This is a genomic window from Paraburkholderia sp. JHI2823, from assembly GCF_038900695.1.
In the GTDB taxonomy this organism is placed as follows: Bacteria; Pseudomonadota; Gammaproteobacteria; order Burkholderiales; family Burkholderiaceae; genus Paraburkholderia; species Paraburkholderia mimosarum.
Genome location: NZ_JAYMRY010000013.1, coordinates 1 through 56,894, shown reverse-complemented (window position 1 = coordinate 56,894; position 56,894 = coordinate 1). Strand labels below are relative to the sequence as shown.

Below are 56,894 nucleotides of genomic sequence, written 5' to 3'. Positions count from 1 at the left end.
ATAAGGACGCCGCGCACCTTCCGGCCGAACGCGCGCCGCGGCGATCATTGACGGCAAGCCCGCTCAGAACGGCGAATCGGGGAAGTAGAACTGCTTCGCGTTCTCTTTGGTGATCAGCACCGAAGGGATGATCGTCGTGGGCGGCAGCGTCTTGCCCTGCAAGCGCGCATCGGCCGTGAGCTTGATCGCGTCGTAGATGAACTTCGGCGAATAGGAGACATCGGCCTTGATGAGCGCATCGCCATCCATCACGCGCTTGACCATCTCCTTCGATCCCGCGCCGCCGAACACGACCTTGATGTCGTTGCGCTTCGCCTGATCGATCGCCTTGAGCACGCCCACGGCCATGTCGTCGTCGGCGGCCCACACGGCGTCGATGTGCTTGAAGCGCGTGAGAAAGTCCTGCATCGTGCGGAAGGCGTCGTCGCGGTTCCAGTTCGCGTACTTGGCGTCGAGGATCTTGATGTTCGGGTAGTTCTTGAGCACCGACGTGAAGGCGCTCCAGCGCTCGTTGTCGAGCGTGGTGGGAATGCCGCGCAGCGCGACGATGTCGCCCTTGCCGTCGAGCTGCTTCGCGAGGTATTCGGCGGGAATCTTGCCGAACGCCGTGTTGTCGCCCGCCACGTAAGCGTTCTGCGCACTCGTGTCCGTGAGACCGCGGTCGACCACCGTCACGTACACGCCCTGCTTCTTCACCTGCGCAACCGGCTGCGTGAGCGAGGCCGATTCATACGGAAAGATCACGAGCGCGTTGATCTTGTTGACGGTCACGAGGTCCTGCAACTGGTTCGCCTGATCGGGCGCATTCGCCGCCGTCTTGACGATGACCTTCAGGTCCGGATGCGCCTTTTCGAGTTCCTTTTTCGCCTCGTTCGCCCACCAGACGATGCCGCCCGTGAAGCCGTGGTCGGCAGTCGGAATGGCGACGCCCAGCGTCACCTTGTCGTCGGCGCGCGCTGCGCCCGCACCGAACGTCGCCGCCACGCCGAGCGCCAGCGCACCCGCACACATCGTTCGAATCATCTTCTTCATGATGCTGTCTCCTATGCGGGCACGCGCCCGTTTGCGTTGTGTTGCGTTGAGTTGACTGCCTCCTCCGGCTGCCCGACTGCCTTGCCAGAACCGCTTCGAGATCCTTATCGTCTGCCACGCTGCAGGAAGGCTACCGCGATGATCGCCACGCCCTGCACGGCCGCGTTCAGATACACGCTGATGATGCTCGTGAGATTGAGGATATTGGCGATCACCGAGAGCAGCACCGCGCCGACCACGGTGCCCGCCACGCGCCCTTCCCCGCCCTTGAGCGCGGTGCCGCCGACCACCACGGCGGCGATCGCCTCCAGCTCCCACAGCAGGCCCGTGGTCGGCGTGGCCGAACCGAGGCGCGGGACATAGAGCACGGTCGCCACGCCCACGCACACGCCCAGCAGCACATACGTCGCACACTTCACGCGATCGACGCGTATCGCCGCATAGCGCGCGACCTGCTCGTTCGAGCCGATCGCCTGCACGTGGCGCCCGAACGCCGTGCGGTTGAGAATCAGCGCGCCGCCCGCCGCCGTGAACGCGAACACCCACACGGGCACGGGAATGCCGAAGAGACTCGCGTAATACACGGGGCCGTAGAGATCGACGAGCGGGTTCTGCAGCGTGAGCGCGCCGCCGTCGGCGAGCCAGGTGAGCACCGAGCGGAAGATGCCGAGCGTGCCGAGCGTCACGATGAAAGGCTCGATGCGCCCGCGCGTGATGAGCAGGCCATGCGCGAGCCCGAACGCCGCGCCCAGCACGAGCGCGATCGCCATGCCGATCGCCACGATGGCGAGCGGCGCCAGCGTATGGGCATCGGCAAGCGTGTTCATGGTCCAGATCATCACGCCCGCGATCAGCGCGGCCATGGATCCAACCGAAAGATCGATGCCACCCGAGATGATTACGAACGTCATGCCCACGGAAATGATGCCGATGAACGACGTGCGCGTGAGCACGTTGAGCAGGTTGCCGGCGGTCGCGAAGTCGCGGTTGAGCAGCGTGCCGAGCACGCACAGCGCGATCAGGCCGATGAGCGGCCCGACGCCCGCCAGCCGGTGCACGAGGCGAGCCGCGGCCGCGCGTGCGCGGCGGCCTTCGGAGGCGGCGTCAGTGGGTGCCGGTTGCATGGGCGATCAGCTCCTCTTCGTTCAGATGTTCGCGCCCGAGCGTGGCGACGAGCCGGCCCGCGCGCATCACCGCCACGCGATGCGCGAGCCCGATCAGCTCGATGAGCTCCGACGAGATCACGACGACCGCGCGCCCCGAGGCCGCGAGCCGCTGGATCAGGAAATAGATGTCGCGCTTCGCGCCCACGTCGACGCCGCGCGTGGGCTCGTCGAGCACGATCACGCGCGGGTCGGGCTGCAGGAACTTGGCGAGCGCGAGCTTTTGCTGGTTGCCGCCCGAGAGCATGCGCGCGCGGCTATCGAGGTCACCCGTACGGATGCCGAAATCGCGCACCGCCTTTTCGAGCGCGCGGCGGCCCGCCTTGAGGTCGAGCAGCGGGTGCCCGTAACGCTCGAGTGTCATGAGCGTGAGGTTGTCCTGCAGCGTGAGGTTCATGTGCAGGCCGCGTCCTTTTCTGTCTTCGCTCAGGTACGTGAGGCCATGGCGCATCGCGTCACGAGGGTGGTGCAGCGTGACCGGGCGCCCGTCGATCTCGATCTCGCCCGCCTGCTTCTCGCGCAGGCCCATGATGGCCTCGAACGCCTCGCTGCGCCCCGCGCCCACGAGCCCCGCGAAGCCGAGAATCTCGCCCGCGCGGACCTCGAAGCTCAAACCGTCGACCCAGCCCGGCACGATGAGGTTCTTCACGCGCAGCGCCACGGGCGCATCGTCGGGCACCCCGCCTTTCTCCGGGAACATGTCCGAAACATCGCGGCCCACCATCAGGTTTGCCATCTGCTGGCGCGCGAGCCCTGCCGTCGCGCTCGCGGCGACGAAGCGGCCGTCGCGCATCACGACCACGTCGTCGGTGATTTTCTCGACCTCGTCGAGCTTGTGCGAGATGTAGACGAGCGTCGTGCCGCCCGCGCGCAGCTTCGTCATCAGCGCGAAGAGGCGCGCCGTTTCGGCAGGCGTGAGCGTGGCCGTGGGCTCGTCCATGATGAGCAGGCGCGCGTGCCGCGAGAGCGCCTTGGCGATTTCGACGAGCTGCTTTTCCGCGACGATCAGGTCGCGCACCTTCGTGTCCGGATCGCGCGCGAGGCCCACCTGGGCCAGCAGTTCGAGCGCTTCGCGGCGCATGGCGGTATCGTCGACGAGCCAGCCTTTGCGCTTCTCGTGGCCGAGGAAGATGTTCTGCGCGATCGTGAGATGCTCGGCGAGGTTGAATTCCTGGTGGATCAGCACGATGCCCGCCGCCTCGGCCTCGCGCGAGCCTTCGAAGCGGCGCGGCACGCCATCCACCACGAGCTCGCCGGCGCTCGCGTGCTCGTAGCCCGCGAGAATCTTCACGAGCGTGGATTTGCCCGCGCCGTTCTCGCCCAGCAGCCCGTGAATGCGCCCCGGCGCAAGCTCGAAGCTCACGCCGTGCAGCACGCGCACGGGACCGAAGTCCTTGCGGATGTCGTTGAACTTCACGGCGACGCTCATGAGCGTGCGCTCCTCCTGATGTGTTGGCCGAAGTTGCCGCCAGGCGCTGGCAACGGGGCCATGCAACGCAACTGCAACGGGTTCAGGCGCTCTCTCGCACCACCAGCCGATGCGGCAACAGCACGCCTGGCACGCTCGCGCGCGGATCGGCGAAGCGCCGCAGCAACAGGCGCGCGGCCGTCTCGCCCAGCTCCCGCATGGGCTGTGCGATGGTCGTGAGCGGCGGGTCGATCTGCGCGGCGAGCGCGATGTCGTCGAAGCCCACCACGGCGACGTCGTGCGGCACGCGCCGCCTCACACCGCGCAAGCCGTTGACCACGCCCACCGCGAGCGTGTCCGACACCGCGAAGATCGCATCGGGCGCCTCGCCCGCCGGCAACTGCATGAGCGCGGCGGCGGCCCGCGCGCCGGCGTCGTAGTCGAGGCAGTTCACGTTCACGCGCCAGGCGTCGCGCGCCGCGATGCCCGCCTCGGCAAGCGCGTCGCGCCAGCCGTCGCGGCGCTGCTGCGCGTAGAGGTAGTGCTCGTCGGAGTTGATGAGCGCGACGCGTCGCCGCCCCCGCGCGATCAGATGCCGCACCGCGTCGTGCGCGGCCCGGTAGTTGTCGATCCCGACGTAGGGCACGCCGACGTCCGGGTCGAACTCGCAGCACGCCACCCACGGCAGCGCCGTCGCTTCGGCCGCGAGCGCGTGCTGCACCGTGGCCGGGTCGAGGCAGATCGCGCCGTCCGCACGATGGCGGCGCAGCAGGTCGAAGTAGCTGCGCTCGCGCCCCGCGTCGGCGCCCGTGTCGCACAGCAGCAGGAAGAACCCGTGCTGACGCGCGACGCTGTCGATGCCGCGCACGATCTCGGCATAGAACGGGTTGCCGAAGTCCGGCACCATCGTCAGCAGCAGGCGGCTTTCGGCGGTGCGCAGGTTGCGCGCGAGTTCGTTTACCCGATAGCCGCTCGATTCGATCTCGGCGAGCACGCGCTCGCGGGTCGCCGCGCGCACGTTCGTATGCCCGTTGAGCACGCGCGAGACCGTCGCGACCGAAACACCCGCGCGCTCGGCAACCGCCGCGATCGAGCCGCCGCGCGCGGCTTCAGCGCGTGCGGCCTCGGCGCGTGCGGCGGGACCGGCGGCTTCGGGCTGGGGCTGCGGCGATCGAGGCGAGCGTGCGGACATGAACGAAGGCAATCCTGGTCGATGAACACCGGTGCGCCGGCCGCGAGGCGAGCCGTTCGGCCGCCCCCCGATGTAATCGATTACATTTTTGGTACGAGAACCACAAAACCGCAAGGCGCACGAGGCCAGGACAAACACCGATCCGTCAATGTCCCGTTACAGCCACCTGCTGCCGGCGGCGCGGCCAGGCCAGAAGCCGGTTTGCTACAATTCTGCGGTTGCCCGGCGCCCTTTTTGCCGGGCTCGACACGAACCGAACCCGACCACAACGCCGAGTCACCATGAACATCGAACAAGCGCGTTTCAACATGATCGAACAGCAGATTCGCCCCTGGGAAGTGCTGGACCAGGACGTGCTGAACCTGCTTGCGATCGTCAAGCGTGAGCATTTCGTCCCCGAGGCCTATACCGCCCTCGCGTTCGCCGACCTCGAAGTGCCGCTGCCGAACGGCCAGCACATGCTGGCGCCGCGCGTCGAAGCGCGCGTGCTGCAGGAACTCGCGGTGAAGAAGCACGAAAGCGTGCTCGAAATCGGCGCGGGCTCCGGCTACATGGCGGCGTTGCTCGCGCACCGGGCCCAGAAGGTGCTGACCGTGGAGATCGACCCGGAACTCGCCGAGTTCGCGCGCGAGAACTTCGTGAAGAACGGCGTGCTGAACGCCGAAGTCGCGCTCGGCGACGGCGCGCGCGGCTGGGCCGCGAATGCGCCCTACGACGTGATCTGCGTCTCGGGCGGCCTGCCGGTCGTGCCGCAGGAACTGCTCGAGCAGCTCAAGGTGGGCGGGCGCCTGGCCGCCTTCGTGGGCGGCGCGCCGGTCATGGAAGCGCAGATCATCACGCGCATCGACGAAAAGCAGTACCGCATTGCCGGCGTATTCGAGACCTACGTCGAACCGCTGCAGAACGCCGTGCATCCGCCGCGCTTCAAGTTCTGACGCGCCGCCAACCTGTCGCATCGCCGGGCGCGCTTTTGAGGAATTTCCGGGCTGCCCGGCCTTTTACCCGATCGAGTGTTCCATGCAGAATCTGACCGCCCCCGCCCTCGCCGAATGGCTCGCCGACACCTCGCGCGAGACCCCCGTCCTGCTCGACGTGCGCGAGCCTTGGGAAATCGAAACCGCGAAGATCGCGGGCAGCACGTCGATCCCCATGCGCGACATTCCCGCGCGTAGCGAGGAGCTGGACGACGAAGCGCCGATCGTCTGCATTTGCCACCACGGCGCGCGCAGCGCCCAGGTCGCGATGTTCCTCGAGTCGCGCGGCCACACCAAGGTGTTCAACCTGCAAGGCGGCATCGACGCGTGGTCGCGCCAGGTCGATCCGAAGGTGCCGACGTACTGAGCACCTCACACCACGGCGGCATGAACCGCCCAGTGCATCAGCTAAAAAGGGGCGTGGCCGGGAGCCGCGCCCTTTGTCATTTCTGGGCCGTTCGCTTCAGTCCACGCCAGAAAACCGTTCTATAAAGTACGCGCACGCCATGCACAACGTTGCAGCGTGCCCGGCCGCACGGTCGTTTCACTGCATGCATGCCCGCACTGAGACGATGCAGCGCGCCCGAACATGCATCCCGCTGCACCACGATCGCCCGCCTGCCACGTTGCCCCCGATGCGCGCCGCATGACCGCCTCCCTTGTGGGGCAAGCCTCGCGCCCGATCTTCGCCCTGGCACAACGCTTGCAGAAGCCTCCTCGCAAGACTGGCCACACAAATCGGGCGGCGCGCAAGACAAGAAACAACCACGCGCCACGGCCCATGACTCTTTCACCGACAAGGGGCAAATAAATGAAACGTCGCAGTCTGTTGAAACTCGGGACGATGTCGGGCGCACTCGCGGTTGCCGCTCGCGTGCCGTTCGCGCACGCGGACGCCGGCAGCGGCCCGATCAAGGTGGGCATCCTGCACTCGCTCTCGGGCACGATGGCCATTTCGGAGACCTCACTGAAAGACACCGCCTTGATGACGATTGCCGACATCAACAAGAACGGCGGCGTAATGGGGCGTCAGATCCAGCCCGTGGTGGTCGATCCGGCGTCGAACTGGCCGCTCTTCGCCGAGAAGGCGCGCCAGCTCCTCACCCAGGACAAGGTCGCGTGCGTGTTCGGCTGCTGGACCTCGGTGTCGCGCAAGTCGGTGCTGCCGGTCTTCGAGGAGCTCAATGGTCTGCTCTACTACCCCGTGCAATATGAAGGGGAAGAGATGTCGCGCAACGTGTTCTACACGGGCGCCGCGCCCAACCAGCAGGCCATTCCCGCCGTGGAATACCTGATGAGCGCCGAAGGCGGCGGCGCGAAACGCTTCTTCCTGCTCGGCACCGACTATGTGTACCCGCGCACGACCAACAAGATCCTGCGTGCGTTCCTGCACTCCAAGGGCGTGAAGGACAGCGATATTCAGGAGGTCTACACGCCGTTCGGCCATAGCGACTATCAGACCATCGTCGCGAACATCAAGACCTTCTCGCAGGGCGGCAAGACCACCGTCATTTCGACCATCAACGGCGACTCGAACGTGCCCTTTTACAAGGAGCTGGGCAATCAGGGCATCAAGGCCACCGAGGTGCCCGTCGTGGCATTTTCCGTGGGCGAGGAAGAGCTGCGCGGCATCGACACCAAGCCGCTAGTGGGCCACCTCGCGGCGTGGAATTACTTCATGTCGGTGAAGGGGGCGCAGAACACGAAGTTCAAGGACCAGTTCGAGGCGTGGGTGAAGGCGAACAACCTGCCCGGCGGCAGCAAACGCGTGACCAACGACCCGATGGAAGCGACCTTCGTCGGCATCCACATGTGGAAGCAGGCCGTCGAAAAGGCGAAGAGCACCGACGTCGACAAGGTGCGCGTGGCGATGATCGGCCAGGCGGTCGCGGCACCCTCGGGGTTCACGCTCACGATGGACGGCAACCATCATCTGCACAAGCCGGTGATGATCGGCGAGATTCGCGGCGACGGCCAGTTCAACGTGGTGTGGAAGACCAGGACGGCGATCCGCGCGCAGCCGTGGAGCCCGTTCATCGCCGGCAACGAAGGCAAGCCGGATGTGGTCACGTCGAACCCGCTGCCCGCCTTCCTGCGCCGCTCGCGCGTGGCCTGACGTGCCTGTGACTTGCTCGTGACGCGCTTTTGACGCGCTTTTGAGGCGCTGGTGAGCTGATACGCCACGCGCGCCGGACAGGACGCGCGTGCCTGCGCGATCTGCCAACGGCTTGCAGCGCAGCGGTTACGCTGCGCTGCAAGCCGCATCGAAAAGAACCCATCATGGCTCTCTCTCTTCCGAGGTACGCGCGCGCGGGCTTGCACCACGCACTCGCCGCGGCGGCGCTCTTCGCAGCGCTCAGCACCTGCGCGCACGCGCTCGATGCCGCCGATGTCGCGCCGCTCGGCGGCGACGACTTCGATGCGAAATCCGCCGCCATCGACAAGCTCATCGCCACGCACGACGCCGCCTCGCTCGCGCTGCTCAAGGCGCTCGCCCAAGACAACGTGAGCGCGACCGACTCGGGCGAAGTGCTCGTGCTGGAGGGCGCGGATGGACAAAGCGCACACGACGCCGTGACGGGCCAGGGCGTCGCCGCCGGCGTCGCTTCGAGCGCGCAGCCCATCACGCTGAATAACCTGCTGCGCTCGAAGGTGGCGGGCGCCGTATCGGGCCTGCAGCTCGACTCGCCCAATGTCGCCACGCGGCGCGACGCCATCGCCGCGCTCCTCAAGAATCCCGACCCGGCCATGAAGCCGATGATCGACGCCGCGCGCGCGAAGGAAACCGACCCTGCGCTCAAACGGCGGCTCGATACGCTCTGGGCCATGACCGCACTGCACGACCCGAATGCGGCGACGCGCCTCGAAGCCGCGAAGCTCGTCGCCGCGCGCCACGATCTCGACATGTACGAACTGCTGCGGCCGCTCGTCGCGAAGAGCGCGAGCGGCGCGTACAACGAACCCGATGCGGAGGTTCGCGCGGCAGCACAGCAGGGCATCGACGCGCTCGACGCCATCCAGCGGCGCAGCGAAATCGCCGGCACGCTGTTCGCGGGCATCTCGCTCGGCAGCGTGCTGCTGCTCGCGGCGCTCGGCCTCGCCATCACCTATGGCCTCATCGGCGTCATCAACATGGCGCACGGCGAGTTCCTCATGATCGGTGCGTACGCAACGTATGTCGTGCAAACGCTCGTGCAGCGCTACGCGCCAGGCGCCTTCGACTGGTATCCGCTCTTCGCGATCCCCGCTTCGTTCATCGCCGCCGCGCTCGTGGGCGCGGTCATCGAGCGGCTCGTGATCCGCCATCTGTACGGTCGCCCGCTCGAAACGCTCCTCACCACGTTCGGCATCAGCCTCATCCTCATTCAGGCCACGCGCATGATCTTCGGTGCGCAAAACGTGCAGGTCGAAAATCCCTCGTGGATGAGCGGCGGCGTGACTGTCATGCCCAGCCTCATCCTGCCGTACAACCGCCTTGCGATCCTCGCGTTCTCGCTGATCGTCGTGGGCATAGCGTGGACCGTGCTCGCGAAAACGCGCCTTGGCCTGTTCGTGCGCGCCGTCACGCAGAACCGCCGCATGGCCGCGTGCGTGGGCGTGCGCACCGCCCGCGTCGATGCGTGGGCCTTCGCGTTCGGCGCCGGCGTGGCGGGACTGGGCGGCTGCGCGCTTTCGCAGATCGGCAACGTCGGGCCCGACCTCGGCCAGAGCTACATCATCGATTCGTTCATGGCCGTGGTGCTGGGCGGGGTCGGGCAGATCGCGGGCACCGTGGTCGGCGGCTTCGGGCTCGGGCTCGTCTCCAAGGCCATCGAGCCGTTCTGGGGTGCCGTGCTCGCGAAAATCGCCGTGCTCGTGCTGATCGTGCTCTTCATCCAGAAGCGTCCGCAGGGCCTGTTCGCCCTCAAGGGCCGCAGCGCGGAGGCATGACATGACCAGCGCCACTTCCACTTCGCCGCACCGCACGCCAGGCGCCCCCCCTATCGACCGCGCCGAGACGTTCGCACTCGGCTTGCCCGCGCGCCCGGCGCTGCTCTCGCCGCGCGCGTGGCTCGCGCTCATCGCGCTGATCGTCCTGATCGGCGCAGGCGTGCCGCTTTGCGCGCTGGTGCTGCCGCAATCGAGCGCACTGCACCTCTCCGCCTACGCGCTGACGCTCGCCGGCAAGCTCATGTGCTACGCCATCGCCGCGCTCGCGCTCGATCTCGTGTGGGGCTACTGCGGCATCCTCAGCCTCGGCCACGGCCTCTTCTTCGCGCTGGGCGGCTACGCCATCGGCATGTACCTCATGCGCGAGATCGGCCACGACGGCAAGTACGGCAGCGACCTGCCCGACTTCATGGTGTTTCTCGACTGGCATGCGCTGCCCTGGTACTGGCAAGGCACCGAGCAACTCTGGTACGCACTCCTGCTCGTCGTGCTCGCGCCCGCCGTGGTCGCCTGGGTGTTCGGCTTCTTCACGTTCCGCTCGCGCGTGAAAGGCGTGTACCTGTCGATCATCACGCAGGCCATGACGTTCGCGGCGATGCTGCTCTTCTATCGCAATGAAACCGGCTTCGGCGGCAACAACGGTTTCACCGACTTCAAGCGCATCGCGGGCATGCCGATCACGCATCCGGGCACGCGCACCGTGCTGTTCCTGCTCACGTTCGCCACGCTCGTGCTCGCGTTCCTCGCCGCGCGCGCCATCGTGACCTCGAAGCTCGGGCGCGTGGTGAGCGCCGTGCGCGACGGCGAAACGCGCCTGATGTTCCTCGGCTACAGCCCGCTTGGCTACAAACTGTTCGTGTGGACGGTCTCGGCCGTCCTGTGCGGCATTGCGGGCGCGCTCTACGTGCCGCAGGTCGGCATCATCAACCCGAGCGAGATGTCGCCGGGCAACTCGATCGAAATGGCGATCTGGGTGGCCGTGGGCGGACGCGGCACGCTCATCGGACCGATCATCGGCGCGTTTGCGGTGAATGGGGCGAAGAGCTTTTTCACCGCGTATTTCGCCGAGTACTGGCTGTTCTTCCTCGGCCTCATGTTCGTGCTCGTGCCGCTCCTTCTGCCCAACGGCATCATGGGCCTCATCGAACTCGTCCGGAACCGGATCATCGCGCGGAGCGAACGCCCATGAACGGACACTATGTGCTCAACGACCCGCTCAACCACAATCCCTTCGACGACGCCCTCCAGCACGACGAACTCGCGCTCTCCGGCGTAGCCGACCTGGGCCACGTGGTCGAGCCCGGCGTGATCGACACTTCGCACGGCACGATCCTCTATCTGGAAGACGTGAGCGTGAGCTTCGACGGCTTTCGCGCGCTCAACCAGCTCTCCCTCACCATCGACGCGGGCGAGCTGCGCTGCGTGATCGGCCCGAACGGCGCGGGCAAGACCACGATGATGGACGTCATCACCGGCAAGACCGCGCCCGACTCGGGCAAGGTGTTCCTCGGCCAGACGCTCGATCTCACGCGTATGAACGAGCCGACAATCGCGCGCGCGGGCATTGGCCGCAAGTTCCAGAAGCCCACGGTGTTCGAGCAGCACCCCGTGTGGGAGAACCTCGAGCTTGCGATGAAGGCCGACAAAGGATGGTTCGCGACGCTGCGCGCGCGCCTGGGCCGCGAGGCGCAGGCGAAGATCGAGGAAACGCTCGAGGTGATCCGTCTGGAGAGCGACGCGCGCCGTCTTGCGGGCGAGCTTTCGCACGGCCAGAAGCAGCGGCTCGAAATCGGCATGCTGCTCATGCAGAAGCCGCAACTGCTGCTGCTCGACGAGCCCGCCGCCGGCATGACCGACGAAGAAACCATGGCACTCGCCACCCTGCTCAACCGCCTGCGCGGCAGCTGCTCGATGATGGTGGTCGAGCACGACATGGAATTCGTCGCGGCGCTCGCCGGCGAAACCGGCCGCGTGACGGTGATGGCCGAAGGCCGCGTGCTCGCGCACGGCACGCTCGAAGACGTGAAGCGCGACGAAGCGGTGATCGAATCGTATCTGGGCCGCTAGGTCCGCCTCGCCACATTATCAGCCATGCTAACCATTGAATCGCTGAACCAGTACTACGGCGGCAGCCACATCCTGCGCAACGTCTCGATGACGGTGCCCGAGGGCGAACTCACCGTGCTGCTGGGCCGCAACGGCGTGGGCAAGACGACGCTGCTGCGCTGCCTCATGGGCGTCGTGCCGACGAAGAGCGGCTCGATCGCGTGGCGCGGCGATGCGCTCGCGAAGCTGCCCACCTATGCGCGCGTGGCACACGGTCTCGCTTACGTGCCGCAAGGGCGAGATATTTTTCCACGCCTGACCGTAGAAGAGAATCTGCTGGTAGGCGCGGCAAGCAAGAAGCGCATGCCCTCCGGCGTGCCCGCGCATATCTACGAACTCTTTCCCGTGCTCAGGGAAATGAAGGCGCGGCGCGGCGGCGACCTGTCGGGCGGTCAGCAGCAGCAGCTCGCCATCGGCCGCGCGCTGATGAGCGATCCTTCGCTGCTGATTCTCGATGAACCCACCGAAGGCATTCAGCCTTCGATCATCCAGGACATCGGGCGCACGCTGCGGCGGTTGGTCGAAGACATGCAGTTGACGGTGCTGCTCGTCGAGCAGTATTACGACTTCGCCAAGGCCATTGCCGACCGCTACTGGGTGATGAGCCGTGGCGAAATCGTGGCGGGCGGCGCGGGCGCGACCATGGATGCGGATGGTGTGCGGGAGTTGATTGCAGTTTGAAGCCTCAAAGCATCGACCTCCCGATACATAGGGCGTGCGCACTGACGCTCTATGGGCTGCCGAGCAGCCCGAACACCGCGACGCCGTTTTGCGTTCCGACGTAGACCTTGCCGTTCGCAATCATCGGCGTGATGAACTTGTTGCCCGCGCCGAACTGATCGCGCGCGTTGGCCGCCTGGTTGCTGTTATACAGTTCATGCGCGAGGTTCGTCGCATCATAGGCGTACAGCCCGGCAGTATTGCCGTTTTGCGCCACCCACACGATCCCGTTCACCGTGCCGTTTGCCGAGACGCTCGGTGTGGCACCCGGATAGTCGAAAGTCTCCGGCGACTGGCTCGTCGGCGCGTTCGACAACTTCGCGCCGCTCACGCTGAATGCCTTGATGCTGTCGCCCACCGCGCCGAAATAGACCGTGTTGTTGAAGTACGCAGGCATGCCGAACACAGCCCCCGTGAGTTGCCCGTTGATCTGCTGGTAGACGTTGTTCGTGCTTGCGCTGAACTTGCCCATCGAGTCCCGGTTGACGGCGTAGATGTTTGTGTCCTTCCCCGCGCCTAACGCGAGGTGATGGACGACGCCATTCGAATCGGTCAAATCCGGCAGCACGAGCGCGCCGCCCGAGCCAAGATCCTCGTCCGCGTCCGATTCGGCGACGGTGTTCGACACGCTGAAGTAGTCCGAGACCGTCAGCCCATTGGTCGCGCCAAGCTTCAGGAATGCATTGCCGTAGTCGCCAAGTGACGGAAACCCGTTTGCGGTGAGCGTCGTGTCGAAGGTGCCGTTCGCATCGAGAAGATAGATCGACTGGCCGTCCGATGCCATGCCCGCGCCGCTCATCCAGATGGAGCCCTCCACGCCGTTCGGCGTGAGGCTCAGCACGCTTGTCCGCATGAGCGTGTCTGCACTGTAGGCGATCACCCAGCCGTTATAGGGCGCGATGTCGCAGTGCGAGGTCCAGGCGGTAAAGATCGTGCCGTTTAGCTCGAGCAGCGATTGACGCTCCGCGTACTGTTTCGGATCGAACGCGACCAGCCCGCCCGAACTGTTCGGTCCGTTCCCGGGATACGAGGCGGTGATTTCAGTGGGGCCGCCGAACAACTCGGCACCCGTCGTAATGTTAAGCGCATGGATGCGCTGGTGATAGCCACTCGTTGCATCCTTCGACATACTGACGACATAGATCGCCCCGCGCGTGCGATCGATGACCGGCGTCGACGTAATGCCAATTTGCGGTGAAATCTGGCTGCAGCCACGGTCATCGCTGGGCGTCTCGTTCTTGCCGAGCGTCGAGACGGCCCAGAGCACGGCGCCCGTGTCCGCGTCGAACGCGTAGAGGCTTGCATTTTCGGTCGCGACATACAGCACATTGTGAGTACCGCCCGCAATCGAGACCTGTGACAGATAGAGCGGCTGCGCGTCGACCTTGCCGTCGACGGTGTAAAACCCGATCTTCCCGAACTTCGCTGCGTTCACGTTGGCAGGAGTGAGTGTCGTCTCGGCAAGCTGCTGGCCAGTACGTGCGATGTCGTTGTGGTAGGTCACCACACTTGCGGTCATCCCGGCCGGCGCGCTGGGCGGACTGCTGGGGGGACTGCTGGACGTGCTGCCAGGCGTACCGCTGGGCGGCATGTTCGAACCGGAATCTGAGCCGCCACCGCCGCCGCTGCAACTGGCGAAGAAAATGGCGATCATCAGCACGCCGGTGCGCCACATGAAACGGGGCTGCTTCATTTGCGTTTCCCCTGTGATTGGCCATTGACCGCATCACCGGTCGCCATTCCATTCCCACTGCCAAACTCACCCGCCGGAGTATGGCGGCCCGTGCCGCCCGCTCCGATCCAGGTCAGGCGCACGTGTCGGCGTGCGTGCTATCCTCCACGCCATTCCACGCCTTCTTCCCCACCGCCCGAGCATGTCGCTTCACGCCGATCACACCGCACTCACCAACACCACGTTTCGCAGCACCGCGCATCAGGAATGGGCGGCGAAACTCGAACTGGGTTTCGAGCGCAAAGGGGAGCGCACGACGCTCGCGCATCGCCTGCACGTGGGGCCGTTGCGCGTGCAACGACCGCTCTACCCCGAAGGCGACGCGATCTGCCACGCGGTGATCGTGCATCCGCCCGCGGGCATCGCGGGGGGCGACCGGCTCGATATCGACGTGAACGTGGGCGACGGCGCCCACGCGGTACTCACCACGCCGGGCGCGACCAAGTGGTACAAGTCCAACGGCCGCGTGGCGCGCCAGCGCATCAACGTGCGCGTGGGCGCGGGCGCGAAGCTCGACTGGCTGCCACAGAACAACCTCGTGTTCGACCACGCGCACGCGGAACTCGAATTCGCGCTCGCGCTCGGCGCGGGCGCGACGGCCATCGGCTGGGACGCGACGCAACTGGGCCGCCAGGCCGCGGGCGAGCGCTGGTCCGCGGGCATGGTGCGCGCGCTCACGCGCGTGACGCGCACCGCATCCGAACCACAAGACGACAACGCGTTGCTCTGGCTCGAACGCGCACTCATCGACGCCGCCGACCCGTTGCGCGACGCGCCGCAAGGGCTCGCGGGCTACCCCGCCTTCGGCGTGCTGTGGGCCATCGGCCCTGCATGCAACGAAGCGCTCGCACAAGATCTCGCGGCCATCCTGCCGTTCGACGACGCGCTGCGCTCGGGCGCGAGCTGCATCGCGCCCGGCGTGCTGCTCGTGCGGGTGATCGCACGTTCGATGGAGCCGCTGCAGCACACGCTCGCCCAATGCTGGACGGCGCTGCGCCCGTTCGTGCATGGCGTGAAGGCCACGCCGCTGCGGTTGTGGACGACCTGAACGCCCATCACACGCACCAGGCCCGTGCGCATGCGCGCATCGCCGCACCATTTCGCAACGCAGCAACGCCGGCATGGTGCGAAAGCGCGCCGGAAATGGTGCATCCATGCTGGCCCCCTTCATTGGCACATACCTTGCTGAGAGCTTGCATCGATGCGCGCGCCGCGTGCGAAATAGCAAGCTCCGCGTAACCTCGCTCCCGTAAGCTGGATCGGCGCGCATCGCGCATGCCCAACCTCGACCCAGAACGATGAAGCTCACGCCACGCGAGAAAGACAAGCTCCTGATCTTCACCGCCGCGCTGCTCGCCGAAAGGCGCCGCGCACGCGGCCTCAAGCTCAACTACCCCGAAGCGGTCGCCTTCATCAGCGCCGCGCTGATGGAGGCGGCCCGCGACGGCAAGACCGTCGCCGAGGTCATGCATTACGGCACCACGCTGCTCACGCGCGAGGACGTGATGGAAGGCGTGCCCGAGATGATCCCCGACATACAGGTCGAAGCGACCTTCCCGGACGGCACCAAGCTCGTCACCGTCCACCACCCGATCCCTTGAGTCGACAGGAGCCAACCATGATCCCCGGCGAAATGCTGATCGACGACGGCGAAATCGAACTCAACGCGGGCCGCGAAACCGTCACCGTGACGGTCGCGAACACGGGAGACCGCCCCGTGCAGATCGGCTCGCACTTCCACTTCTACGAGGTCAACGCGGCGCTGTCGTTCGATCGCGAAGCCGCACGCGGCTTTCGCCTGAACATTGCGGCGGGCACGGCCGTGCGCTTCGAGCCAGGGCAAGAGCGCACGGTCGAGCTCGTCGCGCTTGCGGGGGAGCGCGCCGTCTACGGCTTCAACGGCAAGGTGATGGGCCCGCTCTGAGCGCGGCGATCGCATTCAAGCGCATTCAAGCGAATTCATCAGGAATCGGACATGACATTGAAGATCGGCCGCCGCGCCTATGCGGAGATGTTCGGCCCCACGACCGGCGACCGCGTGCGCCTCGCCGACACCGAGCTCATCATCGAGATCGAGCGCGACTACACGGTCTACGGCGACGAGGTCAAATTCGGCGGCGGCAAGGTCATACGCGACGGCATGGGCCAGTCGCAGCGCCTGCACGCCGAAGTGGCCGACACCGTCGTCACGAACGCCGTGATCGTCGACCACTGGGGCATCGTCAAGGCCGATATCGGCATCAAGGACGGCCGTGTCTGGAAGATCGGCAAGGCGGGCAACCCCGACGTGCAGCCGGGCGTGACGATTCCCATTGGCGCCGCGACGGAAGTGATCGCGGGCGAAGGCCAGATCGTGACGGCCGGCGGCATCGACACACACATCCACTTCATCAGCCCGCAGCAGATCGACGAGGCGCTCGCCTCGGGCGTGACGACCATGCTGGGCGGCGGCACCGGCCCCGCCACGGGCACCAACGCCACGACCTGCACGCCCGGCCCGTGGCACATGGAGCGCATGTTGCAGGCCGCCGACGGCTGGCCGATCAACCTCGGCTTTCTCGGCAAGGGCAACGTGAGCTTGCCCGCGCCCGCCGAAGAGCAGATCGCGGCGGGCGCGATCGGCCTGAAGCTCCACGAGGACTGGGGCTCGACGCCGGCGGCCATCGACAACTGCCTCAGCGTTGCGGACGCAACGGACACCCAGGTCGCCATTCACACCGACACGCTCAACGAATCGGGCTTCGTGGAAGCGACCGTGGACGCGTTCAAGGGCCGCACGATCCACACGTACCACACGGAAGGCGCAGGCGGCGGCCACGCCCCCGACATCATCAAGGTGTGCGGCGAGGCGAACGTGCTGCCCTCCTCGACGAACCCCACGCGCCCGTACACGATCAACACGCTCGACGAACACCTCGACATGCTGATGGTGTGCCATCACCTCGACCCGTCGATTGCCGAAGACATCGCGTTCGCCGAGTCGCGCATTCGCCGCGAGACCATCGCGGCGGAGGATATCCTCCACGATCTCGGCGCGCTGTCGATGCTCTCTTCGGATTCCCAAGCGATGGGCCGGGTGGGCGAAGTCATCATCCGCACGTGGCAGACCGCGCACAAGATGAAGGTGCAGCGCGGCGCGCTGCCCGAGGACGGGGGCACCAACGGGGGTGCCAACAGCACGCGCAACGACAACTTCCGCGTGAAGCGCTACATTGCGAAGTACACGATCAATCCCGCGCTCACGCACGGCATTGCGCACGAAGTGGGTTCGATCGAGCCGGGCAAATGGGCCGATCTCGTGTTCTGGGAGCCGGCCTTCTTCGGCATCAAGCCCTCGCTCATTCTCAAGGGCGGCATGATCGCGCTCGCGCAGATGGGCGACCCGAACGCCTCGATTCCCACGCCGCAGCCCGTGCACTATCGGGAGATGTTCGCCACGCGCGGCCGGGCGCTCGCACAAACGTCGCTCACCTTCGTCTCGCAGCTTTCGCTCGACAAGGGCATTACCGAGCGCTATGGCCTGCAAAAGCGCGTGGTGGCGGTGCGCAATTGCCGCAGCGTGACGAAGGCCGACATGATTCATAACGCGTGGCAGCCGTCGATCAGCGTCGATCCCGAAACGTATCAGGTGCTCGCCGACGGCCAGCTGCTCACGTGCGAGCCGGCCACGGTGCTGCCGATGGCGCAGCGTTACTTCCTGTTCTAAGGCTTTGGCATGCGCACGATCGACAAACGACTCAACGCGAAACTTGCACCGGTGCTGATCAATCGAGCGCCCACGCTCACGCTCCCGTACGACGCGCGCTGCAAGAGCCGCTTCGCGGCCACGCTCGATACGGGCGAGGAAGTGGGCGTGGTCCTGCCGCGCGGCACGGTGCTGCGCGACGGCGACTTGCTCGTGGCCGACGATGGCGGCCTCGTGCGCGTGATCGCGGCGGCCGAAAGCGTGCTGCGCGTACGCGCGAGCGACCGCCTCACGCTCACGCGCGCGGCGTATCACCTCGGCAACCGCCATACGCCGGTGGAAGTGGGCGCGGAAGAACTCAAGCTCGAAGCGGACCCCGTGCTCGAAGACATGCTCAAGCGCCTGGGCGCCCAGGTCGAACGCGTGCAGTTGCCGTTCCAGCCGGAATCGGGTGCGTACGGAGGCGGTCACCGCCACGGCCACGACGAGACCTTCGCCGACGACTACGCGCTCGCGCAACGCGTGTACGACGAGCATCACGGCCACGCGCATTCGCACGATCACGCGCACGACCATGATTGCGGACACGACCACGGTCATTGCGACGGCCACGCGCACGACCACAGCCATGAACATCGCTGAGCTCACCGCCCTGCTGCATCTCGCGTCGCCGGCGCTGCCCATCGGCGCGTTCAGCTACTCGCAGGGGCTCGAAGCGGCAATCGAAGCGCAGCTCGTCACGAACGCCGATCAAGCCGCGCGCTGGATCGCAGGCGGTCTCGCGAGCGTGCTCGCAAGCGGCGAGTTGCCCTTCGTCGCCCACCAGATCGAACGCTGGCAAAACCATGACGCCCGAGCGCTGATCGAGGCGAACGAGGAATTCGTCGCGAGCCGCGAATCGGCGGAGCTGCGGCGTGAGACATCGCAGATGGGCTGGTCGCTGCGCCAGCTCTGCGCGCAGCTCGAATGGGGCGACGCGCCGCGGCGCGCCACGCTCGAACGCATGACGCCCGTCGCGCAGCCCACGGCCTTCGCGTTCGCCGCCTGGGCCCACGAGGCCGGGCCCGACGCCGCGCTCGCCGCCTACGCGTTCAGCTGGATCGAGAACCAGACGGCCGCCGCGCTCAAGGCGGTCCCGCTCGGCCAGCTCGCGGGCCAGCGCATCATCGTCGCGCTGCGCCCGGAGATCGAAAAAGCCGTGGCGCGTGCGCTCGTCACGCCGCCCGAGGCGCTCAATACGTTCGCACCGCAGCTCGGCATCCTCAGCGCGCGCCACGAATCGCAGTACTCGCGGCTCTTCCGCTCCTGAAACCGCACGTCATTTCGCATCTCATTTGGCAAGTCACACACGAACCATGAATTCGCACGCACCCAGCAAACGATCGAAGAAACTGCCGCCGCTGCGCGTCGGCGTGGGCGGTCCGGTCGGCTCCGGCAAGACCACGCTGCTCGAAATGCTCTGCAAGGCCATGCGCGAGCGCTACGACCTCGTCGCCATCACCAACGACATCTACACGAAGGAAGACCAGCGCCTCTTGACCGTCGCGGGCGCGCTCCCCGCCGAGCGCATCATGGGCGTGGAGACGGGCGGCTGCCCGCACACGGCGATTCGCGAGGACGCCTCGATCAACCTCGAAGCCGTCGACCAGATGCTCGCGCGCTTTCCCGATGCCGATATCGTCTTCATCGAATCGGGCGGCGACAATCTCGCGGCCACCTTCAGCCCCGAGCTTTCGGACCTCACGATCTACGTGATCGACGTGGCGGGCGGCGAAAAGATTCCGCGCAAGGGCGGCCCCGGCATCACGAAGTCGGACCTGCTCGTCATCAACAAGACCGACCTCGCGCCGCTCGTGGGCGCCAACCTCGACGTCATGGCGTCCGATGCAAAAAAGATGCGCGGCGAGCGGCCCTTCGTGATGTGCAACCTGAAGGCGCTCGAGGGCCTCGATCAGGTGATCGCCTTCATCGAAAAGAAAGGATTGCTCACGAGTGCATGAAGCACTTCAACGGCAGGCGCCGCGCTCGTAGAGCGACCAGTCCTCCACCGACTTGACGAGCCTCACGTCGCATTCATCGTTATCGAATAGATGCGCGGGCAACGGTTTCGTGTGGCGCACGAAGAAGTAGCGATACAGACGAGCGTCGAGCTTGTGCCAGTCGAACCCACCGGGCTCGGCCATCAAGGGCCCGGGCCGCACTGGCGGAATACGGTCGGGTTTGAAACGCACGACATCGGGCAGGAAGAACGCGAAGTTGAAATCCACGAAGCCCTTGCTCTCCGCCTGGTACCAGTGCGCGTAGGTGTGATACGTCCACCGGTTGTGGATGATATTGCTCTCGGGCGAATAGATGAGAGCGAGCGCACGCTGACCCGGCTCCGCGCGCTCGAGCAGCGTCTCGAACGGTGCGTTCTCGATGGCGAATCGATACTCGCGCACGGCGAGGGTGCCGAAGTAGCCCCAGCAAAGCAGCACGAGCAGCGCCTCGGTCAGCCAGATGCGCGGCGATCTCGCCTCGCGTGCGCGCGCCGTATCGGCGGCGCGGAACAGCAGCACGTATGCCGGGAACAGAAACACCGCAAAGCGCTGATATAGCGCGGAAATGCCCAGCCCTTCCTCCGGCGCCGCGAACCACACGGCGAGTATCACGATCATGGGCAGCCATGCATGGAGATCGCGGCGATTGAGGTTCGCGCCCATGAGCCAGGGCGCCGCCAGCATGAACGCCGCTCCGAGCATGAAGTACCAGTCTTTCGTCTCCGTTGCGAGCGTATAGAGCAGAAAATTGTACGCACGATGCCATCCGTAGGGGCCCGTCCAGTCCCACACCGCGAGCTTCTCGGCGGCGCCTGGATCGTGCGGGATCACAAGCGCATTGCGATTGACGAACCACAGGTACCCGACGATCAGCACGCCTAGCAGCACATAGGGAAGCAGGGCTCTCGCAATCGCGCCGGCGCGGCGCATGCGGCATGGCAGGAACGCAGCGCCGACCGTGCATGCGAACAAAAACACGAGTCCGTGCGCAAAAAACAGCATGACGCCAGCGGCGAATATGCCGAGCGCGCGGCTTAGCGTGGGTGCAACGGCATAGCGATGCGCGAGAAGCACGAAGAAGAGGCCCAGCGGCACGGCCACGATATACGGGTAGAAGCCGTATTGCCAGGCGTAGCCGAAAAAGCACGGCATGAGAAGCCAGTCGAGCCGCTCGTCGGCCCTGAAAGTTTTGCGCAGCGCCACGCCCGCCGTCACGAAGCCGAAGTACGCGAACATCATGATCAACTTCATGGCAACGAGCACCGGCATCACGAACGACAACGCTAATGCAGTGGCATGCGGCAGCAGATAGGGCGTGAACCAGTTGACCCACACGATATCGGCCCATGGCGAGGCGCCCGTCACGAGATCATGCAGCAGCGCAATCTGAGCCACGTGCTGCGGGATATCTCCCATCGGCGGCCGCGGAGCCACCCAGAACAGCGCGCCGCCAGAGAGCGTCGTCGCAACAAGCAGAATCAGCCTCAGGCGAGCAGCGCCGCTGGCTGCACGGCTCACGCCAAGCGGCGGGTTAAGGGCGGTGTTCATGTGCAATCAGCCTCCGGTCCGGCCGGTCAGTTCGAAGGATCGAAACGGTTGTTCAGCCACGCGTCACGTCGGGCGAGCAACCCAGGCGTTTGACGGGAAATGCCGTGATCGATGAAAGGTAAAATTAATATTCGAGTGAGTATGTTCGGGGGACCACGCTCCTGCGGGAGCGCAAATCCGCGGTAACGTCCAGAGGAACGATCCCTCGCAAGCGTTCGGCGCGCACGCAGTCGACGTTCGCACGCGCGCAACGGTCCGGCACTGAATAATCAAAGGAGGAACGGCCGCCCCAACGAGCCGTCGCTCGGCTGGGTGCGGCCGGGCTTGGGCCCGAGCGACCGGGCGCCGACTAGATCAAGGTGGTGAGCACGTCCACCGTGCGCGCCGTCGCGCCGCGGTGGCGCGAGGCAAATGCTGCTGCGGCCGCGCCCATGGCGACCCGGCGCGGCTTGTCGTTGAAGAGTTCGCGCAACGCGCGCGCGAGGTCTGCAGGATCCTGGACCTGCAGGGCCGCGCCTGCGGCCGTCGCGTCGGCGGTGGCCTGCGTGAAGTTGAACACGTGCGGCCCGATCAATACCGGCACGCCCACGGCACACGCTTCGATGAGATTCTGGCCGCCGAGCGGCAACAGACTGCCGCCGATGAACGCGAGATCGGCGGCGGCGTAGTAAGCCCCCATCTCCCCCATCGAATCGCCGAGCAAGACGCTCACGTCCCTTGGCAGCGGCCGCACGCCCTCATGTCCGGACGCCGCCGCAGCAGCCGCCGCCGGCGCCCAGCGGGACCGCCGTTCGAGCTTCAGGGTCTTGCGCGCCACGAGCGCGGCCACTTCGTCGAAGCGCTGCGGGTGACGCGGAACCAGAATCAGCAGCGCGTCCGGTACATCGAGTGCCGCAAAAGCCTGCAACACGAGTTCCTCTTCGCCTTCGCGCGTGCTCGCCGCGACCCACACCGGCCGCTCGCCGATCGCGCGGCGCCAGTCGCGGCCGCGCGCGATGAGCGCGGGCGGGCTCGCCATGTCGAACTTGAGGTTGCCTAGCACGACCACGTTGCGCGCGCCGAGCGCGGTCAGCCGCTCTGCATCGGAGGGACTTTGCGCGAGCACGCGCGTAAAGCCGCCGAACACCTCGCGCGCGCCGGCGCCAAATTTCGCCGCACGCTTGAACGAGCGCGCAGACATACGCGCGTTCGTGAGCACGAGCGGCACATCGGCGTGCTTGCATTCGTCGATGAGCGTCGGCCACACCTCGGTCTCCATGACGAGGCCGAGCGACGGGCGCCACGCGTGCAGGAAACGCCGCACCGTGTGCGGCATGTCATACGGAAGGTAGCAGCGCAGCACGCGCTCGCCGAACAGCTCAATGCCCGCGGCGCGGCCGCCCGGCGTCATGTGTGTGAGCAGGATGCGCGCGTCCGGGCGCGCCGCCAGCAGCGCGTCGACGAGCGGCTGCGCCGCACGCGTCTCGCCCACCGAGACGGCATGGACCCAGACGAGCGGCGCATCGTCCTCGGGCAGGCGCCCTGCCGAATAGCCGAACCGCTCGCCGATATGCTCGCGATAGCCGCGCTCGCGGCGCGAGCGGATGAAGAGCCGCAGCACCGCGAGCGGTGCGATGAGCCACCAGGCCGCGCGATAGATCGCCCTCAGCATCGGGCCTCCGCGGCGGCCGGGGTGACAAGAAACGCCGCGGCCGTGCGGCAGCAAACGATGCTCATGGGCAGGCTCACGCGCGGGTGCGGGCTCAAACCAGTTCCTTGCCCTTCAGGCGCTCGAGAATGCCGAGCGGCGCCCATTGCGGATGCACCATGTCCTTCACCGGCAGGAAGAAGGTCTGCTCCATCATGAACTGGCCGGACATCACGGCATGCGACGTGTGATCGGAGAAGCACACCCACACGCTGCCCGGCGGAAAGCCGATGGTCTCCTGCGGACTCGTTTTCTGGTAGTCCAGATCGGCCTTCATGCTGTCGTGAAGATTGAGCATCAGATGGTCATACTCGCTGCGCGGCGACTTCGTGATGTGCAGCAGGTTCTGCAGCCACGCCGAGCCTGGAAGCTGCGGCTTGATGCTGGGCAGGAAGCGCCTCGCCATATCCTCGAACGGCTCGCCCACGCGCCACACGCGCGGCACGCCGTTGGGGTTGACGTTGGTGAACACGCGCAGGATGCGCTCGCCGTAGTTCGGGCGCGACGGAAACGCATCGACGTGCAGACGCGAATCGTCCTTGCGCCACGAGGTCTGGCGCGTTTCCACCTGATGCAGGCGCAGGCTCGTGGGCGCCACGCGCAGCTTGCCGGTGTACTCGGGAAAGAGGCCGTCCACCAGCGTGCGCGCGCACGCCTGATAACGCGCGATCAATGCGCGCACGGCCGACTGCGTGACCGCGTCGCCGAGCACGCCGTGCAGCGCGCCGCCGTTCGGGTCGAGGCTGATGTTCTTGCGCTTGGGGTCGGCGATCGCGGGGTCGAGCAGCGCGCGCTCGCCGCCTTCGATCGCAAAGGCAAGGTGCGGAAAGTACAGCACCTTGCCCTGCTCGACGGCATCGAGCAACGTCTCGCGCGGCTGCGAGAGTTGCTGGCCTTGCCAGTTGGCGGAAGTGATTTCGATGATCTGGGATTCGTTCATTGTCGCCCCTGGACGCGATGGATCTGATTGCCTGCCCGACTTGTACCGTGCGCGTTTCGTGCGTTGCGGTGTGTTGGCGTCATGACACGCCACTGCGGCGGCCACGCGGCGCATGCCGGGCAGGCGCTGGCGCGCGTTCGCGCGCGCCGACTCTTATACCCGCTGCCCCCATGATCCGCCTTGACGGACCGCAGCCCGCGCACGCGTCTTGCGCAAGCGCGCCGCTACAGCAATCCGAAGCCCGCCAGCGCGCCTTTGACCTGCGCGAGCGTCGGCGGCTGGCCCGCGGTACCGAGATTGAAGACGTTCGGCGACCAGTAGCCGCCCGTGCGCCAGGCGGTCGCGAAATTGTACAACTCGACGGTCGGGCGCTTGAGCGCCGCCGCGATATGCACGAGACCCGTATCCACGCCCACCGTGGCCGCCGCGCCGTCGATCAGGCCGACCACGGCAGGCAGCGAGAGCCTGGGCGGCACGATCGCCGCTTCGCCGAACTCGCGCGCGAGTCGCTCGCTCGTCGCGCGCTCGGCCTCGCTGCCCCATGGCAGCACGAGCGACGCGCCGCGCCGCACGAACGCCTGGCCCAGCTCGATCCAGTGCTGCGCGGGCCACTCTTTATCCGCGCGCGAGGTGGCATGCACGAACACGACATAAGGCACCGGCAGGTTCAGCCCGACGCCCGCGAGCGCCTGCGCGGCGCGGTAGGTGTCGAGGCCGAAGTCGATCTCGTCGGTGGGCGACGGCGGCGCGAGATCGAGCGCGCCCGCAACCAGCTTGCGCGTGCGTTCGACCACGTGCGTGCGCGGCTCGATGCGGATGGAACGATCGTAGAAGAAGCGCACCGGCCACTCGTAGCCCGCACCATCGGTGCGGTTGCCGAGGCCCACGAGCGGCCCGCGCGCCCAACTCCCGACCCAGGCCGTCTTGATGAGCCCCTGGCAGTCGATCACGAGGTCGTACTTTTCGGCCGCGAGCGCGCGCCGGAACGCGCCGATCTCGCGCCAGTTGGCACTCGATAAAAGGCCCTTGCGCCAGCGGCGCAGCGAAAACGGAATGGCCCGGCGCACGCCGTGCACGAGCTCGACGAGCGACTGAAAGCTCTCTTCGACGAGCCAGTCGATCTGCGCGTCGGGGTAGCGTCGCCGGATGTCGGCGATGGCTGGCATGTTATGGACGACGTCGCCAAGCGACGATACGCGCACGATGAGGATCTTTTGCACGCTCAAGGCTCTTGGTGCGGACGGATTAAAAAGGTCCGCAATTTTAGCGCGCCGCACGAAGTCGAGCGAAAAGGATGGAAAAGAGTGCCAGACATGGGTTGGGAAGCGGCGCCCCAAAGACATCGAAAAGGGCAACGACCTCCAGCACCGGCCACGCACAAGCGCCGATCGCAAGCGAGCGGCAGCGCATCCAGGGCGAATTGCCGCACACGCCCGAGAACGGTGAAATTGAACGCGCCGTCGCCTGTGCTGCGGCAAAAAGCTTGTTATTGGACCAGCCTCGGCGGTGTGTACGCGCCGTAACTCGGTCCCACGCCTCCCGAATTGGGAGTCTCGCAGTGGCTCATGTCGTTGGACATCTGCACGAGCACATAGGGCTGAGAGCCGTTATTCGCATCGAGAATGTGCAGGCAGGCAAACGCCTGAACCGGCTGAAACCCGCTCGTCGTCGGATCGTTCACCACGACCACCGTCGCCCACGCGCATTTCCCGTTGCCCGCAGCGCTACACGCGGCGGTATCGTTGAAGATCGAGTTTTTCTCGCCCGTCTGGATCCACGTTCCCGGCGAAGCGCCAACGGAAAACGTGGTGCTGTTGCCACTTGTCAGCAGACTACTGGCATAGCTGGCGCTGTTGTCATTCACATTAAAAGTCGTCCACTGACCGGATTGGCAGGTCCCATATTGATAGCTGGATCCGATCTGGAATATATATGGCTGACCAGCAATCTGCGGCGTTGAGAAGCCAGACACAGTGCCACTGGTCGGCGAGAGCTTTGGCGAATTGGTCGACGAATTCCAGTAATTGTTGTACAGGCACTGTGACATCGCCATTGGAAACAACCCCCCCGGCCCCACATTGCCAGGCGAAGACAGCACGGCCGTCGCCACCGCACTGGCCTTGAGGACATTGACGCCGAACACGCCGCTCAGAAAGCCCCCTATCGATCCGTTCGCGTTTGAGCCGTCTTTGCGGATGGTCACCTGCACGGCAGCGAGGTCGTTTGCGCCCGGTGTGAACGGAAGAGGCTCGAGGCCGTACGGCGTTCCCGTAGCGTTCCAGTATCCGGTCGCAACCGTGCTCGTCTGGACATAAGCCCCCTGGACCCGGTTGGTGGTGTTCGACGTCGAGAACGATGAAGCTGTCGCTGACGCCGTCGTGAAATCGGGCTGGGTAGCGGTGGCGTTGCTGCACTCGGTGCGCGGTTTCAGACAGCCGGCCCCCGCCAGCGCGGCTGCGTCGGCCGCGTTTTGAAGTTCGTTTCGGGCGACCATCAGATTGCCGATGTCGATGGCCAACGCCGCGGTTCCCAGCAGAAAGACAATGAATACCGCGACAGTGACGGCCACTGCCCCTTTCTGTTTCCTTCGGCTCCCCGTGCGCATGATGGCTCCCTTCATTCGTTGTTCATGACGGTTGTAGCGGACATCGTTATGGCGCCCGTGATCGGCGCCACCATGCGCCCAAGAGCCAGTCCGTTGTACTGCCAGGAGACCGTCACCGAAAGCGGTTGACCGAAATTGCCGCCGGCGCCAGTCGTCACCACCGCTGGCGTATTTTGGGTGCCAAATGTCAGCAGATAGCTCGACGTGTAGTTCGTCACGACCGTCTGGATGTCGCTTGTCGTGGGTTTCGGGCTCTTCAGCACGACCCCGGCGCGGGCACCTTCGCGGCTGGCATTGGTAATCACGGCCTTGTCGTACAGGAACAGGCCCATTTCGATGATGCCGAACAGCAGAAGCAGCAGCACGGGAAGCACGAGGGCAAACTCCACCGCGGCCACGCCGCGCTGGAGACGCCGCCCGCGCCCACGCCGCGGGCTCGCCGCCCCCGCTTTTTTCCGCCCCGCGCCTGACGAAAGTGACAGCGCGCCGGTCTTTGCAGTTTCCATTTAGCACCCCCAATCGAATCGCCCAAAGAGGGCTTGCCTTCTTCTTCTCACCCGCTCCCGCCGCCCGCTAGCCGCCGTTCATGGTCGGCAGCATCGTCCGGTAGATATGGATCATCGCAGGCCCCATCAGCACGACCATCAGTGCCGGAAAAATGCAGAACATCAGCGGGAACAGCAGCTTGAGCGCGATTTTCGCGGCCTTTTCCTCTGCCAGCATGCGCCGGCGCGTGCGCAGCGTGTCCGATAGCACGCGCAGCGAATCGCCGATGCTCGTCCCGAATCGCTCTGCCTGGATGAGCATCGTGCTGAAGGAGTCAACGTCTTCAACACCCGTGCGCATGGCAAGGTTGCGCAACGCCTTTTCCTTCGCGTAACCGGAGCGCATTTCCAGAAGCGTGAGCTCCAGTTCGTCGGCAACGACCGTGCTGCGCAATCTGATCTCCTCCGCTACGCGCATCAATGCGGCATCGAGACCAAGGCCCGCCTCGACGCAGACAGTCAGCAGATCGATTGCATCAGGGAATTCTTCGAAGATCGCGCGCTTGCGGCGTGCGACGAAGCGCGCGAGCACCAGACCGGGCAGGTAGTAGCCGAACACGACGAGCGACACGAGAACCACGGCGAAGCGCGTGACCGAGGTTGCCGCCCCGCCGCTGATCAGCCACATGGCCGCAAGCGTGGGCAGCAACAGTGCCAGCACCGTGCGAGTACCGAAGAAGATCGCCACGGCGCCCGGCGAGCGCCAGCCCGCATTCATCAGCCGAACGCGCAGCGCCGAAACCTCCCACCCCTCCTTCGGCGTCGAGAGCCGGGAAAGCGGCTCGGAAATCTGCACGAGCTTCTCGTACCAGGCCTCGTTGGCCTCGCCTGGCTGCGCAACGGCGCCGGGCATGGCACGAGCGCCGCCCACTTGTTCGATGCGCCGGCGCATCGTCTTCGGTGCAAGGACGTACATGCCAGCCAGCGACAGGCCGAATACACAGGCAAACAGACAGATCAGCAACAGTAACCGCGTCGAATCGAGCGCTAACATGGCTCCCCCTTTCCAATTTTTCTGATGGCGCGAGACATCACAGCTTCAGACGCGAATCCGCACGATGCGCCGCCCCCAGAGCATGCCGGCCCCCAGCAGCACAGCGCCAGCCTCGAGCATCATCACGCCTGCCGGGTCATTCCATAGCACTTCGAGAAAGCCCGGATTCACGAAGAAGATGGCCGCACCCGTGACCACCGGCAGCAGCGCGAGCACCCGCGCCGAGAGGACCCCCTCGGCGGCAAGCACGCGCACCTTGTCGAACAGTTTGAAGCGCTCGCGCACGAGGCTCGCAATGCCGTCCAGCAACTCGGCCAGGTTGCCGCCGGTCTCGCGCTGAATCAGCACGGCAATGACCAGATAACGCAGATCCCCCACGGGCATGCGCTGCGCGAGCCCCGTCAACGCATCGTTGAGCGACACGCCATAGTTGATCTCGTCGAACGTGGTACGAAACTCTGCACCCATCGGGTCCGCGAACTCGGTGCCGACCAGGTCGATCGCCCCAGTGAATGCGTGGCCGGAGCGCAGCGCGCGCGCAAGCATGTCGCACGCATCGGGCAACTGTTTCTGGAAGCGCCGCATCCGGCTCGCGCGCCGACTACGCACATACGTCAGCGGCAGCAGCGTGGACGCCACCGCGGCGGACGCCAGCATGGCGAGCGGCACGCGGATGAACATCCCCACTACGAGCACGAGGACCGGCATGAGCGCGCACATCGCGAGGAGGCGTCCTGCCGTCCAGCTGATGCCCGACTGCTGCACCCAGTCCTCGAAAGAGCGGATGCCCGGCACGAGCAGCAGCGCGCGCTGGCCAAGCGTCGACCCGTCGAGCTTGCGGGACTTGAGGATGGACATCGCCTCCTTGCGCCCCGCCCCACCCGTCGCCACGGTTTCGATTCGCGATTCGAGGCGGCGCGCGACAGCGCCGTGCCGGCTGTTCCACCATTCCCACGCGCCCTGGCTCGCCAGCACCACCGCCACGAAGAGCAGCAGGATTGCCAGAATGAAGGTTGTACTCATGCCACGCTCCCCCGGATGGACGTTCTAAATGTCAGACCGTGTCGTAACGCCGGCCCGGATCGAAAACCTGCTCCGGCACGTTCACGCCGAACGCCGCGAACCGCTCGCAGAATTGCGGCCGCACGCCCGTCGCACAAAAGTGGCCACGCACGTTGCCATTCGAATCCATGCCGGTGCGCTTGAACGTAAAGATCTCCTGCATGTTGATGATGTCGCCTTCCATGCCGGTGATCTCCGAAATGCTGACGATCTTGCGGCGGCCGTCGGTGAGGCGCGCGGCCTGCACGACCACCGAGATCGCGGACGAGATCTGGTGGCGCATCGTGCGCGGCGGCAAGGCAAGGCCGCCCAGGCTGATCATGTTCTCGAGCCGTGTGAGCGCATCGCGCGGTGTGTTGGCGTGGATCGTCGCAAGCGAGCCTTCGTGGCCGGTGTTCATCGCGTTGAGCATGTCGAGCGCTTCCGCGCCGCGCACTTCGCCAAGGATGATGCGGTCTGGCCGCATCCGCAGCGCGTTTTTCACGAGCGCGCGCTGGGTGATCTCTCCCTTGCCTTCGATATTCGGCGGTCGCGTCTCGAGCCGCAGCACGTGGTCCTGGCGCAGCTGAAGTTCGGCTGCGTCCTCGATCGTCACGATGCGCTCGTCGTTCGGAATGAAGCCGGAGAGCACGTTGAGCATGGTCGTTTTGCCGCTGCCCGTACCGCCCGAGACGAGAATGTTGACCTTGGCGCGTGCGAGGCCCTCGAGCACCTGGGCCATGGGCGGCGTGAGCGTTCGCAACTCGATCAGATCCGCTACCTCCAGCGGCTTGACCGAAAACCGCCGGATCGACACGAGCGGCCCGTCCACCGCCGAAGGCGGAATGATGGCGTTCACCCGCGAGCCATCGGGCAGGCGCGCGTCCACCATCGGGCTCGATTCATCGATGCGCCGACCCACTCGCGAGACGATCTTCTCGATCACCTTCATGAGATGGGCGTCGTCGTAGAAGTTGACATCGGTGAGTTCGAGCTTGCCGCGGCGCTCCACGTAAGTCTGGCACCACGTGTTCACGAGAATGTCGGAGACCGTGGGGTCGCGCAGCAACGGCTCGAGCGGACCAAAGCCGAACATCTCGTCGTAGACGTCGATGGCCAGCTGCTTGCGTTCGACGTCGTTCGCGAGGGCCTTCTGCTCCTCGAGGATGCGGCCCACGAGCGCGTTGATCTCGCTGCGGATCTGCTCCTGGGGCATGCGTGAGAGACGCTCGAGCTCCACCCGTTCGAGCACGGCATGATGGGTGTCGTACTTCAGCTTCTGGTACGCCTCAGTCTTCACCCGGGACGGCGGCGCGGCGGCCACCGCAGCGGCACTGCCCGCATCGGTGCGCTCGACGATCGTCGGCTCGAGGCGCTGTGCAAAGATCTGCTCGCGAAGCGACATGATTCTTCTCCTTTACATCAAACCGAGTTTGGCGGGCGCCTGGCGACCGAGCATTCGCGCGAAGAGCGATTCGCCCTTGCCCCGCGCGTTCGCGTCAGCCGTGTTCCGGGGCGCAACGCTCGACGCCAGCGTGCGCAAGCTGCGCGTCACTGCGCCGCTGGGCGCCGCCGTGGCAATCGGCACACCCTGATTGACGGCTTCGGCGACGGTCCGTGCGTCGTCGGGAATGACGAGGAACGGCTTCATGCCGAGCACGGTACCGGCGGCCTCGCGCACGCGCTCGCCGTGACGCGTCTGCCGGTTGAGAATGAGGCGCAGTCGCTCGGGCCCGTAGCCGAGCGACTGCAATATTTCCTGCAGGCGGCGTCCCGCCTGGAGATGCGGCATGCTCGCCTGCAAGACGATGTGGATCTCGTCACTGCGATCGAGCGCCACCATGGAAAGCGGGTTGATCGTCTGGCCGAGATCGAGGATCACGCAGTCGTAGCGCGGTGCGGCGACGCCGAGCACCCATTCGAGCCGGTCCTGGCGCATCTCGCTCGCCTTGATCGGGTCGCCCGCGCCAGCGAGGATGTCGAAGTTCGCGGCAGCGTGCATCACACTCGCTTCGAACAGCGCCACGTCCATGCGGTCAACTTCGGCACACAGCTGCGGAAGCGTCGAGGGCGGCGTCTCCGCTGTCACGAGGAACGCCGCGTCCGCATAGAGCTGGTTCAGGTCGATCAGCAGCACGCGACAGTTCTGCGTCTGCGAGACGATATGCGCCACGTTCGCCGCGATGAAACTCGTGCCCACGCCGCCCTTGCACGACATGAACGAGACGATGCGCGACGCACGCGCGCTGCCTTGCGCGCGCTGGCCGATCGCGCGCTGCAACGCCTCTCCTATCGTGCGGCCGTCCAGCGGCCCCGTGACCACGTCGCGAAAGCCCGCGCGCATTGCCGCAATGAGCTCGTCGGGCGACGCCTCGGGAATCAGCAGGACGCACATGAGTCGCTCACACCGGCGGGACAGCTCGCTCACGGAAGGCAACTGGGCCTCCTGCAAACCTCGCGCGTCGACGATCAGGACGTCGAAGGCGTCGAGCGTGTCGCCGCGCTCGACGAGATCGAACGGCGTGCCTACGCTACGCGTCGTGCGGTAGGGGCCGCATCCCGCGATCGTGCGCATGATCTGCGCAAGCCGCTCTGAGTCCGTCGAGGTAATGAGTATGTCGATCATGATCGTATGTCCCCGCTGTTGTTCCCTTCTCCGGCCAGTCGCTCGTCACACCGCTCACTGGCCACCGCCACCACCGCCACTCACGCCTATCGTGTAGGGGTTCGACGACACCCGCGGCTGCTGGAAGGACTTGTCATAGAGATCCATCGCCGATGCCGCCGATTTGCCGTCCACGCCCGGCTGCAAAGTGCCGTGCCTGCCTGCTTCCGGGTCGATGATTTGCGCCTGTGTCGAATAGCGCACGGCTTGCCCGAAGTGCGCGTCCCAGATCGGCGTGCTGGTCATGCAGCCACCAAGCGCGGCCGTAAGCGGCGCGATCAACAGGAACCGGCGAACGAATGCAAAGTTTTCGAGTTTCATTTTGGCCTCCTGATCGCCTTCAATGAGCGGGGGTTTCGTTCGACGCGATCCGTGCCGCCTCGCGCTCGATTCGCAGCGCGCGCGCCTCACTGTCCTCGCCGGGCGAAGGCACGAGGGCCTGCGCGCTCACCTGCGGCGCGGGTATGGGCTGCGCGAGCGCTTCGGCGGGCATCGGGCCTGTCGGTGCCGGCCCAGTCGGTGCCGTCGGCTCGCGCCTGGAAGAGACCTGCGGCGCGGGCTGCGCAGCCGGCGTGGCGGGTGCGCCCGGCGCAACGGGCATCGAGGCGGGTGCGGCCGGTACGGCCTCAGTACCGGCAGGCGCCGGCGCGGTGGGCGCAAATCGTCCCTGGTTGCGATTGGCGCGGCCTTCCATGTTGCCCGTTGCGTACACGTCGGCCTCGTTGGCTCGCGAGAAGCTATCCGTGGGCAACTGCAGTTGCGCGATGTCCGCCACCGGCTTCACGAGGTGCGGCGTGATGATGAAGATGAGCTCCGAGCGGTCCTGCTGGAACGAGGTGCTCCTGAGCAGCGCGCCCAGCACCGGGATTTCACCGAGGCCTGGCACCGCCTTGAGCGAGCCAGTAATGTTGTTGCTGATGAGCCCGCCGATCGCGAACGACTCGCCATCGTGCATCTGTACCGTGGTGGAAGCACGCCGCGTCGTGATGAGCGGCAGGATGCTCACGCCGCTCGTGTTCGACGCGCTCAACGTGACGCCGGTGGGCGAGAGCTCCGAGACTTCCGGCGCCACCTTGAGGTTGATGCGCCCGCCGTTGAGCACCGTAGGCGTGAACTTGAGCCCCACGCCGAATTCCTCCTCCTGCAGCGTGATCGCGGTGGCGGTATTGCCGCCGCCGCTTTGCGGCACCGGAATATAGATCTTCCCGCCGGCGAGGAAGGTGGCTTCCTGACCGCTGATGGTGACGAGGTTGGGCTCCGCCAGGATCTTCACGAGGTTGTCGGTCTTCTGCGCGTCAATCGCGAACTTGAGCGGGAGGTTGTTCGCTTTCGAGAAACCGAATGCGCTCGAGACGCCGGCAAGCAGGTTGCTCACGAGTGCGCCCGTCCAGGATCCGAAGCCGCCCTGGATATTGACCGCCGAGCCGAGCTGATCGATCAGCGTCTTGCTGACTTCGGCGACCTTCACTTCGAGCATGACCTGCTGCGGCGAGTCGACGCTGAGCATGTTGATCACGCCGCCCGTGTGCGCGCCGTTATTGCCCTGAGCGCCGCTCACGCCGAACACCTTGGCGATTTCCACGACCTGCTGGGCTGCCTGCGCACTCGACACATGGCCCGCGAGCACGATGTTGTCGGCTGCGGTCGAAACGTGGATGTCGCGCTCTTGCGGCATGAGTTGCGTAAGCGCGGCCTGAAGGCCGCCAGCGTCGGCGCTGACGATCACATCGATCAACTGACATGCGCCGCTCTTGCCCTGGATGATCATGTTGGTGGTCCCTACCGCCTGGCCGACGACGTAGAGTGTTTGCGGCGATACCATGGTCGCCTGGGCGACCTCCGGATTGCCGAGCGTGCGATTTCGCACCGGTTCGTCGATCGGCACGAGCGTCGACTTGCCAAGTGGCACGATCACGTTGCTCTCGTTGCGAACGGGCCCCACGCAGTTCGGTCCGCGCAGCGGTCCCGCCACGGCTTTGGGCGGCGCGCCGCTGCCTTGCGCCGGCCCCATGCTGATGGTCATCTGCACGGGGCCTTTGCCCATTGGAACCGAAGCGCTTGCGGCTGGCTTGTCCTGCGCCGCATTCCCGTTTGACTGCTGTGCCCAGCCCGGTGTCGAAGTCATCAACCCGGCGCACACCCAGGCAAGTGTTGCGACACGCCACGGACGAACGCCGTTGCAGGCCCCCGTGGACCCCACGTTTACTTTGGTATCCATATCGTTATACCCCGTGCTTACCTGCGTTTTAATGGCGGCTCCGCCGCTCACTCGCCTTCTGCCCAGATGGTCGTCGCCGGGCTCAGGCTACCGTTCTGCTTTTTTCAGAAACATTCCTGACTGCCGGTCACGCCCGAAAGCACGCCGATGCAGTTGCGCTTCACTGCACGCTCGGCATACTTCACTCGCACCGGGTGCGCCGGTTCCGGCAGCGGCACGGGGGGCGGCACTTGCCTGCCCAGCAGGGTTTCTTTTGTGACGCCCTCGGTGAGCAGCTTGTTGTCATCCACCTGGTTGCGCAGTACGAGTGAGAGCGTCCCCACGCTGCGCGCGAGATCGAGTTTCTCCGCCTGCTCGGGCGTGACTTCCAGGGTCACCGCGTTCACCACCTTGGGCGCGGTATCGTCGCGGTTGACCTGCTGCGCTACCGCCAGCACCAGAATCTTTTCGAGCACGATCTTCGAGATGCTCTGCTGCTGGGTATCGGCCTTCTTCTCGGGCTCCTGGGTGTTGACGATCACGTCGACGTAGTTGCCCGGCAACGCGAAGCCCGCGACGCCCACCACGTCATTGACCCGGACCGTGATTGCCCGATGTCCCTCGCCGATCACGGCGGAGAGCCCCCCTTTCGTGCCCACGGGGGCGAGCTTCGACTCGAGCACCGGCTCGCCACGCGTGAGGCTTGCGCGGACCACTCTTCCGTCCAGATCCTTTGGTACAGCGAACGTTCCAGGAGGGAGGCTATCCTTTGGCCAGCTGACCGTTCGGATCATTGCCTCATTGATCGGCTGACCGAGGTTGATATCGTCCGATGCGACGGCAACTGGTACCGTGGCCCCCGACGACGTCTGGATCAACCATTTGGAAGCGAACACCACTGCGGCCAGCCCGGCCAGCAGAGCAATCGCGAGCATGACGAACGCGCGGCTGTTTTTCATGACATCCCCCGTATCCTTTCGAGAAAACATATGATCGACGGAACGAATACGTGAACCTTGTTCCGCGGGCACCGGCCAGGCAAAGTCGCGCCGGCAACCCTCAATCCCCAGTACTGCCTTCTTCTCGCGCACCCCTTAGGTCACCTCGGGGCACGCTCCTGATCCCACTGCGTTGCGCTCAGCGCCTTTAGCCCACCGCCGTGAACAGCACTGCAACGGTTCCCGCCGCGATCGCGACACCATACGGAATCGATCCCACCGATTCCCTCGCCTCGCCTGGCGTGACGCCTGCCATTCGCGCGGCGCGTCCCGCTCCCGCCAGCAACGCTGCGACGTTGCCCATAAGGCGGCCCAACTTCCCACGCATCAGTGCAACCCCTAATGACCACACTCCGCCGATGATGAAGGTGTTCACTGCGATGTCGACCGTCACCGCCGCTCCAAGCCAGGCGCCCAGCATCATCAGCAACTTGACGTCACCGGCCGCCATGCCGCGCAGAAGATAGAACGGCAGCAAAAGGGCGAACCCGGTGACTGCGCCGCCGAGCCACGTCGCGCAGCCCGGAAGAACGCCACGCAGTGCCATCTGGACCAACAGCGCGGAGACGAGCCCGAGCGCGATCAGCCGGTTCGGAATCCGGCGGCTGACGATGTCCGTGCTGGCCGCGAGGATTGCCAGCACGATCACGCACAGCGGAACCGGTTGCGGCGGCAAGTCAACAGAAAGTATTGTGAAATCCATTTGTCCCCCCCGGGCGATACCCGCCGTGTTATGACACGCTAGTCAGCGCACGATCAGAGCGCAGTGATAATGTCGGAGAAGACGCTTTGGAGCGTCGTACCGATTGATGCGATGCTTGCCATGATCAGCACCGTGATGAGCGCCGCGAGCATCCCGTACTCGAGCGCCGTGATGCCTTCTTCATCACGAGCGAAGGTCTTTGCGTAAGCGATGATCTTTTGCATTTTTTTGAACTCCGGTTAGATGAGTGGGGTTGCTCCTGGTCCGGCTGGTACTAGTACTAGAGGACGGAGCACACTCCATTGCTGTCCTCGAACGTTCCGGCTTTTGGCTGCATTGGGCGAGTGGCAACTGGGTTACGTGCTCACTCGCCCCTCCAGCAGTTAGATCGCCGTAGCAACATCGGAGAAGACGTTCTTTAGCGTGGACCCAATCGATGCGATGCTCGCGATGATCAGCACCGTGATCAGCCCTGCGAGCATCCCGTACTCAAGAGCCGTAATACCGTTTTCGTCACGAGCGAAGGTCTTTACCTGAGCGATGATCTTTTGCATTTTTGATCTCCAGTAATGTGAATCTGGTCAGTCCCGGTCCGTGTGGCATTGAGGACTGGTTGAACGACATCCGAAAACTCCACGAAGTGACTTCGGCCGCGCAGCGCGGTGTGTGGCTTGCGCATTCACACCCACTCGCGCGCGCAGCAGTCAGATCGCGGTAGCAACGTCGGAAAAGACATTCTTCAGCGTCGAGCCGATCGATGCGATGCTTGCAATGATCAGCACTGTGATCAGGCCTGCGAGCATCCCGTACTCGAGAGCCGTGATGCCGTTTTCGTCACGCGCGAAGGTCTTTGCCTGAGCGATGATCTTTTGCATTTTTTGATCTCCAAATGGATAAGTACATGGTTAACCCCCGTTCCATGTGGTTTTGAGGGTGCGTGGACTACGTCACCGGTTCAGTGCTGCAGTCACAGGCGCAGTTCTACGCGTGTCAAATCGATGACTTTGTGCGCTTTGCCACACGCGCAACGATTTCATGTGTCTCAACACACCAAATCGGGAAAATTGACACGCTGCATGTGGTCTAGCTCGCTTAAAACGCCGGGCCATGCTCGCCAGTAAGCGTGCTTGATCCACTACTTAAGTCTCCGCTCACCACGACGGTCTTTCCTGTCCAAATCGCTTCCCTACTTCTGAACCCCATCTTTTGCGGCATAGATACAACCTTCGTTCTAAACGATCGTTCGTCAGTGGGTAGAGGTGCAATTCGTTATTGATTGATAAATCAACCAGATTCCTGGCCAAGTTCTACGTACGCCAAGCGGGCGCTTGTGACTAACCGCTCAAGGACAGCTTGCCGGGAAAACACTATCTGTCCGATGAGGCGCACGCGTTCGGTGCGCTACGGCTCGCATCTTTTTTCTGCAATTTCTTAATTAATAATGTTGTCACACGAAAGTGTTGGCTCGCGAACGCTGGCAATGCAGTCGGCATTGCTCCCGATGCGGCCATCTCTCAATAATTGGGGCAACACGCAGGCAGTCCCCTGGACCGGACTTCCTGCGTGGACGGGGGCAAAGAAATAGGCGGCAATGCTGCCAACTGAAAAGATTCAACGGGGACTACAAAGATGGGACCACTTGAGCGGGATGGCACGCGCGTGCAGCCGACTGCGTGCTCCTGGCTTTCGCGCGGGAGACTCATTGCTTACAGCAGCACCATGCTCGTCATCGGCATTGGCTTCGTGGCGCTCTGGGCATGGGTGACGCATGGCTTTTCCACCTCAGGGGGCTGGCGACCGGGCTCCGACCTGCTTGTGTTCTGGTCGGCCAGCCACGCAGTCCTGCAAGGTCAGGCTTCCACCGTTTTCGACTACTCGGCGTTCTCCCGGACCGTGGCCGAAGTGACAGGTGGCTTGCCGAGAAGTGCGTTTATCCCCTGGCTTTACCCCCCCACGTTTCTGTTGTTCGTCACGCCACTCGCGCTGTTGCCGCTTCCGCTCGCTTATTTCGTTTTCCTCAGCGCGAGCGCTTGCGCGTTCGTCTGTGCAACCGTTCGCGTGTCCGGGCTCGCACAGGGACCGCTTGGCAGTGCGGCGGCTCGCTACGTCGTGCTCGCCATGCCATGCGCGATGGTGTGTGCCATCTTCGGGCAAAACGCCCTGATTACTGCCGCGCTCGCCGCATGTGCGATCGCGTCGATAGACCGGCGTCCCGCGGTCGCGGGGATTTGCATCGGAATGCTCGTGATCAAGCCGCAACTCGGCATCCTCTTCCCACTCGTTCTGATTGCAGCACGTGAATGGAAAGTGTTTGGATATGCCGCTCTGACGGCCGCACTTTTTTTGATCGCAAGCGTGGTGCTCTTCGGGTCGCCTTCGCTTGGGCAGTTTGCCGGGAACATCGGGATGGCACGTGAGCTCATTCTCGAACACGATGTCCGCTTCTGGCTCGCCTCTCCATCTGTTTTCGCGTCGCTGCGACTCATTGGCGCGTCGCTAGCCGCGGCGGAATTGACGCATGGAGCGGTTGCGCTCATCGCTGCTTGCGGCGCATGGACCATTTGGCGCTCGACGCGCGACACTGCCCTACGGGCTGCCGCGCTCGGCACCGCGACCCTGATTGTCACACCCTATGTTTGGCATTACGAACTGACGTGGCTCGGTTTGTCATGCGCAGGGTTGCTCGCGACCGGACTGCGGCGCGGGTGGCTACGCGGCGAGCAGCCAGTGCTGCTCCTCGTCTGGCTCTTGCCGGTGTTCGAATTCATCAACCAGATTCTCAGGCTGCCGCAAATCGGACCCGTGATCCTGCTTCTCATGCTGCTCGCGGTGCTCCGCCGCGCACGCATCGACCCACTCCTCCAGGCGAGCGACCCATCATGAATCAGACGATTTTTCGTGAGTCCACGAGCACGCTCAGGGCTGCACTCACTCAGCCTCGCGGCGACACACAGACCCACTCGCACTGGTTGAGCGGCCAACGCCTGTGGGTCTACCCGCTGGCCGCGCTTGCTTACTATCTTTGCGTCGCGGTGGCCTATGTTTATCACCTGGTGTGGCTGAGAGATCCCCAGCTCAGCGTACTGGCGGTGGACTGCCTGCCGTTCTGGAGCGCCTCACACCTCGCACTGCATGGACATGCGGTCGATGCATACAACTTCGCCATCCTGAAGCCCGTCGAGGAATATGCCGCCGGCCGCCCCGTCGGCGTGCTTCCGTGGCTTTACCCGCCGACGTTCCTGCTGTTCGTCTATCCGCTCGCACTGCTGCCGTTCACCCTCTCCGCACCAATCTTCCTCTTCGGCACGCTCGCTCTCTTCGTCAAAGTGGTCAAGACGATCGCCCCGTACCCAGGCACGGCCCTGATCGCAATCGCCTTCCCGGGATCCGCGCTCGTGCTGACCGCCGGCCAGAACGGGTTGCTCACGGCATCACTGGTCGGGCTCGGACTGGTCCTGCTGCGCAATCGCCCGATACTCGCCGGCCTGTGCTTTGCTCTCGTCGCCATGAAGCCACAACTGTGCGTGCTCATTCCGCTCGCGCTGCTCGCTTCGCGATCATGGCGCGCGCTGGGTGCGATGATCGCGGGCTCGCTGATCTGGCTGGCGATCTCGGTGCTGGCTTTCGGCAGCGAAACGCTAGTCGCATTCGTTCATAACATGGGTGTCGCAAACAGCTTCGTCGAAACGGGTCGGGCGCATCTGTTTCGCGTGCCCACGCTGTTCGGAGCGCTCAAACTGCTCCATGCTCCCACCGCGCTCGCCGGCGGTGCACAGGCCATATCCGCGCTGTGCGCCGTCGCCGCGGTCTGCTACGCGTGGGGACGACCCAGCGCCTTCGGGCTGCGCGCCGCGGTGCTCGTGTGCGCAAGCGTGCTCGTGAGCCCATACCTCTACGACTACGATCTCACATGGTATGGAATCCTGATCGCATGGGTGGTTTATCACGCCAGAGAGCACGGTTTTCAACGCGGACAGCGCGAATGGCTGGCCGTACTCTGGCTCGCCCCCATAGCCGGGCTCACGCTCGTTTCCCATTCGCATGTTCCGTTTACCCCGCTCATCTCGATTGCCACGCTCTGGATGCTGATCGCGCAGATCGCGCGCGAGCGACGCGCGCAGGCAGTTCCCACCATTGCAGCCTTGTCGTAAAAGGGAGAAGACATCATGGACACGCCTATCGGCCGGGACGCACGCCGCGTGGGATTCGCGCTTGAGTCACCCCTCATCTCGATCGTCGCTCCGTTTTACAATGAGGAGGACGGCGTGGGAATGTTTTTCGAGCAGATCGTCGCGACGATGGAGTCGATCGCCTCGGTGCGCTTTGAGATCGTCTGCGTCAACGACGGCAGCCGCGACGCCACGCTCGAAAAGCTGGTCCTCGCAAGCCAGAGCGACAGACGCATCAAGGTCGTCGACCTGACGCGCAATTTCGGCAAGGAGGCGGCACTCACTTCGGGCCTGCATGAAGCGTGCGGAGACGCTGTCGTCGTGATCGACGCAGACCTGCAGGATCCGCCCTCGTTGATCCCGGAGATGATCGCGCGATGGCAGCGCGGCGCTGAAGTCGTGCTCGCCCGGCGTGCCGACCGCGCCTGCGATTCCTTTTTAAAGCGTACGACCGCGGCGCTGTTCTACCGCGTTCACAACGCACTGTCGGAATTGAAAATCCCTGAGAACGTCGGCGACTTCAGACTCATGGATCGCCAGGTGGTCGATGCGCTGTGCAGTCTTCCCGAACGGCACCGGTTCATGAAGGGCTTGTTCGCATGGGTCGGATTCAACACGGTGACGATCGACTATGAACGCACGCCGCGCAGTGCAGGCAAAACCAAGTTCTCGGGCTGGCGCCTGTGGAATTTCGCACTGGAAGGCATTACGAGCTTCAGCACTGTACCGTTGCGAATCTGGACGTATATTGGTTGCGCGATAGCTGCCCTCGCATTCGGCTACGGTACGTTCATGGTCGGGCGCACATTGCTGTTTGGCAACCCAGTCCCCGGCTATGCTTCCCTGGTTTCCCTCGTGTTGTTCATGAGTGGAATTCAGTTGGCCGGCATCGGTGTCATCGGCGAATACATCGGGCGCATTTACGACGAATCAAAGGAGCGGCCCGTCTACCTCGTGCGCCGGCGCTACGGCTCGAGTGCCAAGGTCAGCGTGCTGCCGGTGGAGCGTGCAGATGCCCGTGCCCATACCAATAGCGCGCAACTGGATCTGGTGCAATGGCGTGGTGCGTCGCAGGTACGAGCCGCCGGCCGATGACAACGAGACGTTCAAGGTCCGCGTTCAATGTGCTGCATTTCGCGATGCGTGTCGTGGCGATTGCCAGCGACGAGGCACGCAGTGAATCGAATGATCTGGACTGGAGTTTTTCTTCGTCCCTCGTCGTTGGGGACGACCGGCATTAGGCGAGTCGCGTGTCTCACTTTGTCTGGCAACGCATTGATCAAGCCGGGGCTGGCGAATATAAATTCAGTTAGCCGGTTGGCCTCGAAATCGGATTGCTTACAGACTGATGTACAGCCAATAGGCACCATGCGGCGCGGCGCGTGATCTCACGGTTGCGCTAACTTACGGGGGGGCAACATGTCTGATTATGAATCGAGCACCGGGCCCGCGCACGCACTCAGCGATGCCGGCGGACTTCTTGTCACGCTGGTGTTGCTATATTTCGTTCCGTCGATCATCGCTTTCCGGCGTGTGCACCATAAGCGTGGTGCCATCAAGCGGCTTAACGTGCTGTTCGGATGGTCGGTGCTCGGCTGGATTGTCGCCTTGATCCTGGCGCTTACTCCTGTGCAGAAGGCGCACCGTAGCAATGAGCGAATGCCCGTTAGTGACTGTGCAAATCCGCGCGGAAGCGAGGATGGTTTTTCGCCGGTCTAATGGGCATGCCATCGTTTTGCTGCCCCTCCGATATCAGTGGCGGGCGCGCGTGAGCTGAGACGGCAAATGAGATCGGCTGGGATTGGCAGGTGTTTTCCAGATCGATAACGCGTCGTAGCCGGCGACGGCGTAGGCCGCTGGAAGCCGCCACGCCAGCCAATGGAAGAGCGGCACTGATCAACGCACTGGGCGCATGGCAGATATCCACTGTCGGATGAAGTGCTCCTCGCTGCCATCTTCGCCCGCGGCTTCGCCGTTCACATACGGCACGCGCGGGCGCGGCCTGGCGAAGCGGTGCGCCTCGCAGTCGCCACGTGCTGCGAGGCTAGCCGGGAGCTACGACCAGGAAGCGCCGAATACACGGCGAACGGGTCATCGCAGCCGCATTGGTGTTCCGGTTTTGGCGCATGCTTCTCGCTACCACGCGAGGCACTGCAAACTTACGCAGGGGCACACCGGGTATTGGATACACACGCAGAAAGCGGCGCGGACTTGACTGATCGATTCAGCGCGAGCCGCCATGCCCGGCGACCGCAACCATACCGGCCCACCCGTTTGCGGGCACCGCCCGCTGGGCCATATAGCGCCTCACTACGACCAGCAGCAGCGCCATGACGATGAGCGGCACGTAAATGCTCGCCGCCCACTCTCCCGGCGAATAACTGACAATCGGCGAGATCCACGCGCTCACCAGCACAACGCCGTCGCCCCGAATCCACCCATTGCGGCCACCGTCCCGCACGAGCCACAGGATCGGCAAGCCCAACAGGATCAGGTCGTAGGGCATCAGATAGGTCGGCACCAGCAACGTCGCCAGCACAAGCGCCGATGCGCGCAATTCGAACGACGCACGCGCGGACCAAAGCCAGGCAACGGCACTCACGGCGGGTACCGCCGCGATCGCATGGAGTAGATACGCTGTCGGCACAGCCGCGCCGAAATGACGTGCGGCGCCGAACGCCGTCGCAATCCCACGCGGCCAGCGGTCCGAATACTGAATGAAGAAGTGGTTGAAGGCAGGCAACGCCTCGGCGAATCGTGCGAACGTCGCAAATCCGAGTACCAGCGCCGCGAGCGCACAAAAAACGCCGACGGTCAGCGCCGCCGACGCGAACGCGCGCCAGTGCCTGCCAAACAGCAGCGCGACAGGGATCATGAGCCCCAGTTGCGGCTTGATGGCAAGCAAGCCGAAGAGCATTCCAGCGATCCACGGCCGCCTCTCGAGACAAGCGAGGCCGAGACCCAGAAGTCCAAAGGTCAGAAATGAGTTCTGCCCGGAGGCGGCCGCGACCCAGATGGCGGGAAAAGCGACGACCGGCAGCCACCATGACCAGTCTCTTACCGGCGGCAGGATGGACCTGCATGCCTTGAACGCGAAGGCGATTCCGGCCAGTCCATACGCCAGATACGAGACCGTAAACGGCAACAAGGCAGCCGGAAGCATGACGAGGAGGAACGTCGGCGGATAGGTCCACGGGGTCACGAATGCGGACGGCAGCATATTCTGAAGCGGCAAAGCAATCGGCTCGATAAGGGCGGTGTCGAACGCATTGACTGCCGGCCCGTGCAACGCGAGCCAGGAAGCGCTCCAGAAAACGGCGAAATCCCAGCCTGGTGGACTGACGTTGGGCATCGGGTCGATTGATCCGAACCATATTCGCAGAGAAAGGTATCCGATGTTCACCAACAGCACGAAAGCCGCGTAGGCGCGGATACGTTGGGCGTCGAGCCAGACAGGCGCTCTACCCAGCGGCTGGATGCGAGACTGAACGGTGTCGTCGTGCATGGTCAGGCTGCCTGATAGGTCCATCGGGCATGGAGAAAATAGGACAGTGCAGGAATGCAAATGACGACGGCAAAGGTAGGTAGCCAGATCGTCTGCCGCCCGCAGAGCAAGGGAATCAGCGTCGCGGCCAGAAAACCCGCGATCGAGACCGTGGCAAAGCGCAGGAAGCGCGCCACGGTCGGACGCGAGGAGAAGCTCCACAGCGTCTGCAGCAGATAGGAGACGATATTGGCAATGAGGAACGCCGCAACGTTAGCGACTGTGGAGTCGCGAACCAGCCAGCTGAACACCGACCAGGCGATCAGAACATGAACGCCGGTCGCGATGAGCCCAGCGATACCAAATCTGACGATGCGCGGCATACTGCGTCGCTCCCGGAAATGTACGAGGCTCGAGGCAGGAGGTCGGGGCGCCCCTTCCTTTCGTAAGGCGGCGCACCTCGTGACGCTCGTGCCTCGCGTTAGCGTGTAGCTACGAGTATGAAGGAATCGCGAGAGCCGTGGCAGCCGCAACCGGTGTGAAATCGTTCGCGAACCCACACTGCCGTGGTGGGCGCCGAGGGGCCCGCTTCTGTCGGGGTCCATTTCCGCAATCCGCTCAAGTCACACCCCTCATGGTATGCCCAGGATACGAGGCTACGTTGTTGGGCTTCACACGCGCCCGTAATGCGATGAGCACCAACAGGCCGAACAGAATCGGAAGGAGAAATGCACCGCATGGAAGGTTGGGGAAATAGAGGATTTTCAGGAACGACGGCAGTAAGATCGCCCACGCCAATGCGATAAGCGCATACTGCCAAAGCGCACCGCCCCCGCGTCTCCTAAAGTCGTTATACAAGCAAATTATCGGTATCAATAGCCATGCAAGATCGTAGTAAACGAGGTAAGGCTGGATCAGTATGGCAGTAACGACTGCCGAGGCGTTTCCGAGTTGAGAGATTGGTTCCCTGAGCCAAATTCTTATCGTGACGATTAATGCACACAAGGCAACGGCCAAATGCATAGCGTATGCAAGTCTCAAGTCGAATCCATAGCGGAGGCTAATCGCTAGTACGGTCGGCATGGCATTCCAGAGATTCCCAACATTGCTCGTGAACACCTGCGATTGGAACCACGAGGCGGCCTCAGCAAACCTGAGCCATTGTTGCAATCCGAAGGCAGTTGTGGCAGCGGCGCAAAACAGCACCGCCGTAACCGCGGCGGCGCCGAACGCTCGATAGTGGCGACCGCAAAGGAAGAGTAACGGAAACACGACTGCAAGCTGCGGTTTTATTACCAGCATGCCAGCACATACTCCTGCCAGTGCCGGGCGCCTGTCTAGCAAGCCCAATGCACCGGCAGCGAGTGCAAGCGTGATCAATGAATTTTGGCCGTACACAAGACAGATCCACACACCAGGAAATGCGGCGACGGAAAGCCACGGCACTGAGTCGGCCTTCAATGCGAGCTTACAGGTGAGGACGCCGGCAAGAACGCTTATGCACGCAAAGACCGCGTAGGAAACAGGGAAAGGCAGTAAAGCAACGGGGTAAATCACCATCTGGAACGTCGGCGGATATATCCAGGGCCCGAAGTTAGGCGGCGCTATTGAGCGTTCGACAGTATCAAGAAGTGACTGGTTAAACGCGACATCTGCTCCATTGTGCAGCGACAGGAATGATGTGCTCCAGAAGACACGAAAATCAACACCGAGAGGTGGCACGCCATGGACGCGATAGACCCAGCAACCGGCAGCCCAGAGTCCGATGGCTACCATCTGGTAGACCAAAAGCGCGGCACAATATTGAGCTACCCGGTCCCTCGTCAGCAGCGTCGTGCTTCGACAATTCGTGATTGCGGTTCGCAAGACCCCCTCCTATCGTTCTTATTTTGAGTGGAAACCCTCCAGGCAACGCATTTTGAAGTAACGGCGTCTAACACAGCGTGTGACAGCGAACATGTTTCCGGCATTTGACGCTGGAGCCGACTTCGGGGTGCAAAAAACGGTGCGGCGCCGGGCGGTGGGACCGCTCGACGCCGCGTTTTTCTCTACTCCCAAGCCCGCTTCAAGACAGCATCACGGGTACACAAAAGCCTCAGAACGGCAGCTTCGCGTCCGGCTTCTCGGCGAGAATCACGCGCTTGAAGTCGGCCTGGATGCGCGCGAGCGCCGCGTCGTTATCGGCCTCGAAGCGCATCACGACCACGGGCGTGGTGTTCGACGAGCGCGCAAGCCCGAAGCCGTCCGGGTATTCCACGCGCAGGCCGTCGATCGTGATGACTTCGTCGGCGCCGGTGAACTTCGCGTTCTTCTGCAGCTTCGCGATCAGCTCGAAGTTCTCGCCTTCTTCGAGCTTCAGTTGCAGCTCGGGCGTGGCGTGCGAGTTCGGCAGGTCGTTGAGCAGCTTGCTCGGGTCGGCCGCGCGCGAGAGGATTTCGAGCAGGCGCGCGCCCGTATAGAGGCCGTCGTCGAAGCCGTACCAGCGGTCCTTGAAGAACACGTGACCGCTCATTTCACCCGCGAGCGGCGCGCCCGTTTCCCGCAGCTTCGCCTTCACGAGCGAGTGGCCCGTCTTCCACATGAGCGGCTCGCCGCCTTGGTCCTTTACCCACTTCGCGAGATTGCGCGTGCACTTCACGTCGTAGATGATCTGCTTGCCCGGATTGCGCGAGAGCACTTCCTGCGCGAACAGCATGAGCTGGCGATCGGGATAGATGATCTGGCCGTCCTTGGTCACGACGCCCAGGCGGTCGCCGTCGCCGTCGAACGCGAAGCCGATCTCCGCATCGGTTTCCTTGAGCGCGCGGATCACATCCTGCAGATTCTCCGGGTGCGCCGGGTCCGGATGGTGGTTCGGGAAATTGCCGTCCACTTCGGTGAAGAGTTCGACCAGCTCGCAGCCCATCGCCTTGAAAAGACGCGGTGCGAGATCGCCCGCCACACCGTTGCCGGTGTCGACCACGATCTTCATCGGGCGCGCGAGCTTCACGTCGCTCACGATGCGTTCGACATACGCATCGGCGATATCGTACTTCGTGTAGCTGCCCTCGCCCGCTTCGAAACGGCCCGCGACGATGCGGTCATGGAGCGCGAGGATCTGGTCGCCGTAGATCGCCTTGCCGCGCAGGACCATCTTGAAGCCGTTGTAGTCGGGCGGGTTGTGGCTGCCCGTCACGACGATGCACGAGTCCACGTTGCGCTCGCCACCCACGAGCGCGAGCGGCACGCTAGCGGCGAAATAGCCCACGGGCGTGGGCACCATGCCGACGTCGACCACGTCCACGCCGGCCTCGCACAGGCCGTCGGCCAGCGCACGCGAGAGATCGGGACCCGAGAGCCGGCCGTCGCGTGCGATCACCACGGCGTCGCCGCCCTGGGAGCGCACCTCGCTGCCGAAGGCGCGGCCGATGGCGCGCGCGGTGTCGGTGTCGAGCGTCTTGCCGATCACGCCGCGAATGTCATATGCCTTGAAGATCGATTTCGAAATCATGTGGAAGCTCACGTCCTGATGAGGATTCGGGTCTGCTCGTCGCATCGACAGGTGATTGAAAGCTCCTGCCGTTACCGAGAGGGGGATCCGTTACAAACTATAATTGCCGTTTTCCGGCAGTGGTGTGCACCCATTTTAATGCTTCGCCGTTTCCTTTTACCGCCAAAATATTCGCCAAAAAAGGCGGAGAAATTGCGCACGGCCCGTGCCTGCCCCACTTTTTGCGCCTGCCGCCACGGCGAGGCGCGATGCTGAGCCTGAAGCGCTTCGGCAATCCCGACGTCGCCCGCGCGCTTGCGAACATCGTCTGGCTCGGCCTCGAACGCGTCACGCAGATCGCGGTGGCCATCGCCATCAGCGGCGTGCTCGCGCGCTACTTCGGCCCCGACGTATTCGGCAAGTGGCAGTACGCGAACACGCTCCTGCTAGTGCTCGCGCCCATTACCTGGGTATGCGGCGCCGAGATTCTCGTGCCCACCATCGTCAACAGACCGCCCGAGCAGCTCGGCACGGTGCTCGGCAGCGCGTTCGCCCTGCGTATCGGCGTGTCCGCGGCGGCGCTCCTCGTCACGTGGACGGGCATCGCGCTCGGCGTGACCGATCCGCTCGTCGGCGCGATGCTCGCCGGCCTCGCCGTGACGATGCTGTTTCGCGAGCCGTTCGTGGGCGTCATCAACGCCTGGCTCCAGAGCATGACGTATAGCAGGCCGCAGTTGCTCACGAGCATGGCGACGGCCGTGATCAAGGCGCTGCTCGTGTACCTGCTCGTGCGCGCCGCGTTCGCGCCCGCCGCGTTCGGCTGGTTGTGGGCCCTCGAATCGGCGGCGATCGGCGCGGTGCTCATGCTCTACTTCCGCCACCGCCACGGCGGCAAGCTCGGCTGGCACGTGGACGGCTCGCTGTTCAGGCATTTCGCGAGCGCGGGGACGGTCTTCTGGCTCGGCCTCATTTGCATGTACCTGTTCCTGAAGCTCGATCGCCTCATGCTCGAGCGCACGATCTCGTTCGCCGATCTCGGCCGCTACTCCGCCGCGCAGCAGCTCAACGAGAACTGGATCACGCTCGCGCTCATGCTCTCGCAGACGATCGCGCCCGCCTTCGTCTACCGTGTGCAGCAGACCGCGCAGCTACGCCGCAACCTCGTGCGCCTCTTCGCAATGACGGCCGCGCTGATGGTGGCGGGCGCGCTCGTGCTCGATGCGCTCGCGGGCTTCATCATCGGCCGCGTGTTCGGGCCGGACTATGAAGGCGCCATCGGCATTTTCCGCTGGGCCGTGTGGCTTTCGGTGCCCGCAGGGATCGAAGCCATCGGCAACCTCGTCGTGCTCAAGTACCAGGCAAAATTCGTACTGCTGGCCAAATGGCTGCTCGCGCTCGCCGTGGCGTTCGCCGTGAATCTCATGGCGATCCCGTGGCTCGGCTCATATGGTGCGCTGTGCGGTCTCGCGGCGGGCTATCTCGCGGCCGCCTGCGTGAATCTCTATTACATCCGATTGAAGCTCGTTTCATGATGAATTCCGCCGCGCTCCCGGGGAGCGAGGCGCGCGAAGGCGCGCTCGCCGATGTCGCCGTGCTGATGCCCGCATACAACGGTCAGGACGACGTCGCTCGCACGCTTGCCTCGTTCGATGAGGACGCAACCATTTACGCGCTCGTCGTCGACGACGGCAGCACGCCGCCCGTCGTCGCACCCGAGGTGCCGGGCATGTGCGTGGAAGTCTTGCGCATGCCGAAGAACGGCGGGATCGAGCGCGCGTTGCAGGCGGGCATCGAAGCGCTCGCGGCGCGCGGCTTTCGCTACGCGGCACGTATCGACGCGGGCGATCTCGCAGCGCCGCAGCGCCTCGCGAAGCAACGCGCGCGCATGGACGCCGAACCCGCGCTCGCGGCGCTGGGCACCTGGACCCAGGTGGTCAATCGCGCGGGCGAACCGCTCTTCATGCTGCGCCCGAGCGCCGACGCGCATACGCTGCGGCGTACGCGCCTTCTGCGTTCGCCGCTCGTGCATCCTTCGGTGATGCTGCGCGTGGATGCCGTGCTCGCCGTGGGCAACTATCGCGTGCAATATCCGGCCGCCGAGGACCTCGACCTCTTCCTGCGTCTCATGGAACGCTACGAGTGCGCGAATCTGCCGGAACTTGGGTTGTACTACGAACTAAATGAAGGCGGCATCAGCGCAACGAAGCGGCGGCGGCAGATCGTCTCCACACTGCGCCTGCAACTGCGCTACCTGAACGTGCTGAACTGGCGCGACTGGGCCGGTATAGCGAAGAGCCTGCTGCACTTCGTCACGCCCTGGCGCACCTTGCACAAGATGAAGCGGGCGTTGTTCGCTGGCGGCGCATAGCAAGGCAAAGCGCTGCGGGCTCTGCTGTGCGGCGCAAGTTTCGCCGTGCAGCGATCTCGGACTCCACGCCGCGCCTTCCCGTTCCATGGATGTCGCCAACGTGTCACCGCGCGCATTCGAGCGGCGTAACCTCCTTCGCAGCGCAATGTGCGAAGCCGCACAGACACGTCATGCCGGCGGCGCTCCGGCCTCCGCGCCGATAAGCAAACGTATACGCCCTCGACCAAACCGCCAGACGCATCGTCGAATTCCACGCGTTCCGATCGGAGCCGGCATGCGGCATTCGCATGCGGTCGAGCGCACGGACGAGCACATCATTCATTTTGTATCATGCGCATGGGTTCGAAAACATCGTGCGCAAGAACTTCGCGCCGCATCGATGTGTCGATCGCCACGTGAGCGTGCGAATCACCGAGACCTCGCTAAAGCGCCGATGCTGGAATTTGAAGCGCGCCTGCACTAGTCTTTATGGGTCTGTCGTCGCAATGATTGGCGCAATGACCGGCGCAATCGCAACCCTGCTCCTGATGACAAAACACAGGGGTTTGTCGATGCGCTCGCGCACAAGATCGAGTATTCATCGATGTTGATGCATTGTGACGTGTCGTGGGGGTTCTTGTCCGTGCCCTGCACCTGTGGCAAAGGGTGATAGGTCGCAGACACCAGTCTGTTGTCGATGGTTATAAATAGAAGTGACATGGAGACACCCATGAAGTGTGTGCGACTTCGACACATACGCGCGATCAGTTACGCGGCGCTCCTGGCATTCAGCGTCGAAACCTATGGACAGTCGCTTGAAACCCAGGCCGCAGAGGCAGACCGGGCGAACATAAAGGCACTACGCGACGAAGTCGATCAGCGCTTGAAGGAACTCCAGGCGCTCAAACAGAAGCTTGCCGACGAAGAGGCGAACTTTCAGCGGCTCAGCCGTTCACTCAACGCGGGGCAGCTGGAAAGCAGGCGCGCCACGGGTGGCACCGATACCAACGGCTTGCCGGTGGGTGCCGCCGCAACGGGTGGCGCGACCACCGCCGCGCAGATAGTCCAGGCCGATGAGGCGGTGCAGGTCGGCGCACCCGAGAGCCCGCAATCCGGGGCCGCCGCGCAGGGCAACCAGAACGCGGGCGCCAATGCCGCCAACGCGTCCCAGCAAGGCGCCCCGGCCACGCCGGTCGGCCAGGCGCCCGTCGCGGACTCGCGCCCACCCGCCGTCGCGCCGATCTTCGACCAGCCAGGCGTGCTCACGCCACGCCACACGTTCGTCGTCGAGCCGTACTTCCAGTTCGGCTACGCGTCGCAAAACCAGATCTCACTCGTTGGCTACACGATCATTCCGGCGCTTCTGATCGGGCTCATCAACATCAACGAGGTGAAAACGACCACGCTGACAGGCGGCGCCGCATTCCGTTACGGGATCACCAACCGGTTGGAATTCGAAGTCCGTGTGCCGTACGTGTACCAGACCAACGATGTCATCACGCGTCAGCCGTTCGCGGGTACCGCCGCAAATACCTCGATCAGCAGCAGCGGCCACGGCATCGGCGATGTGGAAATGACGCTGCGCTATCAGTTCAATCAAGGCGGTCCGGACAAGTTCTACTATGTCGGCTGGCTGCGCTTCAAGACGGCAACGGGCAAGAGCCCGTTCGACGTCGTGACCGATTGCGTGGTGTCGTGTGTTGCAAGCACGACAGCCAACACGGGCCTGCCGCTGCAGCAACCGACCGGCTCAGGTTTCCTCGCGATCCAGCCTGGCCTCACGTGGCTCTTCCCGACCGACCCGGTCGTGTTCTTCGGCAACTTCAGCTACCTGCACAGCTTCGGCAAGGACGAAAGTCTCACGTTGCTCAATGGCGCGACAGAGTTCCTCGGCAAGATCCAGCCGGGCGATGTCTGGGGATTCAATATCGGCATGGGCCTCTCGTTGAACGAGAAGGCGTCGGTCAGTATCGGTTACGACCAGAGCATCGTCTTGCCAACCTCGCAGAACGGACAAACCGTGCCCGGCTCGGTGCGCGTCGTCCTCGCCACGCTGCTGATCGGCTATTCGTATCGCCTGTCGCCTCACACCACGCTCAACTTCTCGATAGGCGCCGGCCTCACGCGCGACACACCCGACCTCACGCTCACGCTGCGTGTGCCGCTGTCTTTCTGACCGCCCCAAACCTTCGCCGCCGCCGCCGCGACTACGATGCGATGCGCTGCCGCGGCTAGCGAGGACGCACCACGCCGGCGAGCGCGCTATTCAACGTCGATAGGACGTTCATCGCCTTGAACGCGCCAAGCGAGTTCACGCCCGTATTGATCGTCGTCAGCGCCTGAATCTGCTGATTGTTCAACGAGTTCTGGATCACCGCGCCAGTCAGGCCAGGCAGCGCGCCTTGTTGCACGGAGTTGTGCGGGCCGACCTGAACCAGCGCGCCAGTATTGGCACTCGCAAGCATCTGCGCTTGCTGAGTCGTCATATTGGCGATATCCGGAATGTTGAAGCTCGACTGCGCGACGAGATTGCCGTTCACGAACGCGGCTCGCGATATGCCGAACGACACCACGAGACCTGAGGGCAAGTCGAACCCACCGCGCATGTCGTCGAGCCGGGTCTCGCTCACCGCCACGAGATCGGCGGACGCCCACGCCGGATCGGCATCGTCCGCGCGCGCTTCGCGTGGAGGGGTTGCGACGTCCTCTTGAGCATGCGCCTGCATCGGCTCGGGTGCGTACTCTGGCGCCGTTGCCTCGATGCGTTGCACAGGCGCGTTCGCCTCATGGGTTGCGTCGGCCGCGTCTTGCGGCGCGCCCTGCATCGTCATGACCTGGCCGGTCGCGATCGCCGGCGAATCGCTCAGGGCCGCGCCTGTATCGAACGAAGACATGCTGCCACATAACACCGTGACAACGCCGGCCAGTTTCAGGTGCCCGGATTTCATCGTTATCCTCAGAATTCACCTGGACCGAGTTTCGGTATGAGCACGTTGAACAGGCTGTCATGCGGAATGCCGGTATAGAGCGGCGCGTCCGGCGCGACATGCCAGTCACGTGGATCATTGAAGCTCGCCAATTCATGCCTGTTGTGAATGACGAACACTACGTGGTCCTGCCACTTTTCCTCGAAGCTCTCCCGCGAGATCGCCCGCGTGCCGGTGGCCGGATCGCCGATCAGCACCCGTCCGTTGCGCACGCCCTTGACGACCACGAAGTGGTGGTAGCCGTGTTCGATGATCAGAACGATCGCGGGTGTGCTGGTCTCGTTGAGCTTTTCGAGCGGGACTTCATAGCCGTCGGCTTCGAAGCCGCGCGACATCAGGAAGTTCCGGATATCGAGCAGCGAAAAACCTTCCCGGCGAATCTTCTCCTGATTGCCGTTCTGGAACATTTCGACGAACGCCTGCTGCTCGGTCACCGGCGTGCCGTACTGATACGTCAGCAGCGTTGCCACGGCCGCCGAACCGCAACTGAAGTCGTATTGCTGCCTGATGGTCCGCTTGAAGCGGGCCTCCTTCAGGCTCGTCACGTGCAGCGAGTAATACCCGCCCGACGGATCCGTCACGTCGATGGGATCCGCGTGTGCCGCCGGCAGAAAGAACCCGCAAGCGAATGCGAGATACGCTGCAATACGCTTCATTGCCTAGTTCCCGAAACGCACGTTCAACACGGTGGCGTTCTGGATCAGCACGTTCGCACCGGTGTTCTGGATGACGGTGGGCAAGCCGCTCGAACTCGCGAACGAGCCGTCGCTGATCGTGTTCGAGCCCGTCGACACCTTGTTCGCGACGTTATCCGAAAGCGTGCCGTTCAAAAAATTCTGACCAACCAGTACATCGCCGCCGCGACGTTCGTCCAGTTGCTGATCCGTCATCGCAACGCCAAAGCTCACATGCTGCGAGTCCTGAGCTGACGCGGGCGTCGCTGCGGACGGCATGGATTCAGCACCACCCGGCGCCGGGCTCGCGGCGATCGCATCGGCTTGCGCAGGGTGTGAGGATGATTGCGCATCGTCCGCCGCGTAAGCGGTCAAACCCTGCAGTGCAATCACAAGGGGAACAACGAGCAGCGAAACTCTCTTCTGCATTTGCATGGACGTCTCCTTGGCCTATGTGCAGCCGGCATCGACCACACAGGATCCGGAAGTCTGAGAACCCGCCTCGCGTATTGCCGGAAAAGCAGCGGCAACGTCATTCACACGGGCGTTGGGAAAACGCCGTGGAGCGCCCGGCTGCACGCCCCACGGCACATACCCCCCGGGAATACACGCTTCAACGAAGCAGTTGCTCAATGCCCGACAGTCAAGTTCGCCTGTACGGTAACGGCCTGCTGCACCAGCGATGCCATGCCACTGTTCTGGCTCATGACAGAGATGCCGGCTGCCGATTGTGCTGCGGCGGTCATGGAGTTGCTCATGTCGAACGTGCCAGCAGTGACGGAGTTGGCGCCACCTGCACCTCCAGCACCACCCGTCCCACCGTTGCCGACGCCTCCATTACCAGCAGCACCCGCTGCACCGGCTACGCCCGCTGCACCTGCCGCACCGTTGCCACCGGTTGCGCTGCCGTTACTGGCCGCCGTCGTCGAGCTGCCGTTGCTGGCGCTTGCGCCATTGCCCGCGCCGCCTGCACCGCCGGCACCAGCCGTTGCGTTCGCCGCACCGCCGTTCCCGCCGGTACCGCTGCCCGCTCCGCCTGTTGCCGCAGTCGCGCCGGTTGTGGCTGCTCCGCCCGAGGCAGTCGCTGCGCCGCCCGTGCCAGTGCCCGAACCTCCAGCACCGCCCGCGCCGCCAGCACCACCCGCCGACGTGGCAGTCGCGGTAGACGATTTCTTCGACCACGCACCACCGCCGTCGCCGCCGTAACCGCCCGAGCCACCATCGCCGCCGTACGCGTGGGCGTTCCCGCCTGCGCTTGCCGAGAAACCGCCCAACGCGACACCAACAGCACCTGCGCTACCGCCGCGCCCAGAGCCATTTCCGCCCTGGGTGCCGCCAGCACTTGCGCTGCCGCCGTTGCCGCCCTTGCCGCCATAGCCATCGCCGGCCGTCGCGCTGCCGTTCTTGCTGTCACCGGACTTGGCGCTACCGTTCATCGCGGTACCGCCATTGCCGCCGCTGCCGCTAGCACCGCTGTTGCCCCCGTCGCCGCCATAGCCCTTGCCGCCGTAGCCCTTGCCGCCACTGCCGGCATTGCCACCCGCAGCGCTGCCCCAGTTACCAGCCTGGTTGCCGATCCCTGCAACTCCCAGCTTTGTCACCGAGCCGTCCAGCTTGCTCAGTGCCACCGCCTTCGTGGAGTTGAAGGAATCCTGCTTCAGGTTGGCGTACGACGCGATCTCGTTGGCGTTGTCACCATAGGTCGCGGTCTGGCTCGACGTTGCGGTACTGTTCAGCGTGTTCGAACCGGACGTCGACTTCTGGTCGCAGGACGATGAGCCGTCACTGCACGGGTTCGCCATCGCGTACCCGCTAACCCCAAGAGCCAGCGCCGCGGCCGTCGCCAATAGAGTTCTTCGCATGAGAGCCTCCTGCTGGCTAGTGGCCAACGGTCAGGTTCGCCTGCACAGTAACCGCCTGCTGCACAAGGGAAGCCATACCGCTGTTCTGGTTCATGACCACGATGCCTGCTGCGGACTGGGCCGCACCCGTCATCGTATTGGCCATGTCGAAGGTGCCTGCATTGACGGTGTTGCTTCCGCCGGCGCCGCCGGCACCGCCGACCGCTCCGTTACCTACGCCGCCATTACCCGCACCGCCTGCACCGCCTGCACCGCCAGCCGCGCCTGCCGCGCCAACGCCCGCGGTTGCGCTGCCGTTGCTGGCCACCGTGGTTGCGCCGCCGTTCGTCGCGCTGCCGCCCGTGCCCGTGCCACCGGCACCGCCTGCACCCGCCGACGCCGTCGCCGCGCCGCCAGCACCGCCGGTGCCCGTGCCAACGCCGGCCGTTGCCGTGCTCGCGCCGGTCGTGCCCGCGCCGCCGCTAGCGGTGGATGCGCCACCGGTGCCGGTGCCTGAGCCACCTGCTGCGCCAGCCCCGCCCGCGCCACCAGCCGATGTCGAGGTTGCAGTTGAATGGTGGCTCGCATGAGCGCCACCGCCATTGCCGCCGTCTCCACCGCTGCCGCCGTCGCCGCCACTGCCGCTAGCATTGCCGCCATGACCAACAGCCAGGCCGCCAGCCGCGAGGCTACCGGCTCCAGCCCAGCCGCCACTGCCGGTGCCGTTGCCGCCTTGGGTTCCGCCGGCGTGTGCGCTGCCGCCCCTGCCGCCGTTCCCCGCGTTGCCGTCGCCAGCCGTTGCGCCGCCATTGGTGGCGTTTCCGGCCGTAGCGCTGCCATTGTGCGCACTGCCGCCATTGCCACCGCTGCCGCCTTTGCCGCCGTTGCCGCCGTCGCCGCCAAAGCCGGCGCCGCCATAGCCGTTACCGCCCTTGCCACCGGCGCCGCCTGCTGCGCTGCCCCAGTTGCCGGCCTGGTTGCCAATGCCGTAGACACTGACACCCGAGACGTAGCCGTCGAGCTTGCTCAATGCGACAACCTTCGTGCTGTTGTTGCTGTTCTGCCAGACGGATGCCCCAGAGGCGACTTCGTTGGCGTTACTGCCATAGGTTGAGGACTGTGTCGACGCCGCGCTGCTGGTTAGCGAGTTGGCACCGCTTTTCGACTGCTGGTCGCAGGATTTGTCGCTATCACTGCATGGATTTGCCATTGCGTAACCGCTGAAGCCTAAAGCGAGGACCGCAGCGGACGCCAGTATTGTCTTGCGCATAGGAACCTCCTGTTGAGCCGGGGGATGGGTTGGCAAAGTGCACCAATCCGCGGCCGCAGATGCATAGGCAGTGCCATGCGCGCAAGTCTTTGAATTACAAGGGGAAACTGACCAGAGTTGGCGGGTGGTGCCCGATGAAAGCGTTTTCACCGACGTCTTATGTTTCTCTAATGCAACATTGAAACGGGCATTGCACCTGTTTCAGTGGACAGCGAAAACAGCAAAGATCTTTAAATTCAGACTGATGCGTCGTTTTTTTAATGCTGATTAGCGGATCCGGAAAACGTATCTGTTTTGATCTACCCTATTATCGCTTCGGTGTCGGTTCGTTCAATAACATATTCAGCTTGCCGGCCTGAAGGCCTTGCGGGGGCTGTGTCCCACTATTTGCAGCGATTGCTGTCGAGCCGGAATGAGCCGTTTGAATATCCATGAAAACGTATCTTCTACGTGCCTCCTGATTTTAACTAAGCATCGCCATCCGCTTCCTTCTAAGGATAGGAGTTTATTAACCATGAAGTACGCAATTTGCACATAACGCATTTTAACAAAAGTGTCATTTGTTACGGCTTTTTAGAAATGTCCGGTTCTGGCTCATTAGAAATGTCCGATTCCTGTCCCGGTTGACGCGCACGCTCGCGTGAGGCGTCGACCAGGGGCGAACCATGAACGGACGTGAGCTGATCACGGCAAGCATGCGCGAACTCGAGCGGGTCAAGGTCATCGAGGCGGTCGTTGAAGGCCGCCTG

53 protein-coding genes and 1 pseudogene are annotated in these 56,894 nt (G+C 64.3%); 21 read left to right on the top strand and 33 right to left on the bottom strand.

Annotated features, from left to right (window positions below; translation table 11 throughout):
* Nucleotides 1-63 precede the first annotated feature (63 nt).
* The 4 genes from VSR34_RS16505 to VSR34_RS16490 all read right to left on the bottom strand — a co-directional run bounded on the left by VSR34_RS16505 (nt 64) and on the right by VSR34_RS16490 (nt 4,795).
* Nucleotides 64-1,032, bottom strand: a complete 969-nt coding sequence (locus tag VSR34_RS16505; RefSeq protein WP_028210587.1) for a substrate-binding domain-containing protein — start codon at nt 1,030-1,032, stop codon at nt 64-66.
* Nucleotides 1,033-1,136: 104 nt separating this feature from the next.
* Complete coding sequence (locus tag VSR34_RS16500; RefSeq protein WP_342962959.1) at nt 1,137-2,156, bottom strand: ABC transporter permease; 1,020 nt, start codon at nt 2,154-2,156, stop codon at nt 1,137-1,139.
* Nucleotides 2,137-3,624 carry a sugar ABC transporter ATP-binding protein gene (locus VSR34_RS16495; protein ID WP_342962958.1) on the bottom strand — a complete coding sequence of 496 codons (1,488 nt, stop codon included), beginning with the start codon at nt 3,622-3,624 and terminating at the stop codon, nt 2,137-2,139. The genes VSR34_RS16500 and VSR34_RS16495 overlap by 20 nt, the downstream gene beginning before the upstream one ends.
* A gap of 82 nt (nt 3,625-3,706) precedes the next feature.
* Nucleotides 3,707-4,795, bottom strand: a complete 1,089-nt coding sequence (locus VSR34_RS16490) for a LacI family DNA-binding transcriptional regulator (RefSeq protein WP_342962957.1) — start codon at nt 4,793-4,795, stop codon at nt 3,707-3,709.
* 281 nt (nt 4,796-5,076) lie between these two features.
* On the opposite strand from VSR34_RS16490, the gene VSR34_RS16485 reads away from it, so the two are divergent.
* From VSR34_RS16485 to urtE, 7 genes are all read left to right on the top strand, one after another.
* Nucleotides 5,077-5,730, top strand: a complete 654-nt coding sequence (locus VSR34_RS16485) for a protein-L-isoaspartate O-methyltransferase (protein WP_342962956.1) — start codon at nt 5,077-5,079, stop codon at nt 5,728-5,730.
* A gap of 82 nt (nt 5,731-5,812) precedes the next feature.
* Nucleotides 5,813-6,136 (top strand): rhodanese-like domain-containing protein, encoded by a 324-nt coding sequence (locus VSR34_RS16480; RefSeq protein ID WP_028210592.1) that lies wholly within the window; start codon nt 5,813-5,815, stop codon nt 6,134-6,136.
* Nucleotides 6,137-6,580: 444 nt separating this feature from the next.
* Complete coding sequence (urtA, locus tag VSR34_RS16475) at nt 6,581-7,885, top strand: urea ABC transporter substrate-binding protein (RefSeq protein ID WP_028230553.1); 1,305 nt, start codon at nt 6,581-6,583, stop codon at nt 7,883-7,885.
* Nucleotides 7,886-8,049: 164 nt separating this feature from the next.
* On the top strand, nt 8,050-9,699 hold the full coding sequence (urtB, locus tag VSR34_RS16470) for an urea ABC transporter permease subunit UrtB (RefSeq protein ID WP_042289043.1): 1,650 nt from the start codon (nt 8,050-8,052) through the stop codon (nt 9,697-9,699).
* A 1-nt stretch (nt 9,700) separates the two neighbouring features.
* Entirely contained in the window at nt 9,701-10,888 is a 1,188-nt protein-coding gene (gene urtC, locus VSR34_RS16465) for an urea ABC transporter permease subunit UrtC (RefSeq protein WP_342962955.1), read from the top strand.
* Nucleotides 10,885-11,766: an urea ABC transporter ATP-binding protein UrtD gene (gene urtD, locus VSR34_RS16460; protein WP_028210596.1), complete on the top strand. Its 882-nt coding sequence runs from the start codon at nt 10,885-10,887 to the stop codon at nt 11,764-11,766. The genes urtC and urtD overlap by 4 nt, the downstream gene beginning before the upstream one ends.
* 24 nt (nt 11,767-11,790) lie before the next feature.
* Entirely contained in the window at nt 11,791-12,486 is a 696-nt protein-coding gene (urtE, locus tag VSR34_RS16455) for an urea ABC transporter ATP-binding subunit UrtE (protein ID WP_342962954.1), read from the top strand.
* 49 nt (nt 12,487-12,535) lie between these two features.
* Here urtE and VSR34_RS16450 read toward each other — a convergent pair whose 3' ends face one another.
* A complete protein-coding gene (locus tag VSR34_RS16450) occupies nt 12,536-14,218 on the bottom strand; it encodes a PQQ-binding-like beta-propeller repeat protein (RefSeq protein ID WP_342962953.1) in 1,683 nt (560 codons plus the stop codon).
* A 181-nt stretch (nt 14,219-14,399) separates the two neighbouring features.
* Here VSR34_RS16450 and VSR34_RS16445 point away from each other — a divergent pair, with 181 nt between their 5' ends.
* From VSR34_RS16445 to ureG, 7 genes are all read left to right on the top strand, one after another.
* Nucleotides 14,400-15,305: an urease accessory protein UreD gene (locus VSR34_RS16445; RefSeq protein ID WP_342962952.1), complete on the top strand. Its 906-nt coding sequence runs from the start codon at nt 14,400-14,402 to the stop codon at nt 15,303-15,305.
* 250 nt (nt 15,306-15,555) lie between these two features.
* Entirely contained in the window at nt 15,556-15,858 is a 303-nt protein-coding gene (ureA, locus tag VSR34_RS16440) for an urease subunit gamma (RefSeq protein WP_028214299.1), read from the top strand.
* A gap of 17 nt (nt 15,859-15,875) precedes the next feature.
* A complete protein-coding gene (locus VSR34_RS16435) occupies nt 15,876-16,181 on the top strand; it encodes an urease subunit beta (protein WP_028214300.1) in 306 nt (101 codons plus the stop codon).
* A gap of 51 nt (nt 16,182-16,232) precedes the next feature.
* Nucleotides 16,233-17,963 (top strand): urease subunit alpha, encoded by a 1,731-nt coding sequence (gene ureC / locus VSR34_RS16430; RefSeq protein WP_342962951.1) that lies wholly within the window; start codon nt 16,233-16,235, stop codon nt 17,961-17,963.
* 9 nt (nt 17,964-17,972) lie between these two features.
* Entirely contained in the window at nt 17,973-18,584 is a 612-nt protein-coding gene (ureE, locus tag VSR34_RS16425) for an urease accessory protein UreE (protein ID WP_342962950.1), read from the top strand.
* Complete coding sequence (locus VSR34_RS16420; RefSeq protein ID WP_342962949.1) at nt 18,571-19,251, top strand: urease accessory protein UreF; 681 nt, start codon at nt 18,571-18,573, stop codon at nt 19,249-19,251. The genes ureE and VSR34_RS16420 overlap by 14 nt, the downstream gene beginning before the upstream one ends.
* A gap of 46 nt (nt 19,252-19,297) precedes the next feature.
* Nucleotides 19,298-19,942, top strand: coding sequence for an urease accessory protein UreG (gene ureG, locus VSR34_RS16415; RefSeq protein ID WP_342962948.1), 645 nt, complete (start codon nt 19,298-19,300; stop codon nt 19,940-19,942).
* Between the two features lie 6 nt (nt 19,943-19,948).
* Here ureG and VSR34_RS16410 read toward each other — a convergent pair whose 3' ends face one another.
* The 17 genes from VSR34_RS16410 to VSR34_RS16330 form a co-directional block, all read right to left on the bottom strand.
* Complete coding sequence (locus VSR34_RS16410) at nt 19,949-21,529, bottom strand: hypothetical protein (protein WP_342962947.1); 1,581 nt, start codon at nt 21,527-21,529, stop codon at nt 19,949-19,951.
* Between the two features lie 349 nt (nt 21,530-21,878).
* Nucleotides 21,879-23,180 carry a lipid IV(A) 3-deoxy-D-manno-octulosonic acid transferase gene (gene waaA / locus VSR34_RS16405; RefSeq protein ID WP_342962946.1) on the bottom strand — a complete coding sequence of 434 codons (1,302 nt, stop codon included), beginning with the start codon at nt 23,178-23,180 and terminating at the stop codon, nt 21,879-21,881.
* A 91-nt stretch (nt 23,181-23,271) separates the two neighbouring features.
* Nucleotides 23,272-24,156 carry a Kdo hydroxylase family protein gene (locus VSR34_RS16400; RefSeq protein WP_342962945.1) on the bottom strand — a complete coding sequence of 295 codons (885 nt, stop codon included), beginning with the start codon at nt 24,154-24,156 and terminating at the stop codon, nt 23,272-23,274.
* Nucleotides 24,157-24,380: 224 nt separating this feature from the next.
* Nucleotides 24,381-25,382 carry a lipopolysaccharide heptosyltransferase I gene (waaC, locus tag VSR34_RS16395; protein WP_342962944.1) on the bottom strand — a complete coding sequence of 334 codons (1,002 nt, stop codon included), beginning with the start codon at nt 25,380-25,382 and terminating at the stop codon, nt 24,381-24,383.
* A 260-nt stretch (nt 25,383-25,642) separates the two neighbouring features.
* Nucleotides 25,643-26,776, bottom strand: a complete 1,134-nt coding sequence (locus VSR34_RS16390; RefSeq protein WP_042289033.1) for a pilus assembly protein TadG-related protein — start codon at nt 26,774-26,776, stop codon at nt 25,643-25,645.
* Entirely contained in the window at nt 26,773-27,267 is a 495-nt protein-coding gene (locus tag VSR34_RS16385; RefSeq protein WP_081723369.1) for a TadE/TadG family type IV pilus assembly protein, read from the bottom strand. The genes VSR34_RS16390 and VSR34_RS16385 overlap by 4 nt, the downstream gene beginning before the upstream one ends.
* A 67-nt stretch (nt 27,268-27,334) precedes the next feature.
* Entirely contained in the window at nt 27,335-28,300 is a 966-nt protein-coding gene (locus tag VSR34_RS16380; RefSeq protein ID WP_342962943.1) for a type II secretion system F family protein, read from the bottom strand.
* A gap of 45 nt (nt 28,301-28,345) precedes the next feature.
* Nucleotides 28,346-29,323 carry a type II secretion system F family protein gene (locus tag VSR34_RS16375; protein WP_028230538.1) on the bottom strand — a complete coding sequence of 326 codons (978 nt, stop codon included), beginning with the start codon at nt 29,321-29,323 and terminating at the stop codon, nt 28,346-28,348.
* A gap of 31 nt (nt 29,324-29,354) precedes the next feature.
* Nucleotides 29,355-30,746 (bottom strand): CpaF family protein, encoded by a 1,392-nt coding sequence (locus VSR34_RS16370; protein WP_028230537.1) that lies wholly within the window; start codon nt 30,744-30,746, stop codon nt 29,355-29,357.
* A 12-nt stretch (nt 30,747-30,758) separates the two neighbouring features.
* Nucleotides 30,759-31,967, bottom strand: coding sequence for an AAA family ATPase (locus VSR34_RS16365; protein WP_028230536.1), 1,209 nt, complete (start codon nt 31,965-31,967; stop codon nt 30,759-30,761).
* A 54-nt stretch (nt 31,968-32,021) separates the two neighbouring features.
* Complete coding sequence (locus VSR34_RS16360; RefSeq protein ID WP_028230535.1) at nt 32,022-32,327, bottom strand: hypothetical protein; 306 nt, start codon at nt 32,325-32,327, stop codon at nt 32,022-32,024.
* 19 nt (nt 32,328-32,346) lie between these two features.
* Entirely contained in the window at nt 32,347-34,131 is a 1,785-nt protein-coding gene (locus tag VSR34_RS16355; RefSeq protein WP_342962999.1) for a pilus assembly protein N-terminal domain-containing protein, read from the bottom strand.
* A 197-nt stretch (nt 34,132-34,328) separates the two neighbouring features.
* The gene (gene cpaB, locus VSR34_RS16350; RefSeq protein ID WP_028230534.1) at nt 34,329-35,162 is read right to left on the bottom strand and encodes a Flp pilus assembly protein CpaB; all 834 of its coding nucleotides are present in this window, start codon (nt 35,160-35,162) and stop codon (nt 34,329-34,331) included.
* A gap of 187 nt (nt 35,163-35,349) precedes the next feature.
* The gene (locus VSR34_RS16345; protein ID WP_028230533.1) at nt 35,350-35,892 is read right to left on the bottom strand and encodes a prepilin peptidase; all 543 of its coding nucleotides are present in this window, start codon (nt 35,890-35,892) and stop codon (nt 35,350-35,352) included.
* 65 nt (nt 35,893-35,957) lie between these two features.
* Nucleotides 35,958-36,128, bottom strand: coding sequence for a Flp family type IVb pilin (locus VSR34_RS16340; protein WP_062880701.1), 171 nt, complete (start codon nt 36,126-36,128; stop codon nt 35,958-35,960).
* Nucleotides 36,129-36,287: 159 nt separating this feature from the next.
* Nucleotides 36,288-36,458, bottom strand: a complete 171-nt coding sequence (locus VSR34_RS16335; protein ID WP_062880700.1) for a Flp family type IVb pilin — start codon at nt 36,456-36,458, stop codon at nt 36,288-36,290.
* A 150-nt stretch (nt 36,459-36,608) separates the two neighbouring features.
* Complete coding sequence (locus tag VSR34_RS16330) at nt 36,609-36,779, bottom strand: Flp family type IVb pilin (protein WP_062880699.1); 171 nt, start codon at nt 36,777-36,779, stop codon at nt 36,609-36,611.
* Nucleotides 36,780-37,533: 754 nt separating this feature from the next.
* On the opposite strand from VSR34_RS16330, the gene VSR34_RS16325 reads away from it, so the two are divergent.
* The 4 genes from VSR34_RS16325 to VSR34_RS16310 all read left to right on the top strand — a co-directional run bounded on the left by VSR34_RS16325 (nt 37,534) and on the right by VSR34_RS16310 (nt 41,792).
* Nucleotides 37,534-38,787: a glycosyltransferase family 87 protein gene (locus VSR34_RS16325; RefSeq protein ID WP_342962942.1), complete on the top strand. Its 1,254-nt coding sequence runs from the start codon at nt 37,534-37,536 to the stop codon at nt 38,785-38,787.
* Nucleotides 38,784-40,055, top strand: a complete 1,272-nt coding sequence (locus VSR34_RS16320) for a glycosyltransferase family 87 protein (protein WP_342962941.1) — start codon at nt 38,784-38,786, stop codon at nt 40,053-40,055. Before VSR34_RS16325 ends, VSR34_RS16320 begins: the two co-directional genes overlap by 4 nt.
* Before the next feature lie 48 nt (nt 40,056-40,103).
* Nucleotides 40,104-41,168 (top strand): glycosyltransferase family 2 protein, encoded by a 1,065-nt coding sequence (locus VSR34_RS16315; RefSeq protein WP_036044659.1) that lies wholly within the window; start codon nt 40,104-40,106, stop codon nt 41,166-41,168.
* Nucleotides 41,169-41,492: 324 nt separating this feature from the next.
* Nucleotides 41,493-41,792 carry a superinfection immunity protein gene (locus VSR34_RS16310; protein ID WP_342962940.1) on the top strand — a complete coding sequence of 100 codons (300 nt, stop codon included), beginning with the start codon at nt 41,493-41,495 and terminating at the stop codon, nt 41,790-41,792.
* A gap of 505 nt (nt 41,793-42,297) precedes the next feature.
* Here the strand turns inward: VSR34_RS16310 and VSR34_RS16305 are convergent.
* The 4 genes from VSR34_RS16305 to VSR34_RS16290 form a co-directional block, all read right to left on the bottom strand.
* Nucleotides 42,298-43,578, bottom strand: coding sequence for a glycosyltransferase family 87 protein (locus tag VSR34_RS16305; RefSeq protein ID WP_342962939.1), 1,281 nt, complete (start codon nt 43,576-43,578; stop codon nt 42,298-42,300).
* 2 nt (nt 43,579-43,580) lie between these two features.
* The gene (locus VSR34_RS16300) at nt 43,581-43,940 is read right to left on the bottom strand and encodes a GtrA family protein (protein WP_028230530.1); all 360 of its coding nucleotides are present in this window, start codon (nt 43,938-43,940) and stop codon (nt 43,581-43,583) included.
* A 235-nt stretch (nt 43,941-44,175) separates the two neighbouring features.
* The gene (locus tag VSR34_RS16295) at nt 44,176-45,423 is read right to left on the bottom strand and encodes a glycosyltransferase family 87 protein (protein WP_342962938.1); all 1,248 of its coding nucleotides are present in this window, start codon (nt 45,421-45,423) and stop codon (nt 44,176-44,178) included.
* Nucleotides 45,424-45,652: 229 nt separating this feature from the next.
* Nucleotides 45,653-47,047, bottom strand: coding sequence for a phosphomannomutase/phosphoglucomutase (locus VSR34_RS16290; RefSeq protein WP_342962937.1), 1,395 nt, complete (start codon nt 47,045-47,047; stop codon nt 45,653-45,655).
* A 248-nt stretch (nt 47,048-47,295) separates the two neighbouring features.
* Between VSR34_RS16290 and VSR34_RS16285 the strand changes: the two genes are divergently transcribed.
* Together VSR34_RS16285 and VSR34_RS16280 are read left to right on the top strand one after the other, a co-directional pair.
* Nucleotides 47,296-48,558: an oligosaccharide flippase family protein gene (locus VSR34_RS16285; protein ID WP_342962936.1), complete on the top strand. Its 1,263-nt coding sequence runs from the start codon at nt 47,296-47,298 to the stop codon at nt 48,556-48,558.
* Nucleotides 48,555-49,394 carry a glycosyltransferase gene (locus VSR34_RS16280; RefSeq protein ID WP_342962935.1) on the top strand — a complete coding sequence of 280 codons (840 nt, stop codon included), beginning with the start codon at nt 48,555-48,557 and terminating at the stop codon, nt 49,392-49,394. The genes VSR34_RS16285 and VSR34_RS16280 overlap by 4 nt, the downstream gene beginning before the upstream one ends.
* A 229-nt stretch (nt 49,395-49,623) precedes the next feature.
* Here VSR34_RS16280 and gltA read toward each other — a convergent pair.
* A pseudogene (gene gltA / locus VSR34_RS16275) lies at nt 49,624-49,764 on the bottom strand (citrate (Si)-synthase); the annotation flags it as partial.
* 339 nt (nt 49,765-50,103) lie between these two features.
* Between gltA and VSR34_RS16270 the strand changes: the two are divergent.
* Nucleotides 50,104-51,549 (top strand): acetate kinase, encoded by a 1,446-nt coding sequence (locus VSR34_RS16270; protein ID WP_342962934.1) that lies wholly within the window; start codon nt 50,104-50,106, stop codon nt 51,547-51,549.
* Nucleotides 51,550-51,604: 55 nt separating this feature from the next.
* On the opposite strand, the gene VSR34_RS16265 is transcribed toward VSR34_RS16270, so the two are convergent.
* From VSR34_RS16265 to VSR34_RS16240, 6 genes are all read right to left on the bottom strand, one after another.
* A complete protein-coding gene (locus VSR34_RS16265) occupies nt 51,605-52,321 on the bottom strand; it encodes a hypothetical protein (RefSeq protein WP_342962933.1) in 717 nt (238 codons plus the stop codon).
* A gap of 8 nt (nt 52,322-52,329) precedes the next feature.
* The gene (locus VSR34_RS16260) at nt 52,330-53,016 is read right to left on the bottom strand and encodes a C39 family peptidase (protein WP_342962932.1); all 687 of its coding nucleotides are present in this window, start codon (nt 53,014-53,016) and stop codon (nt 52,330-52,332) included.
* Nucleotides 53,017-53,019: 3 nt separating this feature from the next.
* Nucleotides 53,020-53,469 carry a hypothetical protein gene (locus VSR34_RS16255; RefSeq protein ID WP_342962931.1) on the bottom strand — a complete coding sequence of 150 codons (450 nt, stop codon included), beginning with the start codon at nt 53,467-53,469 and terminating at the stop codon, nt 53,020-53,022.
* 194 nt (nt 53,470-53,663) lie between these two features.
* Complete coding sequence (locus VSR34_RS16250) at nt 53,664-54,896, bottom strand: hypothetical protein (protein ID WP_342962930.1); 1,233 nt, start codon at nt 54,894-54,896, stop codon at nt 53,664-53,666.
* 16 nt (nt 54,897-54,912) lie between these two features.
* On the bottom strand, nt 54,913-56,145 hold the full coding sequence (locus VSR34_RS16245) for a hypothetical protein (RefSeq protein WP_342962929.1): 1,233 nt from the start codon (nt 56,143-56,145) through the stop codon (nt 54,913-54,915).
* Between the two features lie 563 nt (nt 56,146-56,708).
* A partial coding sequence (locus VSR34_RS16240) for a hypothetical protein (RefSeq protein ID WP_342962928.1) occupies nt 56,709-56,894 on the bottom strand: 186 nt, incomplete at its 5' end.

Bases quoted from the DNA above. Each gene is read 5' to 3' on its own strand.
- VSR34_RS16490 (WP_342962957.1), bottom strand. From the start codon at position 4,795: ATGTCCGCACGCTCGCCTCGATCGCCGCAGCCCCAGCCCGAAGCCGCC.
- VSR34_RS16340 (WP_062880701.1), bottom strand. From the start codon at position 36,128: ATGCAAAAGATCATCGCTTACGCAAAGACCTTCGCTCGTGATGAAGAA.
- VSR34_RS16325 (WP_342962942.1), top strand. From the start codon at position 37,534: ATGGGACCACTTGAGCGGGATGGCACGCGCGTGCAGCCGACTGCGTGC.
- VSR34_RS16365 (WP_028230536.1), bottom strand. From the start codon at position 31,967: ATGATCGACATACTCATTACCTCGACGGACTCAGAGCGGCTTGCGCAG.
- VSR34_RS16305 (WP_342962939.1), bottom strand. From the start codon at position 43,578: ATGCACGACGACACCGTTCAGTCTCGCATCCAGCCGCTGGGTAGAGCG.
- urtA (WP_028230553.1), top strand. From the start codon at position 6,581: ATGAAACGTCGCAGTCTGTTGAAACTCGGGACGATGTCGGGCGCACTC.
- VSR34_RS16285 (WP_342962936.1), top strand. From the start codon at position 47,296: ATGCTGAGCCTGAAGCGCTTCGGCAATCCCGACGTCGCCCGCGCGCTT.
- VSR34_RS16310 (WP_342962940.1), top strand. From the start codon at position 41,493: ATGTCTGATTATGAATCGAGCACCGGGCCCGCGCACGCACTCAGCGAT.
- VSR34_RS16280 (WP_342962935.1), top strand. From the start codon at position 48,555: ATGATGAATTCCGCCGCGCTCCCGGGGAGCGAGGCGCGCGAAGGCGCG.
- VSR34_RS16250 (WP_342962930.1), bottom strand. From the start codon at position 54,896: ATGCGAAGAACTCTATTGGCGACGGCCGCGGCGCTGGCTCTTGGGGTT.
- VSR34_RS16330 (WP_062880699.1), bottom strand. From the start codon at position 36,779: ATGCAAAAGATCATCGCTCAGGCAAAGACCTTCGCGCGTGACGAAAAC.
- VSR34_RS16320 (WP_342962941.1), top strand. From the start codon at position 38,784: ATGAATCAGACGATTTTTCGTGAGTCCACGAGCACGCTCAGGGCTGCA.
- ureA (WP_028214299.1), top strand. From the start codon at position 15,556: ATGAAGCTCACGCCACGCGAGAAAGACAAGCTCCTGATCTTCACCGCC.
- VSR34_RS16370 (WP_028230537.1), bottom strand. From the start codon at position 30,746: ATGTCGCTTCGCGAGCAGATCTTTGCACAGCGCCTCGAGCCGACGATC.
- VSR34_RS16500 (WP_342962959.1), bottom strand. From the start codon at position 2,156: ATGCAACCGGCACCCACTGACGCCGCCTCCGAAGGCCGCCGCGCACGC.
- VSR34_RS16355 (WP_342962999.1), bottom strand. From the start codon at position 34,131: ATGACTTCGACACCGGGCTGGGCACAGCAGTCAAACGGGAATGCGGCG.
- VSR34_RS16505 (WP_028210587.1), bottom strand. From the start codon at position 1,032: ATGAAGAAGATGATTCGAACGATGTGTGCGGGTGCGCTGGCGCTCGGC.
- VSR34_RS16290 (WP_342962937.1), bottom strand. From the start codon at position 47,047: ATGATTTCGAAATCGATCTTCAAGGCATATGACATTCGCGGCGTGATC.
- VSR34_RS16265 (WP_342962933.1), bottom strand. From the start codon at position 52,321: ATGAAATCCGGGCACCTGAAACTGGCCGGCGTTGTCACGGTGTTATGT.
- urtE (WP_342962954.1), top strand. From the start codon at position 11,791: ATGCTAACCATTGAATCGCTGAACCAGTACTACGGCGGCAGCCACATC.
- VSR34_RS16445 (WP_342962952.1), top strand. From the start codon at position 14,400: ATGTCGCTTCACGCCGATCACACCGCACTCACCAACACCACGTTTCGC.
- VSR34_RS16485 (WP_342962956.1), top strand. From the start codon at position 5,077: ATGAACATCGAACAAGCGCGTTTCAACATGATCGAACAGCAGATTCGC.
- VSR34_RS16255 (WP_342962931.1), bottom strand. From the start codon at position 53,469: ATGCAAATGCAGAAGAGAGTTTCGCTGCTCGTTGTTCCCCTTGTGATT.
- VSR34_RS16400 (WP_342962945.1), bottom strand. From the start codon at position 24,156: ATGAACGAATCCCAGATCATCGAAATCACTTCCGCCAACTGGCAAGGC.
- VSR34_RS16480 (WP_028210592.1), top strand. From the start codon at position 5,813: ATGCAGAATCTGACCGCCCCCGCCCTCGCCGAATGGCTCGCCGACACC.
- VSR34_RS16420 (WP_342962949.1), top strand. From the start codon at position 18,571: ATGAACATCGCTGAGCTCACCGCCCTGCTGCATCTCGCGTCGCCGGCG.
- VSR34_RS16360 (WP_028230535.1), bottom strand. From the start codon at position 32,327: ATGAAACTCGAAAACTTTGCATTCGTTCGCCGGTTCCTGTTGATCGCG.
- VSR34_RS16380 (WP_342962943.1), bottom strand. From the start codon at position 28,300: ATGTTAGCGCTCGATTCGACGCGGTTACTGTTGCTGATCTGTCTGTTT.
- urtC (WP_342962955.1), top strand. From the start codon at position 9,701: ATGACCAGCGCCACTTCCACTTCGCCGCACCGCACGCCAGGCGCCCCC.
- VSR34_RS16260 (WP_342962932.1), bottom strand. From the start codon at position 53,016: ATGAAGCGTATTGCAGCGTATCTCGCATTCGCTTGCGGGTTCTTTCTG.
- VSR34_RS16450 (WP_342962953.1), bottom strand. From the start codon at position 14,218: ATGAAGCAGCCCCGTTTCATGTGGCGCACCGGCGTGCTGATGATCGCC.
- ureG (WP_342962948.1), top strand. From the start codon at position 19,298: ATGAATTCGCACGCACCCAGCAAACGATCGAAGAAACTGCCGCCGCTG.
- ureC (WP_342962951.1), top strand. From the start codon at position 16,233: ATGACATTGAAGATCGGCCGCCGCGCCTATGCGGAGATGTTCGGCCCC.
- VSR34_RS16375 (WP_028230538.1), bottom strand. From the start codon at position 29,323: ATGAGTACAACCTTCATTCTGGCAATCCTGCTGCTCTTCGTGGCGGTG.
- VSR34_RS16495 (WP_342962958.1), bottom strand. From the start codon at position 3,624: ATGAGCGTCGCCGTGAAGTTCAACGACATCCGCAAGGACTTCGGTCCC.
- VSR34_RS16385 (WP_081723369.1), bottom strand. From the start codon at position 27,267: ATGGAAACTGCAAAGACCGGCGCGCTGTCACTTTCGTCAGGCGCGGGG.
- VSR34_RS16300 (WP_028230530.1), bottom strand. From the start codon at position 43,940: ATGCCGCGCATCGTCAGATTTGGTATCGCTGGGCTCATCGCGACCGGC.
- VSR34_RS16335 (WP_062880700.1), bottom strand. From the start codon at position 36,458: ATGCAAAAGATCATCGCTCAGGTAAAGACCTTCGCTCGTGACGAAAAC.
- VSR34_RS16245 (WP_342962929.1), bottom strand. From the start codon at position 56,145: ATGCGCAAGACAATACTGGCGTCCGCTGCGGTCCTCGCTTTAGGCTTC.
- ureE (WP_342962950.1), top strand. From the start codon at position 17,973: ATGCGCACGATCGACAAACGACTCAACGCGAAACTTGCACCGGTGCTG.
- cpaB (WP_028230534.1), bottom strand. From the start codon at position 35,162: ATGAAAAACAGCCGCGCGTTCGTCATGCTCGCGATTGCTCTGCTGGCC.
- VSR34_RS16270 (WP_342962934.1), top strand. From the start codon at position 50,104: ATGAAGTGTGTGCGACTTCGACACATACGCGCGATCAGTTACGCGGCG.
- urtD (WP_028210596.1), top strand. From the start codon at position 10,885: ATGAACGGACACTATGTGCTCAACGACCCGCTCAACCACAATCCCTTC.
- urtB (WP_042289043.1), top strand. From the start codon at position 8,050: ATGGCTCTCTCTCTTCCGAGGTACGCGCGCGCGGGCTTGCACCACGCA.
- VSR34_RS16390 (WP_042289033.1), bottom strand. From the start codon at position 26,776: ATGAAGGGAGCCATCATGCGCACGGGGAGCCGAAGGAAACAGAAAGGG.
- VSR34_RS16410 (WP_342962947.1), bottom strand. From the start codon at position 21,529: ATGAACACCGCCCTTAACCCGCCGCTTGGCGTGAGCCGTGCAGCCAGC.
- VSR34_RS16435 (WP_028214300.1), top strand. From the start codon at position 15,876: ATGATCCCCGGCGAAATGCTGATCGACGACGGCGAAATCGAACTCAAC.
- waaA (WP_342962946.1), bottom strand. From the start codon at position 23,180: ATGCTGAGGGCGATCTATCGCGCGGCCTGGTGGCTCATCGCACCGCTC.